Raw genomic sequence first — 55392 nt, 5'->3', positions numbered from 1 at the left:
CAAGCGCCAGCAGCTATGAAAAATGAATCATGCGAGCCAGCGCTTGCGGCGCTTGTAGCTCTTCACGTCCTTGAAGCTCTTGCGCTCGCCGCCGCCCACGCCGAGGTAGAACTCCTTCACGTCCTCGTTGCTGGCCAGGTCGGAGGCAGAGCCGTCCATCACGATGCGGCCGCTTTCCATGATGTAGCCGTAGTCGGAATATTTGAGCGCCATGTTGGTGTTCTGCTCGGCCAGCAGGAAGGTGGTGCCTTCTTTATGGTTCAGGTCCTTGACGATGTGGAACACCTCTTCCACGATCTGCGGCGCCAGGCCCATGGAGGGTTCGTCGAGCAGCACGATGCTGGGGTTGCTCATGATGGCGCGGCCAATGGCGCACATCTGCTGCTCGCCGCCCGAGGTGTAGGCGGCCTGGCTTTTCTGGCGCGTCTTCAGGCGCGGGAAGTAGGTGTACACCTTCTCCAGGTTGGCTGCGATCTCGCCCTTGTCGGTGCGGGTGTAGCTGCCGGTGAGCAGGTTTTCCTCGATGGTCAGGTGGGCGAAGCAGTGGCGCCCCTCCATCACCTGCACCACGCCGCGCTTGACCATGTCCGAGGGCGAGAGGTTTTGAATGGGTTCGCCGCGCAGCTCGATGCTGCCCTTGGTGACTTCGCCGCGCTCGCCCTTGAGCAGGTTGGAGATGGCGCGCAGGGTGGTGGTCTTGCCCGCGCCGTTGCCGCCGAGCAGGGCGACGATGCCTTTTTCGTGCAGCTGCAGCGACACGCCCTTGAGCACCAGGATCACATGGTTGTAGATGACTTCGATGCCGTTGACCACGAGCACGGGCGGGGCAGGGTTGGGGGTGGTGGCGGTTCGGGTGTCGGTCATGGTTTCACCGTTGCTCATCAAAAGGAATGACGGCCCGTGGGGAATCCGCGCCACATTGCGTGGCACGGGGCGCGGATTCCGCCGGGTTTGCTGGTTGGCAGATCAGTTGCAGGTGCGGACCTTGATGTTCTTGTCCTTGGCGTACTTCTCCGCGTACTCCTTGACCAGCGGATCGATCAGCGACTTGTCGGCCTGGTACCAGTCGGAGACCACGACCCACTTGCTGCCGTTCCACTGCGCGACGCGCGCCCAGTCGGCGCCCAGGTGGTTTTCGCAGCTGGTCTTGAAGGGGCGCAGCATCTTGCCGAAGCCCAGCTCGTTCAGGCGCTCCTGCGTGAGGTTCAGGTTTTCGAGGCCCCAGCGCACCTGCTCCGGCGTCATGAGCTTGCCCTTGCCGAATTTCTCTTGCGCGGTGCGGATGCCTTCGACCTGCAGCATGGCGATCATCATGCCGCGCGTGTGGGCGAGGGCGCCCAGTTCCTTCGCGTCGCCGGCGGAGCCCTGGCCCTTGTCGTAGAGCATGGCCTTGACTTCGTCGTGCACCTTGTCGCGCTCGGCGGTGTTGTGGATGGTGACGGTGTTGTAGCCCTTGGCGCCGTCGATGCCCTTCACGTCATGGTCCGAGCCGCCCCACCAGATGGCGTACATCTTCTCGCGCGCAAAGCCGGTGGCCTGCGCTTCGCGGATGGCGGTGGGCGTCATCACGCCGGCGGACCACAGGATCACGTAGTCGGGGCGGTTCTGGCGCACCTGCAGCCAGGTGGCCTTCTGCTCCACGCCGGGCGCGGTGACCGGCAGCTTGATCAGCTCGAAGCCTTCCTTGGCGGCGCGCTTTTCCAGCAGCGGGATCGGCTCCTTGCCGTAGGGCGAGTCGTGGTAGATCAGGGCAATCTTCTTGCCCTTGAGGTTGCCCTTCTCCTTCTTCAGGATGTCCTGGGTGATGGCGTCGGCCGCCGTCCAGTAGGTGCCCAGCAGCGGGAAGTTCCACTCGAACACCTTGCCGTCCACCGACTGCGACAGGCCGTAGCCGGGCGTGATGACGGAGACCTTGTCGATGGGCGCCTTTTCCGATACGGCGAAGGTGATGCCGGTGGACTGGGTGTCGAAGCCCACGGCGCCGCCGCCCTTGCCCTTGAGGCGTTCGTAGCATTCCACGCCCCGGCTGGTGTCGTAGGCGGTCTCGCACTCCTCGAAGGCGAGTTTCACGCCGTTGATGCCGCCCTTGGCATTGACGAGCTTGAGATAGTCCAGCTTGCCGTCGGCCCATGGGATGCCCAGGGGGGCGAACTGGCCGGTGCGGTAGGACAGCAGCGGGACGAATTGCTCCTGGGCCTGCGCCGAGGCGCTGGCGGCAAGGCCCATGCCCGCCAAGGCGAGTGCGGCGGCTGCGGTCAGACGGTGAAGTTTCATGCGTGTCTCCTGGTTGTGGCTTGAATTACTGCGGGCGCATGGCTTGCACAGCGGCGTGTGCAGGCCACGCGACCTAGCTTACTTGCAGTCGGTGCGGCGGGCGATCTTTTTGTCGGCCAGGTACTTGTCGCCGTGCTCCTTGATGAGCGGGTCGAGCACCTTGGCGTCGGCCTGGTACCAGTCGGAGGTGTATTTCCAGTCCTTGCCGTCCCAGGCGTACACGCGCGCGGCGCTGGAGCCCATGTGGTTGGAGCAGCTCGTGGCGAAGGGCTGCATCACGCCCTCGAAGCCCAGCTCCTTCAGGCGCTTGGCGTCGAGCTTGAGGTTTTCCATGCCCCAGCGCACCTGCTCGCCGGTCATGACCTTGCCCTTGCCGAATTTTTCCTGCGCCGTGCGCACGGCCTCCACGGCCAGCATCTGCGTGATCATGCCGTGTACGTAGAGCACGGTGCCGACTTCGTCGCGCGGGCCGGTGCCCTGCTTGGCGTCGTGCACGATTTTGAGTACGTCCTGCATCACCTTGGACTTGGCGCCATGGGTGAAGAGCGAGAGCGCGTTGAAGCCCTTGGCGCTGTCGCCCACGTCACGCACGGCCGGCTCGGTGCCGCCCCACCAGATGCTGTACATCTTCTCGCGCGGGAAGCCCGTGGCCTGCGCTTCCTTGAGCGCCGTGCTGTTCATCACGCCCCAGCCCCACAGCAGCAGGAAGTCGGGGCGGTTCTGGCGCACCTGCAGCCAGGTGGACTTCTGCTCCACGCCGGGCGCCGTCACGGGCATCATCTGCAGGATGAAGCCGTGCATCTGCGCGCGCTTTTCCAGCAGTGGAATGGCGTCCTTGCCGTAAGGGCTGTCGTGGTACACGTAGGCAATCTTCTTGCCCTTGAGCTTGTCCAGACCGCCGACCTGCTTGCCCAGGTGCTGGATCAGGATGTCCGTGGCGGTCCAGTAGCTGCCCAGGAAGGGGAAGTTCCACGGGAAGGCGGTGCCGTCCTGCGAGATCGACATGCCGTAGCCCTGCGTCATCAGCGGGATCTTGTCCACGGCGGTCTTTTCCGTCAGCGCGAAGGTGATGCCGGTGGCCAGCGGATCGACCACGGCCACGCCGGGGCGGGTCTTGAGGCGCTCGTAGCACTCCACGCCACGGTCGGTGAGGTAGGCGGTTTCGCACTCTTCGTAGGTGAGCTTGACCCCGTTGACGCCGCCGTCGCGGGTGTTGATGAGCTTGAGGTAGTCCAGCTTGCCGTTGGACCATGGAATGCCGTAGGCCGCGTAGGCGCCCGTGCGGTAGGTCAGTTGCGGAAAGAACTGCTCGCTGGCCTGCGCCGAGGCGCTGGCGGCGAAGCCTGCGCCTGCGGCAGCCAGTGTGGCGGCAAGCGCCAGGCGGGTGAGTCTCTGCATGGATGTCTCCTTGGGGCTGAACGAAAAAGTTGTGATGGACCGGCGCTCTGGCGCTTGCTGTTCGATCGCTGGGAGCTACTCTTTACGTAGCAAAATCAGTGCGGGAAGGGCCACACCCGCATCTTCTGCTTGCCGGTGGACCACAGCTTGGCGATGCCGTGCGGCTCGACGATCAGGAACCAGACGATGAGCGCGCCGAAGATGATGAATTCGGCGTGGGAGATGCCGGCGGTGGAAATCTGCATGCCGAACAGGTTGGCGATGGCGGGCAGCAGCAGGTTCAGCACGATGGGCAGCACCACGATGAAGGCGGCGCCGAAGAAGCTGCCCATGATGGAGCCCATCCCGCCGATGATGACCATGAACAGCAGCTTGAACGAGATGTCCACCGAGAACGCGGCGGGCTCCCAGGCCCCCAGGTGCACGAAGCCCCACAGCGCACCGGCCACGCCGACGATGAAGGAGCTGACGGCGAAGGCAGAGAGCTTGGCATACATCGGGCGGATGCCGATCACGCTGGCGGCCACGTCCATGTCGCGGATGGCCATCCACTCGCGGCCGATGGCGCTGCGCACCAGGTTCTTGGCGAGGATGGCGATGATCACCAGCACCGCCAGGCAGAACAGGTACTTGGACTCGGCCGACTGGATGGGCAGGCCGAACACCTCCAGGTTGCTCACCGACACCGAGCCCGAGGGCGAATCGTTGGTGAACCACTTGATGCGCAGGAACATCCAGTCGCTGAAGAACTGCGCTGCCAGCGTGGCCACGGCCAGGTACAGGCCCTTGACGCGCAGGCTGGGCAGGCCGAACAGGATGCCGAAGAAGGTGGCGCACAGGCCGCCCAGGATCAGCGCGGGAATCAACGGCATGCCGGGAATGCGCGCGACGAAGTTGTAGGCGCCGTAGGCTCCCACCGCCATGAAGGCGCCCGAGCCGAGCGAAATCTGGCCGCAGTAGCCCACCAGGATGTTCACCCCCAGCGCGGCCAGCGACATGATGACCAGCGGCGTCAGGATGGCGAGGTAGAAATAGTCGGTGGCCAGCATGGGCACCAGGATGAAGGCCGCCGCCAGCAGCAGCCCGATGGCCACCTTGTCCTGCAGGATGGGGAAGACCTGCTGGTCTGCGCGGTAGCTGGTCTTGAATTGACCGTTCTCACGATAAAACATGGTGCTTTCCCTCTCTTACACGCGGTCGATGATCTTCTCGCCAAACAAACCCTGCGGCCTGAACAGCAGGAACACCAGGGCCAGCACGTAGGCAAACCAGATCTCGATGCCGCCGCCCACGAAGGGGCCGAGGTAGACCTCGGAGAGCTTTTCGCCCACGCCGATGATCAGGCCGCCGATGATGGCGCCGGGAACCGAAGTCAGGCCGCCCAGGATCACCACCGGCAGGGCGCGCAGGGCGACGGTGGTCAGCGTGAACTGCACCCCCAGCTTGGAGCCCCAGATCATCCCGGCCACCAGGGCCACGACACCGGCCACGCACCAGACGATGACCCAGATGCGGCTCAATGGAATGCCGATGGATTGGGCGGCCTGGTGGTCGTCGGCCACGGCGCGCAGCGCGCGGCCCGTGCCGGTCTTCTGGAAGAACACCGACAGCGCGGTCACCAGCGCGGCGGCGATCAGGGCGGCGATCACGTCCTCCTGGTTCACCATCACGCCGCCGTCGAACAGGGATTCGAGCACGAACACCGGATCCTTGGGCATGCCCACGTCGATCTTGTAGATCTCGCTGCCGAACAGCGTCTGCCCCACGCCTTCGAGGAGGTAGGTGATGCCCAGCGTGGCCATCAGCAGGGTGGCCGCGTCCTGGTTCACCAGGTGGCGCAGCACCAGCCGCTCGATGAGCCAGGCGCAGATGAACATGACGCCCGCAGCCAGGGCGAAGGCCACGACGTTGGCGAGGATCTTGTTGTCCACGCCGGTCCACTGCGGAATCCATTCCGCGAAGCGCGCCATCGCCAGCGCCGCGAACAGCACCATCGCGCCCTGCGCGAAATTGAACACGCCCGAGGCCTTGAAGATCAGCACGAAGCCCAGCGCCACCAGGGCGTAGAGCATGCCCGCCATCAGGCCGCCGAACAGGGTTTCCAGAAAGAATGCCATTTGCCGTCTCCCGATGTCTTCAGTGGCCGCTGCCCAGGTAGGCGCGGATGACGTCTTCGTTGTTGCGCACCTCGTCCGGTGCGCCGTCGCCGATCTTCTTGCCGTAGTCCAGCACGACGACCCGGTCGGAGATGTCCATGACCACGCCCATGTCGTGCTCGATGAGCACGATGGTGGTGCCGAACTCGTCGTTCACGTCCAGGATGAAGCGGCACATGTCCTGCTTTTCCTCGACGTTCATGCCGGCCATGGGCTCGTCGAGCAGCAGCACCTGCGGCTCCATGGCCAGGGCGCGGCCCAGGTCCACGCGCTTTTGCAGGCCGTAGGGCAGCTGGCCCACGGGGGTCTTGCGGTAGGCCTGGATTTCCAGGAAGTCGATGATGTGCTCGACGAATTCGCGGTGCGCGATTTCCTCGCGCCCGGCCGGGCCGATGCGCAGCGCCTGCAGCAGCAGGTTGCTTTTGATCTTCAGGTTGCGGCCCGACATGATGTTGTCGATCACGCTCATGCCCTTGAACAGCGCCAGGTTCTGAAAGGTGCGCGCCACGCCCATCTCCGCCACCTGGCGGCTGTTCATGTGGGCGAAGGTCTTGCCGCGGAAGGTGATGGAGCCCTCGGAGGGCGAGTACACCCCGTTGATGCAGTTGAGCATGGAGCTCTTGCCCGCGCCGTTGGGGCCGATGATGGAGCGGATCTCGTGTTCCTTGACGTTGAACGAGATGTCCGTCAGCGCCTTCACGCCGCCAAAGCGCAGGCTGATGTTCTTGATGTCGAGGATGACATCGCCGATCTTTTTCTGTGTCATGGCTGTGCGTCCCAATCAGGCTTTGGCGGGGTGGATCTTGGCGTCCACGATGGCCAGGGTGGCGCTCACGCTGCCGGTACGGCCGTCTTCGAACTTGACCTGCGTTTCGATGTACTGCTGCTTCTTGTCGGAGTACAGGGCATCGACCAGCACGCCGTACTTTTGCGCGATGAAGCCGCGGCGCACCTTGCGGGTGCGGGTGAGCTCGTCGTCGTCCGGGTCCAGCTCCTTGTGCAGCACCAGGAAGCGCGCCACCTGCGTGTCGGCCATGCCGGGCTCGCTCGCCAGGTCGGCGTTGACCTGGGCCACGCAGTCGGAGATCAGCTCCAGCACCTTGGCCTTGGAGGCCAGGTCCACATAGCCGGCATAGGGCAGGTTCTGGCGCTCGGCCCAGTTGCCCACGGCCTCGAAGTCGATGTTGATGAAGGCGCACACCTTGTCGCGCTCGTGGCCGAAGCACACGGCTTCCTTGACGTACGAGAAGAACTTGAGCTTGTTCTCGATGTAGTTGGGCGCGAACATGGCCCCGGACAGGGTCTTGCCGACGTCCTTGGCGCGGTCGATGATGCGCAGCTGGCCCTCGGCGTCGATCACGCCGGCGTCCCCGGTGTGGAACCAGCCTTCGGCGTCGATGACTTCGGCCGTGGCGTCCGGGCGCTTGTAGTATTCCTTGAGCACCGGCGCGCCCTTGACCAGCACCTCGCCGTTGTCGGCGATCTTCAGCTCGATGCCGGGCGCGGCCTGGCCCACGGTGTTCAGGTTGACCTGGCGGTCGCGCTGCAGGCACACGTAGGCGCAGGTCTCGGTCTGGCCGTAGAACTGCTTGAGGTTGATGCCGATGGAGCGGAAGAAGCGGAACAGGTCGGGCCCGATGGCCGCGCCCGCCGTGTAGGCCACGCGGATGCGCGACAGCCCCATGGCGTTGCGCAGCGGGCCGTAGATCATGAAGTCGCTCAGCTGGTACTTCAGACGGTCCACCAGGCCCACGGGCTTGCCGTCGAGGATGTCCGAGCCCACGCGGCGTGCCAGCCCCATGCATTTCTCGAACAGCCAGCGCTTGGGTGCGGCGGCGTCTTCCATGCGGATCTGGATCGAGGTCAGCATGCCCTCGAACACCCGCGGGGGGGCGAAGTAGTAGGTGGGCCCGATCTCGCGCATGTCGATGCTCACCGTGCTGGACGACTCCGGGCAGTTGATGGTGTAGCCCGCCACCAGCCACTGGGCCAGGGAGAACAGGTGGTCGCCCACCCACGCGGGGGGCAGGTAGGAAATGATGCAGTCGCTGGGGCCGAGCTTGTCCACCTCGGCCGCGCCCCTGGCCGCGCCGATGAAGCTGGCGTGCGTCTGGCACACGCCCTTGGGCTTGCCCGTGGTGCCCGAGGTGTAGAGGATGACCGACACGTCCTGGGGACTGATTTCCCTGACCATGGACTCCCACACCCCGGGGTGTGCCTGGTCCCATTCCTTGCCCCTGGCCACCAGCTCGGCGGTGCTGATCAGGCCCGGCTGGTCGTAGTTGCGCAGGCCGCGCGGGTCGTCATAGATGATGTGGGAAATGCCGGGCAGGGACTCGCGCACCTCCAGCAGCTTGTCCACCTGCTCCTGGTTCTCGGCGAAGGCGAAATGGATGTCGGCGTCCTCGACGACGAAGATCATCTCGCTGGCCACCGCGTCCTGGTACAGCGGGATCGGCACTCCGCCTATGCTCTGCACGGCGATGAAGCCCATGTACACATGCGGCCGGTTGTCGCTGATCAGTGCCAGGTTCTGGCCCTTGGCAAAGCCCAGCGACAGCAGGCCGCAGGCCATGAGGCGCACCTCGGCGGCCGCTGCCTTCCAGCTCCAGGTCTGCCAGATGCCGTATTCCTTCTCGCGCAGGGCGGGGGCATCCGGGCGCTGTGCGGCGTGCTGCAGCAGTAGTTGGGGAAAGGTGGTCGTCATTCCTGTTCCTATCAGGATCAGTGGAGGGCGAAGGAGCGCAAGGCGGTGGCGTGCTCCTACTCGATTGACGCGGATATTAGGAACGACTTTGACGTTATTTTGTCTTCAGGACGACATTTAAAGGGTTAATCCCCAGGGGTCAAACCCTGATTCGGGGGAGGCAGGGCGTCTCCCGGCCTGCCTGCACCGGCGTGCCGGGGGGGTTGTATCCTCGCCCCCATGTACGCAGCGTTCTTCGGCCTCGCACATGCGCCGTTCTCCATCGCACCCGACCCGCGCTATCTGTTCATGAGCGAGCGGCACCGCGAGGCGCTGGCGCATCTGCTCTACGGGCTGGATGCGGGCGGCGGCTTCGTGCTGCTCACGGGCGAGATCGGCACCGGCAAGACCACCGTGTGCCGCTGCTTCCTGGAGCAGATCCCGGCGCACTGCAACGTGGCCTACATCTTCAATCCCAAGCTCACGGTGCCCGAGCTGCTGCGCTCCATCTGCGACGAGTTCGGCGTGGCCCACCGGCCCGCGGTGCCCGGCGCCGAGACCGTGAAGGACTGCCTGGACCCGCTCAACGAATTCCTGCTGCGGCAGCACGCCGCCGGGCGCAACAACGTGCTCATCATCGACGAGGCGCAGAACCTGGCGCCCGACGTGCTGGAGCAGCTGCGCCTGCTCACCAACCTGGAGACCAGCGAGCGCAAGCTCCTGCAGATCATCCTGATCGGCCAGCCCGAGCTGCGCGCCATGGTCGCCCGCCCCGAGCTGGAGCAGCTCGCGCAGCGCGTCATCGCGCGCTACCACCTGCAGGCGCTGGGCCCGGAGGAAACGCGCCAGTACATCGCCCACCGCCTGGCCGTGGCCGGGCTGCGGGGGGCGCCGCCGTTCCAGCGCCGCGCGCTGGCGCGCGTGCATGCGCTGGCGGGGGGCGTGCCGCGGCGCATCAACCTGCTGTGCGACCGCGCGCTGCTCGGGGCCTACGCCGCGGGCGTGCGCGAGGTCGGCGACGCCATGGTGCGCAAGGCCGCGCGCGAGGTGTTCGACGCGAACGCCGCCGGCGCGCAGCCCGCCGGTGCGCGCATGCGCTGGTGGGCCGCCGGCGCGGGGGGGCTGCTGGGCGCGGCCGCCGTGGCCGGGCTGGGCTGGGCCATGGGCTGGTGGCCGCCGCCGGCCGCCGTGGCCGGGCGCCCCGCGGCCACGGCGCAGGCGCCGCAGGTCTTGGCGGAGCCGGCCGCAGCGGCCGCGGCACCGGCGGCGTCCGAGGCATCCGCCCCGCAGGCCGCGGCGCCCCTGACGCTGGAACGCTTCCTGTCCGCGCAGCCTGCGGCGGACGCGGCGCCGGCCTGGCAGCTGCTAGCGCAGGCATGGCAGGCCAGCCTGCCGGCGGACGCGGCAGACCCTTGCGCCGTGCTGGCGCCCGAGGGGCTGCGCTGCTGGCGCAGCCGCCGCGCCAGCCTGAACCTGCTGCGCCTGCTGGACCGGCCGGCGCTGCTGACGCTGCAGCCGGCCGATGCGCAGCAGGGTGCGCGCGGCGTGAGCGCCGTGCTGCGCCGGCTCGACGGCGCCATGGCCACGCTGCAGGGCATGGACGGCGCCACGCTGCAGGTGCCGGTGACCGAGCTGGCGCCGCTGTGGCATGGCGAGATCGCCACGCTGTGGAAGGCACCCGCCAACCTGCCCGCCGGCGACGACGCGGCCGCCACGGCCGCCGGTGCCGCCTGGCTGGACCGGCAGCTGGCGCTGGCCGGCGTCGCGCCGGCCGGATCGCGCGGCGTATCGCCCGAGGTGCGGCGCGTGCGCGTGCACCAGTTCCAGCTCGACCAGGGCCTCACGCCCGATGGCCAGGCCGGCCCCTTGACCCTGATGTTGCTCAACCGCGCCGCCGGCGTGCAAGAGCCGCGCCTGCGCGGCGGAGCCTGAACCCATGTCCTACATTCTCGATGCCCTGCGGCGTGCGCAGGCCGAGCGCGGCCGCGGCAGCGTGCCGGGCCTGCACACGCCCACCACGCCCGCGGCCGGCCTGCCCGCGGCCGATGCGGGCCCGGTGCGCGGCATGCTGAGGGCGCTGCTCGCGCTGGCGCTGGGCGCCGGCCTGGCGGGCGGCGCCTGGTGGCTGTGGCGCACGCCGCCCGCACCGGCGTCGGCGACGGCGACGGTGGCCGCGCTGCCCGCACCTGTCGCCGCCGTGGCGCCTTCCGCGCCGCCGGCCGTCGCGCAGGCCGCGCCAGCAGCGCCTGCCGCCGCGCCCGCATCGGTGCCCCAGGCCGAGCCGCCGCGCCCTCCCGAGCCCGCGCCGGTGCGGCGCGCGCGTGCGGGGCACCGCGCCGCCGACGCCAGCCCCGCCCCCGCGGCGAAGACCCCGCCCCCACGCAGCGCGCAGCCCGCGCCGCCGAAGCCGGCCGAGGCGCCGGCCGCGCCGGTGTTCGCCCAGGCCGACCTGCCGCCGGCCGTGCGCGAACAGCTGCCCACGCTGCAGCTGGCGGGCGTGACCTACTCCTCCAACCCGCTGTACCGCATGGTCATCGTCAACGGCCAGGTGCTGCACGAGGGCGACCAGGCCGCGCCGGGGCTGGTGCTCGAGCGCATCGAGCCAGGCCGCACGGTCTGGGCGTTTCGCGGCTACCGCTATGCGCTGCCCAAGCAGTAGGTTTTCAAGAAAAATGTGGCTTGAGCGCTCTCCCATCAACCGCGGTGCGCTATTGAATAGATAGTATTTTCTTGAGAGGCCCGGCGCCGATCGTGGTATTCCCGCTGCCCGGCCGGGACGGTTTCGCGCCATGCTAGAGCGTGTTATGCACTTTTATGTACCCACGTTGGGCCAGAAGGCCGGTGATCGCAGGGCGCGGACCGCAGCCATGCTCCCGCCGGCGTTCTGGCCCAGTCCTTCGGAAAAGCCGGGGAAAGGCCCGGCCACGTCGTTGCAGGCCGCCCGCGGTATCCAGCCGCGGCGCGTCCTGCGTCTGGTTGCCGGGCCTTTCCCCGGCTTTCGCGGGCACGTAAAAGTGCATAACACGCTCTGGCGCGCATGAGCCAAGACGCGTCACTGCACCAACGGCGCCGCCGGCCCCATGCGCATGAGCTCGGCGGCATTCCCTGGCTGGGCCTGCTGCAGCCGGCCGAGCGCGAGCGCGCCGTGGCGGCGCTGGTGGTGGGCGATGCCCAGGCGGGCGACTATGTGTGCCGCGTGGGCCGGCCCGTGACCTATTGGTTCGGCGTGGTCGAAGGGCTGCTCAAGATGAGCACCGACAATGCCCAGGGCGGCACGACCACCTTCACAGGCGTGCCCCCGGGCGGCTGGTTCGGCGAGGGCACGACCATCAAGCGCGAACCCTACCGCTACAACATCCAGGCGCTGCGCAAGAGCGTGGTGGCGGGCCTGCCCCTGGACACCTTCCACTGGCTGCTGGACCACTCCATCGGCTTCAACCGCTTCGTCATGAACCAGCTCAACGAGCGCCTGGGCCAGTTCATCGCGGCGCGCGAGATCGACCGCCTGGGCAGTCCCGACGTGCGCGTGGCGCGCAGCCTGGCGGCCCTGTTCAACCCGGTGCTCTACCCCGGCGTGGGCCAGGTGCTGCGCATCACCCAGCAGGAACTGGCCTACCTGGTCGGCCTGTCGCGCCAGCGCGTGAACGAGGCCCTGGCCTTCCTGGAGGCGCAGGGCGCGATCCGCGTGGAATACGGCGGCCTGCGCGTGCTCGACCTGCAGGCGCTGCGCGGCAATCCGTTCGCGCGCACCGATGGCGACGAGGGCGGGCGGACGCGCCGCAGGGCGGCGCCGGGCGCGGCCCATCCTGCGCCCTGAGCGGCGCGCCGGGCGCGACAATAGCGCCATGCCCGATACGCCCTCCCGCAATCGTCCGCCCGCCACACCGACCTCCAGCGCCGCGCCGCGCACGCGCCTGGTGCTGCGCCGTCCCGACCCGGCCGCCAAGGCGCCCCCCGCGGCGCGCCCGGCGCCGGCGCGTGCTCCCGTGGCCCGGCCTCCCGCCGCGGCCGATGGGCGCATGCGCCTGAACAAGCGCATGGCCGACCTGGGCCTGTGCTCGCGCCGCGAGGCCGACGACTGGATCGCCCAGGGCTGGGTGCGCGTCAACGGCCAGGTGGCGGTCATGGGCCTGCAGGTCGGGCCGCAGGACCGCATCGAGGTGGACCGCGCCGCCCAGGGCCGCCAGAGCCAGCAGGTCACCATCCTGCTGCACAAGCCCATGGGCTATGTGAGCGGCCAGGCCGAGGACGGGCACACCCCGGCCGTGGCCCTGATCAACGCGCGCTCGCACTGGCAGGGCGACGCGAGCCGCACGCGCTTCGCGCCCGCGCAGCTCAAGGGCCTGGCGCCCTGCGGGCGGCTGGACATCGATTCCGTGGGCCTGCTGGTGCTCACGCAGGACGGGCGCGTGGCGCGCCAGCTCATCGGCGAGGACTCGGCGGTGGACAAGGAATACCTGGTGCGCGTGCAGTACGGCGAACGCACGCAGGACGTGCGCGCCGTGTTCCCGGCCGACAAGCTGGCGCTGCTGGGCCACGGCCTGCTCCTGGACGGCCAGCCGCTCAGGCCCGCCCTGGTGGACTGGCAGAACCCCGAGCAGCTGCGCTTCGTGCTGCGCGAGGGCAAGAAGCGCCAGATCCGCCGCATGTGCGAGCTCGTGGGCCTGAAGGTGGTGGGCTTGAAGCGCATCCGCATCGGCCGCGTGCTGCTGGGCAACCTGCCCGTGGGCCAGTGGCGCTACCTGGCGCCGGGCGAGCGGTTCTGAGAACGTAAACATGTTCTGACCTTGAAGCCCGGCATTTCGCCCCCAATTGCGTGGGCGTTCCGGCCGCGCCGGAAACTTTGCACACCGAACCTTCCCTTTCGATTCGCACAACACCCATGAGCAAGCACACCCATTCGTTCCAGGCCGAAGTCGCGCAACTGCTGCACCTGGTCACGCACTCGCTGTACTCGAACAAGGAAATCTTCCTGCGCGAGCTGGTCTCCAACGCCTCCGACGCCTGCGACAAGCTGCGCTTCGAGGCGCTGAACGACGCCGCCCTCTACGAAGACCAGCCCAACCTGGAGGTGCGCGTGTCCTTCGACAAGGCGGCGCGCACCATCACCATTGCCGACAACGGCATAGGCATGAGCGCGCAGGAGGCCATAGACCACCTGGGCACCATCGCCAAGAGCGGCACCAAGGACTTCATGAGCCGGCTCACGGGCGACCAGAAGGCCACCGCCAGCGAGCAGGGCCAGCTCATCGGCCAGTTCGGCGTGGGCTTCTACTCGGGCTTCATCGTGGCCGACAGGATCATCGTGGAGAGCCGCCGCGCGGGCCTGCCCGCCAGCGAGGGCGTGCGCTGGACGAGCGCCGGCGCGGGCGACTTCGAGGTCGAACCGATCGAGCGTCCGGCGCGCGGCACCAGCGTCATCCTGCACCTGCGTGACGATGCCGAGGAATACCTGAACGCCTGGCAGCTCAAGCAGATCATCGGCAAATACTCCGACCACATCAGCCTGCCCATCCTCATGGAGAAGGAGGAATGGAAGGAGGGCGAGAAAGAGGGCGAACCCGGCGCCATGGTCAAGACCGGCGAGTGGGAGGCCGTGAACAAGGCCAGCGCCCTGTGGTCCCGGCCCAAGAAGGACATCACGGCCGAGGAGTACCAGGACTTCTACAAGTCGATCTCGCACGATTTCGAGGCGCCGCTCACCTGGAGCCACAACCGCGTCGAAGGCAACACCGAGTACACGCAGCTGCTCTACATCCCGGCCAAGGCGCCGTTCGACCTGTGGAACCGCGACAAGAAGGCCGGCGTGAAGCTGTATGTGAAGCGCGTGTTCATCATGGACGACGCCGAGGCGCTCATGCCCGGCTACCTGCGCTTCGTCAAGGGCGTGATCGACTCCGCCGACCTGCCGCTCAACGTGAGCCGCGAGCTGCTGCAGGAAAGCCGCGACGTGCGCCTGATCCGCGACGGCTCGGTCAAGCGCGTGCTCGCCATGCTCGAAGACCTGGCCAGGCACGACAGGCACGAGGCATCGACCGATGCCGAGGGCGTGACCGACGTGGTGAGCGAGGAGGACAAGGCCAAGGAGGGCAAGTACACGCAGTTCTACACGGAGTTCGGCGCCGTGCTCAAGGAGGGCCTGGGCGAGGACTTCGCCAACCGCGAGCGCCTGGCGAAGCTGTTGCGCTTCGCCTCCACCGGCAGCGACGCCGTGAGCGTCAGCCTGGCCGACTACAAGGCGCGCATGAAGGACGGCCAGGAGGCCATCTACTACATCACTGCCGATACCCTGGCGGCGGCCAGGAACAGCCCGCAGCTCGAAGTCTTCAAGAAGAAGGGCATCGAGGTGCTGCTCATGACCGACCGCGTGGACGAGTGGGCGCTGAACTACCTGCACGACTTCGACGGCACGCCGCTGCAGTCCGTGGCCAAGGGTGCCGTGGACCTGGGCAAGCTGCAGGACGAGGCAGAGAAGAAGGCCGCCGAGGAGGCCGCCGAGGCCTTCAAGCCCGTGCTCGCCAAGCTCAAGGAAGCGCTCAAGGACAAGGCCGAGGACGTGCGCGTGACCACCCGCCTGGTCGATTCGCCCGCCTGCCTGGTGGTGCAGGACGGCGGCATGAGCACGCAGCTGGCGCGCCTTCTGAAGCAGGCCGGCCAGAGCGCGCCCGCGACCCTGCCCGTGCTGGAGGTGAACCCCGAGCACCCGCTGGTCAAGAAGCTCGACGGCAGCGTGCACTTCCACGACCTGGCCAACATCCTGTTCGACCAGGCGCTGCTGGCCGAGGGTGGCCTGCCCGAGGACCCCGCGGCCTACGTCAAGCGGGTGAACGCGCTGCTCGTGTGATGCAGCCCCGGACCGCCCGCGGATGCCCGGACATGAAGACCGCGCCGAATGCCCCCACCCGTGACGGCCGGCAGGGCCGCGCCGCCGGGGCGCTGCCCTGGGCCGCGCTGGCGCTGGCCGCCATGTTGCAGGGCTGCGGGTCCGTGGGTGCCGGCGTGGGCGTCGGCATCCCCGTCGGTCCGGTATCCGTGGGCGTCGGGGTGGGTAGCGGCGGCATCAGTGCCGGCGTGGGCGCGGGCGCGGGGCCGCTGGGCGTAGGCGTCGGGGTGAACCAGCGCGGGCAGGTGCTGGGCGGTGCGGGTGTCGGCGTATCCACCGGCGTGGGCGGGGCCCGCGTCGGCGCAGGAGTGGGCACGTCCACCGTGCTGCACGACCCGGGGCAGCCCGCGGCGGCCCCTGCCGAAGCGCCTTCCGCGCCCGCGCAGCCAGCGGCCCCTGCGCCCGGCGGCGGCGAGATCCAGTGGCGCGATTCCAGCGGCCGGATCGTCCCGGCCTGCAGGGTGGAGGGGCGCTGCTGAGCGTCTTGCGCGGACCTCCCTGGAGGTATCCCCCAATGGCCGTGGGGCGCTCGCACCTGCACCATCGTTTCCTTTTTGAACGGGAGACGCTGCATGAGGATCAAGACCGTACTGGCCACCATGGCCCTGGCCCTGGGCGCGGTGGGGCTGGCGCAGGCGCAGGCCGCCAAGGACTACCCCAGCCGCCCCATCACCCTGGTGGTGCCGGCCGGTGCCGGCGGCGGCACGGACGTGGTGGCGCGCGTGCTGGCCGACCAGTTGGGCAAGCGCCTGGGCCAGCCGGTGGTGGTGGACAACAAGACCGGCGCCTCCGGCATGCTGGGCACCCAGGCCGTGGCCCGTGCCGCGCCCGATGGCTATACGCTGCTGGTGGCCTATTCCACGCCCGTGTTCTACGCGCACCACATCTTTGCCAAGGTGCCCTACGACATCCGCAAGGATTTCGAGTTCATCACCCAGCTCGCCGCCACCAGCCTGGTGATGATGGTCAACGCCAACGTGCCCGTGAAGAACATGAAGGAATTCATGGCCTGGGCACAGGCCAACAAGGGCAAGGTCAACTACGGCTCCTACGGCCAGGGCTCGCCCGGCCACCTGATGAGCGCCTACCTGAGCGATTCGCGCAAGCTGGAGATGACCCACGTGGCCTACAAGAGCGAGGCGCCGCACATCCAGGACCTGGCCGGCGGCGTGGTGACCTGGGGCCTGGGCACGATCGCCGCGGCCCAGGGCGTGCTCAAGGACAACCGCGTGCGCCCCATCGCCATCTTCGGTCCCAGGCGCCTGGCCGAACTGCCGGACGTGGCCACCATGGCCGAGCAAGGCTTCGCCGACCCCGAGTTCAACACCGTGGCCTGGTTCACCCTGCTGGCGCCCGCGGGCACGCCCAAGCCCATCGTGCAGCGCCTGGAAAAGGAAGCCGTGGAGATCATCCATTCCACCGCCATGAAGGCGCGCTTCCAGGTCTTCGGCCTGGAGGCCGTCCCGGGCGGGGCGGCGCAGTTCCGCAAGGATTTCGACGCCGTCGATCCCGTGATCCAGAAGCTGGTCAAGATCTCGGGCGCCAAGGCGGAGTGAGGACGGGCCGGTCGGTGTTGGCGCGGCCGGCCTGCCCATATGCTGCTCTTCGGGCCGGTTGTAGATAATTCCGGCCATGCTGCGGTTTTTCTTTCTGTTTCTTGCCATCCAGCTCTCGCTGTTTGGCATCAACATGCTCAGCTGGGTGCAGCAGCACCTGGTGCTGCCCTGGACGGCGCTGCTGGCGCGTATCTGCGCAGCGCTGGTGACCTGGTTCGACAGCACTGCTGCGGCACAGGGCAAGGTGCTGTGGAACACGGCCACGGGCTTTGGCGTGTCCATCGAGCCCGGCTGCAATGGTATCGAGGCCTGCATCGTGCTGTTTGCGGCCTTGATGGCGTTTCCGTCCACCTGGCGCCACAAGCTGACGGGTGTGCTGGCCGGTTTTGCCGCCGTCCAGGCGTTGAACGTGGTACGCGTGATCAGCTTGTTCTATCTTGGGCAGTGGAACAAGTCGGTGTTCGACTTCGCGCACGAATTCCTCTGGCAGGGCTTGATCATGCTGGACGTGCTCATCGTCTGGCTGCTGTGGGTGCGTGCCGGCGCCAAGGGAGCACCGCCACAAGACACGCCGCCCCCCGATGGCCCGCCGGCGCCGCCGATGCGGCCCATCACGCCCCGGGTGGACAAGGGCCAGGGGCAGGTGAGCACGTCGCTCGACCTGTCACCACGTTGAACGCAAAAGTACGCTTATGAGCCCTGAGTCTTCGCGTCCCACCGCCGTTGTCGGGCGTGGCCCTTCGATCCTTGTGCGTTTTGCGCTGTACGCCTTCGGCGCCATGATCGTGCTCACGCTGTTGTGGACCAAGGCGTCGCCCTGGCTGTCCTATCCCGTCGGGTGGCTGTCCCATGCGGCCCTGGAGCAGGTGGCGCCCATGTGGGTGCGCAGCGTGCACCAGCAGCCCGGCCAGATGGAAGTGGACACCACGGTGGAGATCGTCGTGCCCCAGTCGGGCGGCCGCCGGGCGGAAGTCACGCTGGACGCCGATCCCGGCCGCTACGCCTTCGGCCTGCCGATCTTCCATGCCTTGCTGTTTGCCGCCTGGGCCGTGGCGCGCGCGCCCGGGCGCGCGGCGCGTGCGCTGCTGGGCTATGCGCTGCTGCTGCCGGCACAGGCCTTCAGCCTGGTGATGTATCTATTGATGCAGCTGGCGGGCGCCGCGCAGTTCGACCTGCGTGCCTTGCGCGTGGAGCAGTGGCAGCTCGAAGCCATCGTCTATGGCTACCAGGTCGGCGTGCTGGTGCTGCCCACGCTGGCGCCGGTGCTGGTGTGGCTGCTGCTCGACCGCAAGTTCTTCACCGACGTGATCGTGCATGGCTGGAAGCGGGCGCTCGTGGCCAAAAAACCATGACTCAGACCACCAGCGGCTCTTCGCGCATGGCTTCGATCTGCTCGCGCAGCATGTCCACCTGGCCGCGCCAGTAGTCGCTGCTGCCGAACCACGGGAAGCTGATCGGGAAGATGGGGTCGCCAAAGCGCCGCGCGAGCCAGGCGCTGTAGTGGATCAGGCGCAGCGTGCGCAGCGGCTCTATCAGCGCCAGTTCGCGCCGGTCGAAGGGGCGCAGCTGCTCGTAGCCGTCCAGCAGCGCGGCCAATTGCATGGTTCTTTGGCGCCGATCGCCCGACAGCAGCATCCACAGGTCCTGCACGGCCGGGCCCATACGGGCGTCGTCCAGGTCCACGAAATGCGGGCCGCCCGCGCCGGCGTCATCCACGGGCGTCCACAGCACGTTGCCGGGATGGCAGTCGCCGTGCAGGCGTATGGATGTGGCATTTTCCAAGCCAAATCGGCCTGTTACGCTTGATAGGTGGGTGCTTGATGCTATCATTTCGAGAGCTTCATCGCAGGCGCTGCGCCAGGCCGATTGCTGGTCCAGGGGAATGGCCTGCCGCTCCAGCAGCCAGTCGCGGGGCTGCCGGCCAAAGCCGTGCAGGTCAAGCGCCGGGCGGTGCACGAAAGGCTTGGCCGCGCCCACGTTGTGTATGCGCGCCAGGTAGCGTCCCAGCCACTCCAGCACCTCGAAATCATCGAGCTCCGGCATGCGCCCGCCGCGCCAGGGGCTGACCGAGAAGGCGAAGCCCGCGTGGTGGTGCAGCGTGCGGCCCTGCAGCGGCAGCGGCGCCACCACGGGCACCTCGGCGGCGGCCAGTTCCTGCGCGAAGGCGTGTTCTTCCAGGATTTGCGCGTCGCTCCAGCGCCCCGGCCGGTAGAACTTGGCGACCACGCGGCTGCCGTCTTCCAGCACGGCCTGGTACACGCGGTTTTCATACGAGCCCAGCGCCATCAGGCACCCGTCGCCGTACAGGCCGGCGCTGGCCAGGGCGTCAAGCACCACGTCGGGCGTGAGGAGGGCGTAAGGATGGTCAGGGGCGTCAGGCGTCATGCCTGGCATTGTCTCCCGCCCGCCGGGGGTGCCAGAACAGCGTGTGCAGGGCGGCCGCCAGCAGGTAGAAGCCGAAGCACAGGCCGTCGCGGCGCGTGTGGTTGTCGAAGGCCTGGCGCACCAGCACGGTGCGCGTGCCCGGCTGGGCCGGGTCGAACTGCAGCGGCTACTGCTTTTACGCCCCCGCTTCCATCGCCTGGCCGCCGGTAGACGAGCGCCGCGCCTTCGGCGGTGGCCGCAGCGATGCCGATGTGCTTCATGCGTGAAGCTGCTCGAACGGCAGCTGCTGCTTGACCAGGATGACCGTGCATGGCGCGTCGCGCGCCACGCGGATCGGCACGGTGTCTATGAAGCGCTGCAGCTGCAGTCCGTGCGTGGCCGCGCCCAGGATCATCATGCTCACGCGGTTGCCCTCGGCGTAGCGCACCAGGGCCTGGGCCACGTCGCCGGCTTCCAGCACGTGGTAGCTGGCGCTGTGGCGCGACAGGTCCAGCCCCGCGGCCCATTGCTTGAGGCGCGCCAGGTGGGTGCGGTGCAGCATGGTCTCGCTGCGCGCGCTGTCCGACGTGCTGCTGGCCGAGGGCGAGATCACCGTCACGCAGGCCAGGCGCGCGCCGGGGCGTATGCCCAGCGAGCGGGCCGTGGCCTCGCGCAGCGAGTACAGCGTGGCGTCGGTCACGTCGTCGTGCGGCACGGCCACCATGAGGATGGGCACCTCCTCGATCTGGCGCGCGGGCAGCGGGCTGGGCTGGTAGTGCATGCCCGCGGCCTTGATCCAGCGCTTGAAATGCACGGCCAGGCCCGGCCCGCGCAGGCGCCGCCCGCGCTCGGTGATGGGCACCTGCTCGGGGTTGGCCAGGTCGAAGGCGAGGTGCGCGGCCGAGGGGTAACGCTGCGCGGCCTCGGGTTCCAGGCAGCGCAGGATCACCTCCTGCAGCCATTCGGGCAGGTCGGGGCGGTGCTGGCGCGGCGGCGCGGGCGTCATCCACAGGCGCTGGCGCATGCCGCCCTGGGTGGCGGGCGCGCCGAACGGCAGCTCGCCCGTGGCCATCTCGTAGAGCATGACGCCGATGGCGAAGATGTCGCTGCGCAGGTCGCCGCGCACGCCCACGACCTGCTCGGGCGCGATCCAGGTGGGCGAGCCCACGGCCTTGCGCATCTCCTCGGCCAGCAGGTCGGGGTAGTGCGCATGGCAGGACAGGCCGAAGTCCAGCAGCACCACGCTGCCGCCTTCGCGCAGCAGCACGTTGGCGGGCTTCAGGTCCAGGTGGCACACGTTCTGCTGGTGGATGCTGTGCGCGGCCAGGGCCACGGCGCTGCCGATGCGGGCGATGTCGGCCGTGTCCTGCAGCGCGTCCTCGGGCGTGCGCGTGCGCGGATGCTGGTCCAGCCAGTGCTGCAGCGTCTGGCCTTCCACGTATTCCATGACCAGGTAGGGCAGGCGCATCAGGTCGCCCGCGGCCACGAAGCGCGGCGCGTGGTGGCCCGACAGCGTGGGAAGGATGGTGAGCTCGACCTCGAAACTCACGATGTTCTCGGCCCCGTCGCCCGCCGTCATGCGCGGGATCTTCATGGCCATGGGAAAGCCCGGGTCGCGCGCCGCATTCGCGTAGCCCACGCGGTAGATATGGGCCATGCCGCCGGCGTGGATGCACTCGTGCACCACGAAGCCGTCTATCTCGGTGCCGGGTTCCAGTAGTTTCATGCTCTACCGGCCCTTTTCCAGCCTGTCGGCAAAGAATGCCGGAAGGCCGCCGGCACGTACCGCCGCCGCGGCCGCCATATGGTCGTAGGCCACGCGCTGGAAGGTGATGGCGGCTGCGTCCGCGTCGAACAGCGCATACATGGCGCGGGTGTCGCCATCGCGCGGCTGGCCGCACGAGCCCACGATGGCCAGCCATTGCCGGTGCGGCGGCACGGGCACGGGCACGCCCGGCTGCGGGGAGAAGCGCATCAGCTTGGCCGTGGGTGTGAGGAAGTACAGCGCCTGCTCGTGCACATGGCCGCTGAACACGTAGCGGATGGCCGGGTCCATTTGCGTGGCTGCGGCCATGGAGCGTTCGGCCGCGTTGCCGTCGGCCACGTAGTGCCAGCGCTCGGGGCCGTCGGCGCTGGCGTGCACGAGCAGCGCGTCCATTCCCATGCGCGCGGTCAGCGGCAGGCCGGCCAGGAAGGCGAGCTGCTGCGCATTCAGCCGCGGGTGGGTCCATTGCGCGCTTTGCTCGCCCAGGGTCTGGGCCGTGGCGGGCGGGGCGATGGCGGCCGCGTCATGGTTGCCGCGCACGCACAGCGCGCCTTCGGCCACGAGCTGCATCACGCGGTCGAGCACCGGGCCGGGATCGGCGCCATAGCCCACCAGGTCGCCCAGCAGGGCGAATTGCCGCGCGCCGTGGGCGCGGGCATGTTCCAGGCAGGCTTCGAGGGCCGGCAGGTTGGCATGGATGTCGGAAAGCAGTGCGATCTTCATGATTCCAGCATGATGGCCCCGCCAGCTGAGCGTTGGCTTGCAAGGGGCGCTCGTAAGGACTAGGGAAAACGCGGAGGGGGTGCAGGCCGCGCAAAAAAGCCGAGCGATGCGTGCGGTGGGTGGCCATGCATCGATACCCAACCAGTATCGCAACCGGGCTAATAAATATTGGACGCCTGCAAGGGAGCTTCCAATAATCCCTGCCACTTATCAAGCAGGTGGAGAGTTGTGCATGAGGCCTTTGCAGGGGGTGCGGGTACTGGATCTGTCCAGCGTCATCTTCGGTCCGCTGGCCAGCCAGGTGCTGGCCGACTATGGCGCCGAGGTCATCAAGATCGAGCCGCCCAAGGGCGACTCGACGCGCCACACCGGGCCCGCGGCGGAGCCGGGCATGGCGGCCATGTTCCTGGGCTCCAACCGCAGCAAGAAGAGCGTGGCGCTGGACCTGAAGCAGCCCGCGGCGCAGCAGGCGCTGCAGGCCCTGATAGGCACGGCGGACGTGTTCATGCACAGCATGCGCCCGCAGAAGCTGGCAGGCCTGGGGCTTGCGCCCGAGGCCCTGCGCGCACGCCATCCCCGGCTGGTCTACGCGAGCCTGCTGGGCTTTCTGCCCGGGCCGTATGCGGGCCGCCCGGCGTATGACGACGTGATCCAGGGCATGTCGGGCCTGGCGGACCTGATGGACCGGCAAAGCGGCGAGGCGCGCTACCTGCCCACCATCGCCGCCGACAAGACCTGCGGCCACGTGGCGGCGCACGCCATCCTGGCGGCGCTGTGGCAGCGCGAGCGCACGGGGCAGGGCGCGTTCGTGGAGGTGCCCATGTTCGAGTCCATGGTGGGCTTCAACCTGGTCGAGCATTTCTACGGCCAGCATTTCGAGCCGCCGCGCTCCGCGCCGGGCTACCCGCGCGTGCTCGCGCCCTGGCGCAGGCCCTACCGCACGGCGGACGGCCTCGTGGCCATGATGCCCTACACCGACGTGCACTGGCAGCGCTTCTTTGCCGAGGTCGGCGCGCCGCAGCATGCGGGCGACCCGCGCTTTGCCGACATCGCGGCGCGCACGGCGCATATCGCAGAGCTGCTGGAGCTGGCCTCGGGCTATGTCGTGCGGCAGACGACCGCGCACTGGCTCGCCGCCTGCGAGCGGCTGGAGATTCCCGCCGCCCCCGTGGCGCGCCTGGACGAGCTGCGCAGCGACGAGCACCTGGCCGCCACCGGTTTCTTCGAGGAGGTGCAGGACCCCGCCATGGGCACGGTGCGCTTTCCCGGCGTCGGCGTGCGCTTCGATGGCCGGCGCCCGCCCGTGGCCATGCCGCCGCGCCTGGGCGAGCACACGCGCGCCCTGCTGGCCGAGGCGGGCCTGGATGCGCCGCAGATCCAGGCCCTGGTGGACCAGGGCGCCGCCATAGCGCCGCAGCCCAAGAACTGAGAAAGAGTTTCGAACATGCACGCAACGACCACCATGGACCGTACCGCTCCCCGCCTGGGCCAGGGCTTCGTCTGGCAGGACCTGCAGGTCGGCCAGCGCTTTCGCACCTTCCGCCGCACGGTCACCGAAACCGACCTCGTTCAGTTCATCGGCGTGACCGGCATGCTGGAGGCCATCTTCATCGAAGAGGGCTACGAGGGCGCGGCCATGCCGGGGCGGCCCGTGCCGGGCGCGCTGACCTACGCGCTGATCGAGGGCTTCATCCTGCAGACCATGATCCAGGGCACCGGCCTGGCCATGCTGGAGCTGCACCAGAAGATCCTGGCCCCCGTGGTGGTGGGCGACACCATCGAGGCCATGGTGGAGGTCACCGACATCCGCCCCACCTCCAGGAGCGGGCGCGCGGTGGTCACCTCGCGCATCGACGTGTTCAACCAGAACGCGGTGCAGGTCATGACCTATACCGCCACGCGGCTGCTGGCCGGGCGTGGCTGAGCACGAGCAACCCCAACCCCAACACAGGAGACACGCTTGAACAACACCATGGATTCCACACGCCCCCGTGCGCCCCGGCGCACCTGCCTGGCGCTTGCCGCATGCGCCGCGCTGGCCGTACTGGCGTCGCCCGGCGCGCATGCGCAGGCCTATCCCGCCAAGCCCATCACCATGGTGGTGCCGTTCCCGCCCGGCGGCCCCACCGACATGGTGGCGCGGGTGCTGGCGCAGAAGCTCTCGGAGCAGATGGGCCAGCCGGTGGTGGTGGACAACAAGCCAGGGGCGAACGGCAACATCGGCGGCGTGTACGTGAGCAAGGCGCCGGCCGATGGCTATACGGTGCTCTACAACACCTCGTCCATCACGCTCAGCCCGGCCTTGTACAAGAGCATGCAATACGACGTGCTGCGCGATCTGGCGCCCGTGGCGCTGACGGCGGTGGTGCCCCTGGCGCTGGTGGTGAACCCCGCGGTGCCCGCCAGCAACGTGAAGGATTTCGTGGCCTATGCCAAGGCCCACCCGGGCAAGCTCTCCTACGGTTCGGCGGGCAACGGCAACGTGACCCATCTGGCCGCATACCAGTTCGTCAAGGCCCAGGGCATAGAGGCCACCCACGTGCCCTACCGCGGCAGCGCGCCGGCCGACGTGGACCTGGCCGCGGGCCAGATCCAGTTCATGACCGACACCATCAACTCGGTGATGTCCTTCGTGAAGGACAAGCGCATGAAGCTGCTGGCCGTCACCACGGCCAAGCGCATGTCGCTGTTCCCCGACGTGCCCACGCTCGCGGAATCCGTCATGCCGGGCTTCGAGGCCGGCGCCTGGCAGGGCGTGATGGTGCCCGCCGGAACGCCCGAGCCCGTGGTGCAGCGCCTGAATGCCGAGATCAACAAGGCGCTGCAGAACCCCGGGCTGCGCGAAAAGCTCGCCGTGCAGGGGGCGGAGCCGCTGGGCTCGTCGGTGGACGAGTATGGCGCCTACCTGCGCAAGGAGCTGGCGCGCTGGGCATCCGTCGTCAAGGCGACCGGCATCACGCTCGATTGAAGGGACGCCGTGGCCCGCCTCCTCCGGCCGGAGGAGGCGGGCCGGATGGTCAGTACTGGTACACGCCGCGGCCGGTCTTGCGGCCCAGGCGGCCGGCGGCCACCATTTCCTTGAGCAGCGGGCAGGCGCGGTACTTGCTGTCGCCGAATTCCTGCAGGTACACGTCCATCACCGCCAGGCACACGTCCAGGCCGACCATGTCGGCCAGGGCCAGCGGGCCGATGGGCTGGTTGCAGCCCAGCTTCATGCCGGCGTCGATGTCCTCGGCCGTGGCCAGGCCATCGGCCAGCACGAAGAAAGCCTCGTTGATCATGGGCACCAGGATGCGGTTGACCACGAAGCCGGGCGCGTTCTTCACGGTGATGGGCGTCTTGCCCAGGCGCTCGGCCAAGTCCTTCACGGCGGCGTGCGTGGCGTCGGAGGTCTGCAGGCCGCGGATGATCTCCACCAGCGCCATCATGGGCACGGGGTTGAAGAAGTGCATGCCGATGAAGCGGTCGGCACGGCCCGTGGCGGCGGCCAGCTTGGTGATGGAGATCGACGAGGTGTTGGAGGCGAGGATGACCTCGGGCGCCACCAGCGCGTCCACCTGCTTGAGGATCTTGAGCTTGAGCTCGTAATTCTCGGTGGCGGCCTCGATCACGATCTGCGCGGTCTTCAGGTCGTCGTAGCTGGTGGAGCCCTTGATGCGCGAGAGCGCCGCATCCTTGTCGGCCGCCGTGATCTTGTCCTTCTTGATCAGGCGGTCCAGGCTGCCTGCCACGGTGGCCACGCCCTTTTGCACGGCGGCGTCGGAGACGTCCACCATGACCACGTTGATGCCCGAGACGGCGCAGGCCTGCGCGATGCCATTGCCCATGGTGCCCGCGCCGATGATGCCGACGGTCGTAATCGTCATATAACAGTCCCTTGAAAGAGTTGTGGAAGCAAAAAAACAGGCGATGCCGCGATGGTATCGGTAATTGCGCGATGGCCCGAACCGGCCGCGCGCGACGAGGGGATGGGAGCAGCGCATGCGTGACTTCGACTATGTCGTGATCGGTGGCGGATCGGCCGGCTGCGTGCTGGCGGGCCGGCTGAGCGAGGACCCCGCCGTGCGCGTGGGCCTGCTGGAGGCGGGGGGCAGCGACGACAGCGTGCTGATCCACTGCCCGGCGGGCCTGGCCGTGATGGCGCGCACGGGCCGGTACAACTGGGGCCTGCAGACCACGGCGCAGCCCGGGCTGGGCGGGCGCCGGGGCTATCAGCCGCGCGGCAGGGTGCTGGGCGGCTCCAGCTCGGTCAACGCCATGGTCTACGTGCGCGGCCACCCCGACGATTACGACCACTGGGCGGCCGCGGGCAACCCCGGCTGGGGCTGGCGCGACGTGCTGCCCTATTTCCTGCGCGCCGAGCACAACGAACGCTGGGACAACGCGTGGCACGGCCGGGGCGGGCCCTTGAACGTGATGGACCTGCGCTCGCCCAACCGCTTCAGCGCCGTGTTCGTCGATGCGGCCGTGCAGGCGGGCCACGCGCGCAACGACGACTTCAACGGCCCCGTGCAGGAGGGCGTGGGCCTGTACCAGGTGACGCACAGGAACGGCGAGCGCTACAGCGCGGCCAAGGCCTATCTCACGCCGCACCTGTCGCGCCCCAACCTGCAAGTGATCACCGGCGCGCACGCCACGCGCATTCTTTTCGAGGGCAGGCGCGCCGTGGGCGCCGAGTACCGCCAGGGCGGACGGTTGCAGCAGGTGCGGGCGCGGCGCGAGGTGCTGCTGTCGGCCGGGGCGCTGCTGTCGCCGCAGCTGCTGATGCTCTCTGGCGTGGGGCCGGCCGACGAACTGCAGCGCCACGGCATCGGCGTGCTGCACCACCTGCCGGGCGTCGGCCAGAACCTGCACGACCACCCGGACGTGGTGCAGGTCGTCGACGCGCCGCGGCTCACCGACCTGTTCGGGCTGTCGCCGCGCGGTGCGCTCAACCTGCTGCGCGGCATCCGGCAATGGCGCGCGCAGCGCAGCGGCATGCTGACCACCAACTTCGCCGAGGCGGGCGGCTTCCTCAGGAGCAGCCCCGATGAGGCCCGGCCCGACCTGCAACTGCACTTCGTCATCGGCAAGCTGGTGGACCATGGGCGCAAGACCGTGCTGGGCCATGGCTACTCGCTGCACGTGTGCCTGCTGCAGCCGCAAAGCCGCGGCAGCGTGCGCCTGGCCAGCGGCGACCCGCTGCAGGCGCCGCTGATCGACCCCAACTTCCTCGCCCACGATGGCGACATGGCGCGCATGGTGCGGGGCTTTCAGATCGGGCGGCGCATCCTGCAGCAGCCCGCGCTGGCGCAGTACGGCGGGTGCGAGGTGCCGGCGCTCGCCCGGGCGCAGACCGAGGCGCAGATCGCGCAGTTCATCCGACGGCATGCCGACACCATCTACCACCCCGTGGGCAGCTGCCGCATGGGGCCGGGGCCGCTCGGCGTGGTGGATGGCGAGCTGCGCGTGCACGGCCTGCAGGGGCTGCGCGTGGTGGATGCGTCCATCATGCCGCGCATCGTCAGCGGCAACACCAATGCGCCCACGGTGATGATCGCCGAGCGCGCGGCGGACCTGATCCGCCGGGCCGCGTGACGGCGCGCGGCGCCGGCCGGCAGCCCGTCAGGCGCGAAAGCGCCTGCGCGTCAGCGCCAGCGCCACCCAGTAGGCGGCCACGGTGGTCACGGCCACCACCAGGCCGTGGCGCAGGGGGTGGGCCGGCCACTGGTCCATGAACAGCGGGCGCACCAGCTCCACGGCGTTGGTCAGCGGCAGCCAGTCCGATGCGATGCGCACGGCCGTGGGCAGCTGCTCGCGCGGGAAGAACACGCCCGACAGGAACATCATGGGCGTGAGCACCAGCGTGAAGTAGTAGGTGAAGAAGTCGTAGCCCTGGGCCAGGGCGTTGAAGATCAGCGCGATGCTGGAGAACATGATGCCCACGGCGAGCAGCACGGGCCAGGCCACGAGCAGCTTGGGCGCGTGGCTGATGCCCAGCGCCAGCATCACGCCCAGGATGGCCGTGGCGGTGAACAGCGCCTTGAACGCGGCCCACAGCATCTCGGCCAGCAGCACGCTGTCCAGGCTGATGGGCGCGTTCATGATGCCGTCCCAGGTCTTCTGCACGTGCATGCGCGAGAACGCCGAGTACAGCGCCTCGAAGCTCGCCGCGTTCATGGCGCTCATGCAGATCGAGCCGCTGGCCAGGAACAGGATGTAGGGCACGCGCGCGCCGCCGTCGCCGCCCACCTGCACTTCGCCCACCAGCGCGCCCATGCCGTAGCCGAAGGCCACCAGCCACATCAGCGGCTCGGCGATGTTGCCGACCAGGCTGGGTATGGCCAGCTTGCGCCACACCAGCAGGTTGCGCAGGAATACGGGCCACCAGCGCAGCGACAGGTCGGGCGCGCGCCAGATGCTGGGGTCGGTCATGGGGGCCATGTCAGGCGTCCTCGCGGATCTGGCGGCCGGTGAGCTTGAGGAACAGGTCCTCCAGGTTGGCCGGCCGGTGCAGGGTGCGCAGGTGGCCGTGGCCGGCCAGGGCCTGCAGCAGCGGGCGCGCGTCCTGGGTGTAGAAGAAGACGGTCTCGCCGCTGACCTCGATGCGCCGGGCCAGCGGGCGCAGTTGCGCGTCATGGGCCAGCGTCAGCGCGCCGTTGCCGTAGGCCTCGACCACGTCGCTCTCCAGGTGCTCGGCGATCAGCTCGCGCGGCCGGCCCTCGGCGATCTTGCGGCCATGGTCCAGCACCAGCAGGCGCGAGCACAGGCGCTCGGCCTCGTCCATGAAGTGCGTGGTCAGCAGGATGGACTTGCCCTGCTGCAGCAGGCGCTGCAGCCGCTCCCACATCAGGTGGCGCGCCTGCGGGTCCAGGCCCGTGGTGGGCTCGTCGAGCAGCAGCAGGCGCGGGTCGCCCACCAGCGCGCGCGCCAGCGACAGGCGCCGGCGCATGCCGCCCGAGAGCTCGCCCGGGCGCGCGCCGGCCTTGGAGGTGAGCGCGGCGAATTCGAGCAGCGGGCCGATGCGCGCGTCCATGGCCGCGCCCTTGATGCCGAAGTAGCGCCCGAACACGCGCAGGTTCTCGGCGCAGCTGAAGTCCGGGTCCAGGCTGTCGAACTGCGCGACCACGCCCAGCTGCGCCTTGATGGCCAGCGCGTCGCGCGGCATGGACAGCGGCGCGCCGCCGCCGCCCGGGTAAAAGCGCACGCTGCCCGCGTCGGGCGCGGTCAGGCCCAGGCACATGCGGATGGTGGTGGTCTTGCCGGCGCCGTTGGGGCCTATCACGCCCAGGCATTCGCCGGGCGCGATGGCGAAGGACACGCCGTCCACCACGGTGGCGTCGCCGTAGCGCTTGCGCAGGTCCTGGGCTTCGAAGAGCACGTTCATGCGGCGATTGTGGGGGAAAGCGGTCGATTCGGGTTTTGGCAACAAAAAAGCCGCTTGCGCCCTTCTGATGGGCGCAAGCAGCTATCTATTTGATAGTTACCGGATTATGGGGCCACGCAGCTGAAGCTCTCCGCCTTGTTGGCGTCGCCCGTGCCGCCGTAGCGCGGCCAGCCCGGGTATTCGCACAGGGGACGGGTGCGGCCCGGCACGCCCGCGGTGTCGGTCACCACCTGGCCGGCGGGCGCGGTGCCGCTGCTCACCCACTGGTCCAGCGCCTTGAGCGAGTCCCAGTTGGCGTTGAAGGCCGTGCTGGCGGCGTGGCCGTAGCCGGGCACCTCGTAGTAGCGGGCGAAGCTCTTGACCGCGGCGGCGCCCATGGTCTGGACGAGCCGCTCGTAGTACTGGGCCGTGGCGCGCGTGCTGACCAGCACGTCGGCCGTGCCGTGCGCCATCAGCAGCTTGCCGCCGCGCTTGTTGAATGCGGACAGGTCGGTGCTGTTGATGTCCTGCAGCCGGGTCAGCTCCTGTATGCGTCCCGCCCACGGGCCGGGGTTCTGCGGGTCGAACGAGAGCGAATCGAAGTTCGCGTCGCGCGTCACGAAGTAGCGCACCCACTGGTCCCAGAACACGGCCCAGTACGGCGCGGTCAGCGGCGCGGGGCTGGCCGGCGCGGTGGTGTTCATGGCCAGCAGGGTGACGGTGGGCTGCAGGGGGCTGGTGCCCGTCTCGCCCAGCTCGGACCCCCAGACGTTGAAGCCGGGGTATTGCGTCTCGCCGCTGCCCAGCGGGCTGCCGAACGTGATGGGCGTGTTGTATGCATGCAGCGCCGCGATCATGGCGTCGGACAGGCAGCCGTCGTTCTCGTTGCCGCCGCTCGGGCAGCGCAGGGGCTTGCCCTCGAACTGGGCCGTGGCCGGGTCGAACTGCGCGTTGCAGGCGGCGACGTTGCTGACGACGCCGTCGGCGATGCCGTCCAGCGCGTCGCACCGGGCCATGGCCGCCTGGCGCAGCAGCTTGCGCTGGGCCAGGCTCGGGTAGGCGTCGGGCTGGGCGAAGGCGCGGCTCAGGCGGCCGAACTGCAGGTCCAGGCTGGCGGCGTTCCAGGCCGGGTACCAGGAGATGACGCCGTCCCAGTCGGCGGGCCATTTCTGCGCCACGGCCAGCGCCTCGCGCCCGCCGGTGGAGCCGCCGATGAAGTAGCGCTTGCCGGGCTTGCGGCCATAGAAGCGGGTGACGAGCACGTCGGCCACGTCGCTGGCCTTCTTGAGCGCCGCGCCGGAGAAGTTGGCCACGGCCTCGTCGTTCGTCCCGAAGCTGCCGTCGCGGCTGCCGGCGGCGCCCGCCTGGTGGCCGGAGTCGCTGGCGAACACGGCATAGCCCTGGTCCAGCAGCGGATAGGCTCCCTGGCTCGCCGGAGCCGCGGAGTAGGTGTAGAGGCTGGGGATGGTGCCGTTGTAGCCGCCGCCGCCGAGCATGACCACCTTGCCGTTCCATTCCTTGGGCAGGAGCAGCCCCATCTTGATGGGGGGCGCCGCCGCATCGACGGGCGCGATGGAGATGTTGGCCCGTATGGAGGCGGGCGGCTGGGGGCCGGAGGCGGCCGTCGGCGTCTCCACCGAGGTGACGGCGGCCCCCTTGGTGGGCAGGCCGATCTGGTCGGCGGCGACCTGCTGGTTCGCCAGGTTCCCGCTGGCGGTGTCGAAGGAAAAATGGTGCGAGCCGCCGCCGCAGGCGGCCAGCGCCAGCGCGGCACCGGCCGTGAGCAGCGCGCGCGCGCCACGGGGCCAGGGGGGGCGGATGGCGAGGGGAGTGGTCATGTGCTTGTCTCCTTGTCGTTGCACGGGGCGGGCCGTCGGCCCATGGCCATTCTGGGAGCGCCCCCGGACCGGAGACAAGCGGGGTTTTTCGTTACGTAGTTGCCCATATCCCGGAAAAACCGGCGCGCGGGCATCGGGCCTCTACTGGAACGCCACCTCGGCGAAGCTGCGCAGCTTGCGGCTGTGCAGGCGCTGCACGCCGCCGGCGCGCAGGATGTCGATGGCGCGCATGCCGATGCGCAGGTGCTGGTCGACGCGCTCGCGGTAGAAGTGGTTGGCCATGCCGGGCAGCTTGATCTCGCCGTGCAGCGGCTTGTCGGAGACGCACAGCAGCGTGCCGTAGGGCACTCGGAAGCGAAAGCCGTTGGCGGCGATGGTCGCGCTCTCCATGTCCAGCGCCACGGCGCGGCTCTGGCTGAAGCGGCGCTGGGGCATGTTGTCGGGCAGCAGCTCCCAGTTGCGGTTGTCGGTGCTGGCCACGGTGCCGGTGCGCATGATGCGCTTGAGCTGGTCCTGGGGCATCTGCGTCACGTCGGCCACGGCCTGCTGCAGCGCGACCTGGATCTCGGCCAGCGCGGGAATGGGCACCCACAGCGGCAGCTCCTCGTCGAGCACGTGGTCCTCGCGCACGTAGGCGTGGGCCAGCACGTAGTCGCCCAGCTGCTGGCTGTTCCTCAGGCCCGCGCAGTGGCCCAGCATCATCCAGGCGTGGGGGCGCAGCACGGCGATGTGGTCGGTGATGGTCTTGGCGTTGGCCGGCCCCACGCCGATGTTGACCATGGTGATGCCGCTGTTGTCGGCGCGCACCAGGTGGTAGGCGGGCATCTGAGGCAGGCGCGGCGGCGGCGTGCCGAGCCCGTCGCCGGGCGCGGGGGCCAGCCCCGCGCGGCGCGTGACCACGTTGCCCGGCTCCACGAAGGCGATGTACTCGCTGTCGGGCCTCGCCATCTCGGCATGGACCAGGCGCACGAATTCGTCGATGTAGAACTGATAGTTGGTGAACAGCACGAAGTTCTGGAACCACTCCGGCAGCGTGCCCGTGTAGTGGCGCAGGCGGTGCAGCGAGTAGTCCACGCGCGGCGCGGTGAACAGCGACAGCGGCTGCGCCGCGCCGGGGCGCGGCGTCCAGGTGCCGTTGGCGATGCCGTCGTCCATGGCGGCGAGGTCCGGCAGGTCGAACATGTCGCGCATCAGCGTGCGCCGTTCGGGGCTGAGCGTGCCCTCGATGTAGTCGTGCTCGGCGAACGAGAAATGGATGGGGATGGGCTGCCGGCTCAGGCCCACCTCCAGCTCCACGCCGTGGCTGGCGCGCAGCAGGCGGAACTGCTCGGCGTAATAGTCCGCGAACAGGTCGGGCCGTGTGAGCGTGGTCTCGTAGCACCCGGGCCCCTCGACGAAGCCGTAGGCCAGCTGCGTGGCGGCGCGCGCCACGGTGGCGATCTGCACGCGCACGTAGGGGTAGCAGGCGCGCACGTGGTTGGCGGGCGTCTCTCCGGCCACGAAGCGCTGCATGGTGTCGCGCAGGTGGCCGATCTGCTGCTGGTAGATGCGCTGCACCTGCGCCAGGGCGTCGGCGGGTTCGGCGTGGAAGGTGGGCTCGGTGATGAATGCGGGGGAGGAGGCCATGGGCGTATTGTCCATGGCGCGCCGTCACGGCGCTGTCATTGAGCAGCGCCTGGCAGCGCGTGCAGCCAGGCGCGCGTGCGCCGCACGTCCATGGGGGGCGCGATGCCGAAGCCCTGGGCCAGCTCGCAGCCCAGGCTCTGCAGCAGCTCCAGCTGCTCGGCGGTCTGCACGCCCTCGGCCACGGACTGCAGCTGCAGGCTGCGGGCGAGCTGGACGATGGCGGTGACGATGGCCACGTCGTCGCCGTCGGCCGGCGTGTCGGCGACGAAGGAGCGGTCCACCTTGAGCTTGTCCAGCGGGTAGCGCTTGAGGTAGGTCAGCGACGAGTAGCCCGTGCCGAAGTCGTCCACCGTCACGGCCACGCCCATGGCCTGCAGCGCCTGCAGCGTGGCGCGCGTGTGCTCGGCATGCTGCATGAGGGTGGTTTCGGTGATCTCGACCTCCAGGTACTGCGGCGCCAGGCCGGTCTCCTGCAGCACGCGCGCGATCTCGCCGGCCACGTCGCGCTGGCGGAACTCGATGGCCGACAGGTTCACCGCCACGGGCACCAGCGCCAGGCCCTCGTTGTGCCAGGCCTTGAGCTGGCGGCAGGCCTCGCGCAGCACCCAGCGGCCTATGGGCGTGATCAGGCCGCGCGACTCGGCCAGGGGGATGAAGTCGTCCGGCCCGACCAGGCCGCGCTGCGGGTGCCGCCAGCGCACCAGCGCCTCCAGCCCCACCAGGCGGCCGGAGGCCACCTGCACCTGGGGCTGGTAGTGCAGCTCCAGGGCGTCGTGGAACACGGCCTCGCGCAGCAGATGCTCCTGCTGCAGGACCTCCGCCGGCTGCCCCTCCATGTCCGGCGTGTAGAACAGGCGTGTACCGCGCCCGCTCTCCTTGGCCCGCTGCATGGCGGCGTCGGCGCGGCGCAGCAGCTCGTCGGGGCCGTAGCCGTCGTCGGGGAAGACGCTGATGCCGATGGAGGGCGAGGGCGACAGCTGCGTCTCGCCGATGGTATACACCGCATGGACGCGCTCGATCAGCGCGTCGGCCGCATCGGCGACGGCCGCGCGGCCGCGCAGGCCGCTCAGCAGCACCACGAACTGGTCGCCGCCCACGTGGGCCACGAAGTCCGAGTCCTTCACGCCTTCCTGCAGGCGCCGGGCGATCTCGCACAGCAGCTGGTCGCCCGCCTCGTGGCCCAGCGATTCGTTGACGGTCTTGAAATGGTCCAGGTCGATGAACAGTACGGCCGAGCGCCTGCGCCGCTCCTGCGCCGCGGCGACCGTGCGCGCGAGCTGCAGCATGAGGTGGCGGCGGTTGGGCAGCCGGGTCAGCGGGTCGTGCAGCGCCAGGAAGCGCGCGCGCTCCTGGGCCTGCTTGCGCGCCGTGATGTCGCGCACCACCACCACCCGGTACTCGTCCTGCTGCTGCGGCAGGGTCTTGCCCACGGCCTCGATGGGGATGGCGTGGCCGTCCTTGTGGCGCATGGCCAGCTCGTACGGATATTCGCGCCCGCGGCGCGTGTATTCCTGCGCCAGGGCGCGGTATTCGGGCAGCACGAAGTCGAAGAGGGAGTGCCCCACGAGCTCGGCCAGCGTGTAGCCGGTCATGCGCTGCAGGGAGCCGTTGGCGTCCAGGATCCAGCCATCGCGGTGAAAGGCCAGGCCTTCCTCGGTGGCCTCGGCAAACTTGCGCATGCGCTCCTCGCTCTGGCGCACCGCCTGCTCGGCCTCCCGGCGCTCGGTGACGTCGTTGACCAGCACCAGTATGCCCAGCGTGGCGAGCTGGCCGGCGCGCGTCTCACGCTGCGGCCGCAGGCTGAATTCCAGCACGCGCATGCGGCCGTCCGGCCCGGCCTGCTGGCACAGGTGCTGCACGGTCTCGCCCCCGAGCGCGCGCTGCACGCAGGGCAGGATCTGCTGCCAGGTCGGCTCGCCCAGGGTGTCGCGCGCCGTGGTGCCGAGCAGGTCGTCCACCGTCTGTTCCATGAAGTCGGCAAAGCGCTGGTTGGCGAAGCTGCAGCGCAGGCCCGGGGACTCGTAATAGGCCAGCATGACCGGCACGGTGTCGGCCACCAGCCGCAGCAGCGCTGCGCAGGCGCGCGAGCCCGATCCGGACAGGACGTGGTCGGAAAGGGGCTTTGCGGGCATGGGCTGTGGCCGGATGATCTACGAGCTTATAGCGCATTGTCCGTATTTTGGCGAGTGCGGCGCCCGTTGGTCCGACTGGGGGCGGGATAATCCCGACATGCCCCATGCCGCCGCCAGACCCCTGCATGTCCCCGCCTGGATGACGCCCCACAACCTGCTGCGCGCCTCGGTGGGCGTGGCCGTGCTGACCATCGTCCTCAAGACCCTGGCCTGGTGGGTCAGCGGCTCGGTCGGGCTGCTGTCGGACGCGCTGGAGTCCTTCGTGAACCTGGCCGGCGCCATGTTCGCCCTGGCCATGGTGACCGTGGCCCGCCGACCGGCGGACGCGGACCACCCCTACGGCCACCACAAGGCGGAGTACTTCTCCTCGGGCTTCGAGGGCATCCTCATCGTGGGCGCGAGCATCGCCATCCTCTGGGCGGCCGTGCTGCGCCTCATGCACCCGCAGCCGCTGGAGCAGCTCGGCTGGGGCATGGGCCTGTCGCTGCTGAGCACCGCCTGCAACGGCCTGCTGGCCTGGGGCATGCTGCGCGCGGCGCAGGTGCACCGCTCCCTGGCGCTGGAGGGCGATGCGCGCCACCTGATGACCGACGTGTGGACCTCCATCGGCGTGGTCGTCGGCCTGCTGGCCGCCGGCGCCACGGGCTGGACATGGCTGGACCCGCTGGTGGCCATCGGGGTGGCGCTGAACATCCTGCGCGAGGGCGGCCGGCTGATCTGGCACGCATCGCAGGGCCTGATGGACGAGGCCATGGAGCCCACGCTGCTGGCGCGCGTATACACCGTGCTGGACGGGCACTGCAACGCCAGCGGGGGTGCCGTGCATTTCGACAGTCTGACCTCGCGCCGCGCCGGCGCGCGCAGCTTCGTCGACCTGCACATGCACGTGCCCGGGCGCTGGACGCTGGCCGAGGCTGCCCGGCAGCGCAGCGCGGTGGAGCAGGCGCTGATGCAGGCCGTGCCCGGCCTGCGCGCCACCATCGAGCTGCTGCCCGAGGACCATGACACGGTGTTCGAACAGAAGGTGCAGGCCGGGGAGGAGCAGCCATGATCGGCCTGCTGCAGCGCGTGAGCGAGGCGCGCGTGGAGATCGCGGGCGAGGTCGTCGGCCGCATCGGCCCCGGCCTGCTGGCCCTGGTCTGCGCCGAGCAGGGCGACGGCGAGCAGCAGGCCGACAAGCTGCTGGCCAAGATCCTCAAGCTGCGCATCTTCAGCGACGAGGCCGGCAAGATGAACCGCAGCGTGCAGGACGTGGGCGGCGGCCTGCTCATCGTGAGCCAGTTCACCCTGGCCGCCGACACGCGCGGCGGCAACCGCCCCGGCTTCAGCCAGGCGGCGGCGCCCGCCGAGGGCGAGCGCCTGTACGACTACTTCGTGGTCCGGGCGCGCGCCGCGCACCCGGTGGTGGCCACGGGGCGCTTCGGCGCCAGCATGCAGGTGCACCTGGTCAATGACGGGCCAGTGACCATTCCGCTGCGCATCGCGCCTGAATGCTCATAAATTAATAGATGATTACGCTTTCTGGAGAGGCGCTAGAAGACAATTTCATGCATAACTCGCCTGGATGCATGCGCTGGTGGCGTGCATCCTGTCCGGCGAGCCCGTGCCGCAGGGCAGGTGCCGCCTCATCGCCCCCCGGAGACCGTCGCACAGGTGCAGCAGGGGCGAGGTGGTCGCCGGGTAAATCTTCAAGACTGGCTTGGTGGGGCGCGTCAGCTACTGCTGCTCTTGAAGCAGCTTTCTCTTCTCCTCCTGGTACTCGTCGGCGGTCAGAACATCCTTGTCGAGCAACTGCTTGAGTCTCTCCAACTGCGTGAACTTGTCATGTGAAGCCTCGGCTGACCGAGGTGCCCGGGGTGCCGCCCCATGACCGCCGGGGTTTGGACGGTCGGCCTGGTATGCGATAGGAGCGTCTGCATTTTTCCGGGAGAGCTGCTTTTCCATTTCCGTGAACTGCACCAGAAAAACTACGAGAAATATGACGGCTGGAATCCACGCGATGACATTCACCACGGGGATTAGCAAGCAGGTCGTGGATATTGCCGTGCCAAGCCCCATGGCTTTTCCATAGTCCTTGGGTTCTTTCCCGCTGCCAGGGTTTTCTGAGAAGTAATTCCTGAAGGATTCAGGAATCCTGTGTGGAAGCAGTATCCAGTAGAAGGCGATTCCTGCAACTGGGATGAGTGTGAACCAGGCGGTGTAGGGTTCTGTTGTCCTGTATTTTTCAGGGATGTTCTGTAGCCCCTGATATAGCCGGTAAGCAAAAACTATCTCGACAATTATGAGAAGGATGAGGATGACGAAGATATGTCCGAAACTCAAGTCGTTGTGCATGTGTCGCTCTTTGGGTTGAATGTCAAGGGCTGGGCTGGAAGGCCAGTTTTTTCTTGAGGTCAATGCCGATGACCAGATAAATGCCCAGGACGATGGTGGGACCCCAGAACCAACGGCTCACCAGGGGATAGGTAATGGTTTGAAAACCCGCAGCTCCAGCCGCCGCGCCAACGGCGCCGACCCCGCCTCCAATCAGCGCCATTGCCAGTGCGCCCAGCGCGACCCCCGTTCCGCCGGTGACGACGCCCACGGTTCCGACCGCGAGGTAGGTGAGAAACCCGATCCCCGCACCCGTTGCCGCCCCCCCGCCCACGGCTCCTACCCCTGGCAACACGAAGCGCGTCATGGAGCCCACCAAGGTGGCCAGGTAGATGCCATAGAAGACGATTCCCAGGCCGACAATGCGCTGGTGCCACCGCGCCAAGCGCGCATGCCTGGCTGCTTGCGCATCCGCCATCTCGTGCAGGCCCGTGGAGCGGAGTCGCTGATCTTCCCTGCGGCGCCTGATCCGCAGGTACAAGGCAGAGGCAATCCATGAAACGAGAAGCAGCAGGCCTATGCCGATGGCCGGGGTGAGCGTCTTCATGGAACTCAACCTTCGGCGTGCGCCGCCAGGAACAGCGATTTCTCCAGCGAGGAGAAGAAGTCCTGGTAATGCTTGGGATCCTCGATCGGGGTGATGTTGAACTGCGCATTGGCACGCACCAGCATCCGGTCGGTGCCTTGCGCACGCACGCTCACGGTCATGGTGATACGGTGCGTCGCCAGTTTGGTACCGGTGACCGTGCCCAGCGTCAGATCGGCCCGGTCGATCACGAAGCCCAGGTCCTGGAGCGTCGAGATCGTGGCGCGCAGGACTTTTTCCTTGTCGCTGGTGTCGAAGACGCGGGATTGGTAGCTGCGCTTTTGCAACTGGGTCTCGGCGCCTGCGTCCAATACGCGCTGGTTGGTGGTGGCGCAGCCGGCGAGGGCGGCGGTGGCCGCGATGCAGGAAATAAGCAGGTATTTCATATCTTGTGGGCTTCGAGGAAGACGGATTTGGAAAGCCGCTCATAGAAGTCGCGGTATAGCTCCTCGCCCTTGAGCGTTTCGGCATAGGTGCTGCCGTTGGTGCGGCGGACGATGCGCTGGAACGTGACGCGGACCAGGTGGCTGCCTTCGCTGGCCTTGCCGCTGCCGTCGGTCATGGGGCGTATCACCAGCGCGACGCGTATGGTCTGGTCCTTGCTGGTGGCAGTGGCGCCGCCGCCCAGCAGCGCTATCACCAGGGCTGCGGCGAATTCCCCTGCGTTGAAGGCATCGCGCTGTTTGCTGGCCGTCAGCACCCCGAGCTTGGATTCGGAGTTCTCCAGGTTGAAGCCCAGGTCTTGCAGCACGTTGGAGCTGGCGGACAGCAGGTCAGCCTCCTTGATCCCGTCGTAGCGCCGGGTTTCCAACTGGCGCTGCTGCAGCAGTTCCGGGGTCACCACGAAGGTGTTGGGCGGGGCCTGCACGGCGCAGCCGCCGATGAGCAATGCGGCGCACGCTGTGGCAATGGTTTTCTTCATGGTCAGAACCTCGACGTGTGGTAGGCGAAGTCCCGCACCTTGCGATCGTGGTCGAACTTGATGACGACCGTCAGCGTGCGCTGGCTGGTGGAAGACGCGCCGGCCGAAGCGCCTGCGCCGCCGCCGATGCCACCCGCCGCCGCGCCGCCGAAGCCCAGCACCAGCGCCTGGACGCCGCCGCTGCTGGCCGAATAGGCTCGATCCGTGGCGATCTTGTCATACACCCAGACCTCGCGCCGTTCCTCGTCGGAGGAAACGATGTTGGGCGAGCCCAGCACCTGGGCGACTTGCGCGCCGCTCATGCCGATCTGGATCTGCCGCTGCACCGTGCCCACGGTGAGCCGGTCGGTGCTGTCGTCCTGTACGGCGGCGCGGTGCGCGCCAACGCCTTGACAGCCGCCAAGCGCGGCCAAGATGGCCAGGGCGGGGGCGAAGTAGACCTTTCGTCGATAGCGCATGCCAGTCCTTTCTTTTCGTGAATCGCGCCAGAAGTTGTTCCACGGCCGAGGCTATGGTTGTGAAGGGGCACCCCAGGGAGGATGCCTTAAATCAATCAACTTTTTGGTAAATTATCAATCAAAATGTGATTGATTCATCAAGCGATTCCTAACTTGCGCTGGATGAACGAGAAAATCGAATTCAGCAACCGCTTGCGCCAGGCCATGGCGGACGCGGGCTATGCGCCAAGTCCCTCAGTGCTGGAGCAGGAGTTCAACTTGCGCTGGTATGGCCGGTCCATCAGCAACCAGGCTGCGTGGAACTGGCTCAACAGCAAGGCCGTTCCCACGCAGGACAAGATTCAGGTACTGGCCGAGTGGCTCAATGTGGAGCCAGAGGTACTGCGCTTCGGTGAAGCGGTGCGCCATTCGGTGCAGGAATATCGCCGGCGCTGGGACGAGGGCGTGGGCTATCTGGAGCGCGAGACGTTCGACGCTTTCCTGCAACTGCCGGCCCCGCAGCGCAAGCTGATCCGCGAGGTGATCCTGACCTTCGCCCGGGTGCATGGCGGCGCGGCAGCGCAGGGGGCCTTGGCAGGCAAGGCACAGGCGGAATGATCTAAAAGGATCGCTGCCAGCGCTTTCTAGGAAAGCGCTGGCGGTTGATTTGATTTAGAGCCTGCTCCAGCCTACTGCCGCCAGAAAAACAGCGCCGCCATCGCCAGCCCCGTCGCCACGATGCCCCAGCGCAGCACGGGCGCGGGCAGCCGGCGCGCCACGCGCGCGCCGCCGTAGCCGCCCAGCGTGGCGGCCACCATCATCAGGAGGGCCTGCGGCCACAGCACGATGCCGCCCGCCGCGTAGATCGCCACGGCGATGGCCGTGAGCAGTGCGGAGACGAGGTTCTTCATGCCGTTCATGGCGTTGAGCCGCGTCTGGCCCAGCAGTCCGAACAGCGCCAGCAGCAGGATGCCCAGCCCCCCGTTGAAATAGCCGCCATAGGCCGCCACGGCCAGCATGCCCAGGCTGGCCTTCCAGGGCGCGGCGCCGTGCCGGCCCGAGCCCGCCCACTGCCGCAGCTGCGGCCCGAAGGCGAACAGGGCGGTGGCCGCCAGCAGCAGCCAGGGCACGACCTTGCGGAAGGTGGCGTCGGGCGTCACCAGCAGCAGCGCCGCGCCGGCCGAGCCGCCCGCGAGCGACAGCGCGACCACGGCGCGCATCGACAGGCCCGGCGGCGGCTGCATGTCCTCGCGAAAGCCCCAGGCGCCCGCCATGTAGCCGGGCAGCAGCGCCACGGTGCCGGTGGCATTGGCCACCACGGGCGGCACGCCGGTGAAGACCAGCGCGGGCAGAGTGAGGAAGCTGCCGCCGCCCGCGACGGCGTTGAGGGCGCCGGCGACGAAGGCGGCGGCGAGGAGCAGGGTGGAGTCGAACATCGGGGCGATGTTAAGTGGGCGCCGCCGCGCGATTGGCAGCGCCTGAGGTCGGAGTGTCGTGACATGCTGCCGCCGGCCGGGGGCCGTGCACCGGGAAATCCGGGGGGCCTGGGCTGCTCTACGATGGCGGCATGAACCACCTCCACACCGGCGGCACCATGGCCGCGCAGCATCGTGCGGCCTTCCGGGCCTTTGCCGACCGCGAGGCCCTGGTGGGCGGCGGGGTGCGCTGGTCCTATGCCGGGCTCGCTGAACGCTGCCACCGCATGGCGCGCTACTTCCAGTCCCTGGGCCTGGGGCGCCAGGACGGCATCGCCATGCTGGCGGGCAACACGCCCGAGGCCGTGGTCGTCGTCATCGCGGCCCAGTTGCTGGGGCTGCGCTACACGGCGCTGCACCCCATGGGGGCGCTGGAGGACCAGGGCTTCGTGCTGCGCGACGCCGGCATCCGGCTGCTGGTGGTGGACGGCGTGCGCTTTGCCGCGCGCGGGGCCGAGCTGGCAGCGCTGGGCATCGCCCGGACGGTGGTCTCGCTGGGGCCCGCCCCGTTCGGCGCCGACGCGGTCGCGGCCTCGGCGGCGTTCGACGGCTCGGAGACGCCCATCGAGGTCCAGCCCGACGACGTGCACAAGATCTCATACACCGGCGGCACCACGGGCCGGTCCAAGGGCGTGGTCCACCGCCAACGCACGGCGCTGACCATGCTGCTGCAGCAGCTGGGCGGCTGGGAGTGGCCCGCGCCGACGCGCTGCCTGGTGGCCACGCCCATCTCGCACGCGGGCGGCTCGCTGGTGCTGCCGACCCTGCTGCGCGGCGGCTCGCTGGTGCTGGCCGACAAGTTCTCGCCGGCTTCGTTCCTGCAGACCGTGCAGGATGAGCGCATCAGCGTGACCTTTCTGGTGCCGACGCAGATCTACGCGCTGCTCGACTGCGCCGACCGCGCGCGCTACGACCTGTCGAGCCTGCAGCTCGTGCTCTACGGCGCGGCGCCCATCGCTCCGGCGCGGCTGGCCGAGGCGCTGCGCGTGTTCGGCCCCGTCTTCGGCCAGATCTACGGCCAGGCCGAGGCGCCCATGACCATCGCCTACCTGCGCAGGGACGAGCACGACCCGCAGCGGCCCGCGCTGCTGCAGTCCTGCGGCCGCCCCCTGCCCGGCAACGAGGTGCGGCTGCTGGATGCGCAGCTGCGCGAGGTGCCGCCCGGCGGGGTCGGCGAGCTGTGCGTGCGCGGCCCCCTGGTCATGGACGGCTACCTGAACCGCCCCGAGGAGACCGCCAAGGCCCTTGCCGGCGACTGGCTGCACACGGGTGACATGGCGCGCATGGACGAGCAGGGCTACCTGTACCTGGTGGACCGCGCCAAGGACATGATCATCACCGGCGGCTTCAACGTCTATTCGACCGAGGTCGAGGCCTGCCTGGCGCTGCACCCGGCGGTGGCGCAGTCGGCGGTGATCGGCATCCCCGACGCCAAGTGGGGCGAGGCGGTCCTGGCCGTGGTGGTGCCCAGGCCCGGCGCGGCCCGCCCGGCGCCGCAGGAGCTGATGGCCTTCGTGCAGCAGCACAAGGGGCCGGTGCTTGCGCCCAAGGCGGTGCGGTTTGCCGATGCGCTGCCGCTCACGCCGCTGGGCAAGGTGGACAAGAAGACGCTGCGCGCGCAGTTCTGGCAGGGGCGGGAGCGCCTTGTCTGATCAGCCGGCGTAGGGGTCGGCGAAGCCCAGCTCCTGCATGATGGCCGTCTCGTAGGCCTCCATCTCCTGCGCGTCCTGCTCGCCGGTCTCGTGGTCCCAGCCCTGGGCGTGCAGCGTGCCGTGCACGAGCAGGTGGGCGTAGTGCTCCTGCAGCGTCTTGCCCTGCTCGCGCGCCTCGCGCTCGACCACGGGGGCGCACAGCACCAGGTCGGCCACGGCCACGGGCTCCTGCTGGTAGTCGAAGGTGAGCACGTTGGTGGCGTAGTCCTTGCGGCGGAACTCGTGGTTCAGGCGCCGGCCTTCTTCGGTGCCCACGATGCGCACGGTGATTTCGGCATCCACGGCCAGCGCGTGGCGGATCCAGCGCGCGACCTTGTGGCGCGGCAGTACCGCGCGGTGGGCCGTGAGGCCGGGGGCGGCGTCGCGCGCGAACTGCAGGGAGAGGGTGAGTTGGTTCAAAGCCATTTTGGCCTCCAGCGCTTGCCAGGCAAGCGCTGGCAGCTATCGAATCAGGAGTTTTCGCTGCGCTTGCGCTGCGCGTCGTAGGCGTCCACGATGCGCGCTACCAGCGGGTGGCGCACCACGTCGGCGCTGGTGAAGCGCGTCACGGCGATGCCCTGCACGCGCTTCAGGATGCGCTCGGCGTCGATCAGGCCGCTCAGGGTGCCCTTGGGCAGGTCGATCTGGCTCACGTCGCCCGTGACCACGGCGCGCGCGCCGAAGCCTATGCGCGTGAGGAACATCTTCATCTGCTCGGGCGTGGTGTTCTGCGCCTCGTCCAGGATCACGAAGGCGTTGTTCAGCGTGCGCCCGCGCATGAAGGCCAGCGGCGCGATCTCCAGCGCGTTGCGCTCGAAGGCCTTCTGCACGCGGTCGAAGCCCATCAGCTCGTACAGCGCGTCGTACAGCGGGCGCAGGTAGGGATCCACCTTCTGCGTCAGGTCGCCGGGCAGGAAGCCCAGGCGCTCGCCGGCCTCCACGGCCGGGCGCGTGAGCACGATGCGCTGCACCTGGCTCCTCTCCAGCGCATCGACCGCGCAGGCCACGGCCAGGTAGGTCTTGCCGGTGCCGGCCGGGCCTATGCCGAAGGTGATGTCGTGCGTGGCGATGTTGTGCAGGTACAGGCTCTGGGTGGGCGTGCGCGCGCGCAGGTCGGCGCGGCGCGTGGTCAGCGGGGCGGGGTTGCCCTCCTCGTCCATCATGCTGGCGTCGCCGGCCAGCATGAGCTGCAGGTGGTCTTCCTTGATGGGGTGGTCCGCCATCTCGTAGAGCGCCTGCAGCAGTTCCATGGCCTGGGCGGCGCGGGCCTTGGGGCCGTCCACCTTGAACTGCTCGTGGCGGTGGGCGATCTTGACCTGCAGCGCCGTCTCGATGGTGCGCAGGTGCACGTCGGCGGGACCGCACAGGTGGGTCAGGCGCAGATTGTTATGCGGTGTGAAAGTGTGGCGCAGTATCACGCTGATAATTCCGGCAAGGGCCGCCGCGGGTGCGGCTAAGGATAAGCATGATAGGCAAATTGACCGGCGCGCTGCTGGAAAAGAACCCTCCCGAGGTGCTGCTGGACTGCCACGGCGTGGGCTACGAGGTGCTGGTGCCCATGAGCACCTTCTACAACCTGCCCGCCGTGGGGCAGCAGGTGAGCCTGCTCACGCAGTTCATCGTGCGCGAGGACGCGCAGCTGCTCTACGGCTTCGCCACGCAGCCCGAGCGCCAGGCGTTCCGCGAGCTCATCAAGGTCAGCGGCGTGGGGCCGCGCACGGCGCTGTCCATCCTCTCGGGGCTGGGCGTGGCGGATCTGGCGCAGGCCGTGTCGCTGCAGGAGGCCGGCCGCCTGGTCAAGGTGCCGGGCATTGGCAAGAAGACCGCCGAGCGCCTGCTGCTGGAGCTCAAGGGCAAGCTGGGCGCGGACATGGGCGGCAGGCAGCACGCGGCCAGCGCGGACCAGGCCGACATCCTCCAGGCGCTGCTGGCGCTCGGCTATAACGACAAGGAAGCCGCGGCGGCGCTCAAGGGGCTGCCGGCCGACGTGGGCGTGAGCGAGGGGATCAAGCTGGCGCTGAAGTCGCTGGCCCGGTAGGGCTCCGGCTACGTTCTTGCACGAGGAGTGAAAAACATGCGCATTTGCACAATTCGGTGGGCCGCGCTGCCCATGGCCTTGGCCCTGGCCGCCTGCGGCGGCGGCAGCGGCAGTAGCGACAGCGGTGGCGGCGGCAGCGGCACCCCGGAGGCGCCCGCATGGAGCGAGCGCATCGAGCCCTACGACCCCGGCAAGTCAGCCAGCGTGGCCAAGGCCGGGGCGCAGACGTCCTCCGCGCTGGCCGACCCCGCGGACACGCGGGCCGTCACCCTCGGGCCGCTGCCCGAGTCCATTGCCAAGGCCGCCGCCGGCGCGCCCGCGGCGCCGGGCGTGCCGCATCAGATCGGCCAGCCGCGCAGCGTGGCCGAGACGGCCGGCGTGGCGGCCACCGCCGCGCTGCTGCGCTGGCGCCCCGGCCCGGACGGCACGCAGGTGGCGGCCCTGCGCTTCGAGTCGCAGGGCGCGCGCGGCGTGCGCCTGGGCGTGCTGGTGCAGGCCCTGCCGCCGGGCGCCGTGCTGCGTTTCTACGGCGCGGCGCGGGACGAGGCCGTCGAGGTCGGCGCGCAGGAGCTGCAGGACGTGGCCGAGCGCAACGCCCGCGCCGGCGCCGCCGACGCGGTGGCGCGCACCTACTGGAGCCCCGATTTCGGCGGCCCGCAGACCACGCTGGAGGTGCAGATACCCGCCGCCGCGCCGCCCGCCTCCGTGCGGCTGGCCGTGCCCGGGCTGTCGCACTTCACGGTCTCGCCCGCCGAGGCCGAGGGGAGCGTCACCGCCAAGGCGCTGGGCGATGCCGGCAGCTGCGAGATCGACGTGGGCTGCGACGCCGCCTACCTGGAGCAGAGCCGCTCGGTGGCGCGCATGACCTACGTGGACGAGACGGGCGCCAGCTTCTACTGCACGGGCACGCTGCTGAACGACGCGGCCTCGTCCGGCACGCCGTATTTCCTGGGCGCCAACCACTGCATCTCCACCCAGGCGGCGGCCTCCACGCTCGTCACCGACTGGCTGTTCCGCGCGGCCAGCTGCGGCAGCGGCGTCAACTCCGGCGCCTGGCGGCTCACGGGCGGCGCCACGCTGCTGTACGCGTCGGCCGCCACCGACACCTCGTTCATGCGGCTCAACAGGCAGGCGCCCGCGGGCATCGTCTATGCGGGCTCGTACTACGGCGGCGTCCCGGTCGGCGCGGCGCTGGCCAGCGTGCACCATCCCGAGGGCGACCTGCAGAAGCTCAGCCTGGGCACGCTGCTGCGCTACGGCAACTGCAGCGACGGCAGCTGCGGCGGCAGCGACTCCGGCAGCGGCGGCTTCCTGGTGCTGGACTGGCAGCAGGGCAGCACGGAGCGCGGCAGCAGCGGCGCGGCGGCGTTCATCACCATCGGCGAGCGGCGCTACGTGACCGGCCAGCTCTACGGCGGCACGGCCAGCTGCATGGCGCCCTCCGGCGTGGACTACTTTGGGCGCTTCGACCTGAGCTACCGGGCGGCCCTGTACAAGTGGCTGAACCCGGGAAGGTAGTTCACCCCACCAGCACCAGCCCCGGCGGCAGGCTGTCGCCCAGGCTGCGCCGCTGGTCCTCGGCGTCCATGTCCGTCACCTGCTCGACCATGGCGATCCAGCGCGCGGGGGCGTGCGCGGCGCGCATCCTGTCCAGCACCAGTGCGCGCCGGGCGTCGGGCAGGTCGCGCGCGCGGTCGCCCGTCATGCGCGCGATCTGCACGGCGGCGAACAGCGCGTGCTCGTTGCGGCGCCAGTCCTGCGCCAGCGCGGCGTCGAGGAACTCCTGCGCCGCCTCGGGCGGCATGACCGTGTGGGCGTTGGCGGCCAGCGGCACGCGCGCCGCCAGGCGGCCTATGGCCCACCAGGTCTGCGGGGGCTCGCCGGGGCGCTTCAGGCGCGTGAGCATCCACTGGCCCATCTCCTGGCGGTACTGCCAGGGCACGGCCTCCATGGCGGCGAACAGGCGCAGCATGTCGTCGTAGCTGCCCCAGGCGGCCTTGCCCTGGCCGCGCTGCACGGTCTTCTGCATGCAGCCAGCCACGGATTCGAGCAGCTGCATCTGCTGCTCTTCGCCGAGGCCCGCGGCCACGCGGCGCCAGAAGACCCACCACTCGGTCCAGTTGGCGGCCTCGCCGGCGTGGCCCAGGCCCTGGGCGTGCAGCTGCCAGACCTGCCCGATGCGCCAGCCGTCGAGCTCGGCGCCCACGCCGGGGCGCAGGCACCAGCCCGCCAGGTTGAACCAGGCGCGCTCGTGCTCGGCCGTGCGCCGGCGGCGCCTGGCGCGCTCCAGCAGCGCGTCGAACAGTGCGCGCAGCAGGGGCAGGCCCCAGGATTCGCGCGCGCCCAGGGTCTTTTCCAGCGCCGCGCGCAGCTGGCGCACCTCCTTGGGCGCCACCTGCTGCGCCTGGTTGCCGAAGATGCGCTCGATGAGGGCGATGGCCTGCGCCTGCTGCCTTCCCGCCCCTTCTTCTTCCTCCGGGTGCGGACCGGGGTGGGGGCCCGCGGCCGCGCCGCGCACGGCGAAGGGCAGCAGCCACGAACGGGCCGCGTCCTGGGCGTCGATGCAGCGCAGCTCCAGCACGCCCACCTCGCTCATGCAGGCCTGCAGCTGCACCTCGGCCTTGGCCGTGGCGCGGCCCTCGGGCGCGGGCAGCACGGTGGACAGCGGCGGCAGCTCCACCCAGCCCTCGCCCTGCAGGGGGGCGATCTGTCCGGCCTGGGCCTGCCCCTGGCTGCGCGCCACCAGGGCGAAGCGCACGGGCTGGCCCAGCTGCAGCGCGAAGCGCCGGCCGGCCAGTGTCAGGCGCGCGCCCTCCTCGGTGCCGCGCGGCAGCAGGCAGACGCCCTGGGGCGCGGCACCGGCCTTGCCCGGCAGGACCAGCCAGTAGCTGCGCGCCGCGCCGCCGCCTATGCGCGGGACTATGGTTTTGGGAGCTGTTGGCGCTTGTCCAGCATGCCTTTGAGGCTGGTTCGACTGGTATTGCGCCAGGCCATGGGCGGCGGCGCCGCGCGCCACGGCCCAGTCCGGGTGCGGGTTGTGCAGCACGCGCACGGGGTTGCCGCGCCATTCGCCGAGCAGTTGCGTGAGCCGCTCGGCCAGCGCATGCGCGTGGAACACGCCGCCGTTGAGCAGCACTGTGTCCGGCAGCTCGCCGTCCGCATGCCGGGACAGGAACTGCGCCAGATGGCGCGAGATGGCGGCGTCGGCCGGGTAGGGCAGGCCCAGGCCGCGCAGCGCGCCCTGGCGCCGGGCGGGCGCGTCGGTGAGCCGCGCGGGCGGCAGGAAGCCATCCACCACGCATTGCAGCACCTGCGCGCGCGTGAGCGTGGCCGAGCGTGCCTGCGCCAGCAGCCTCGATCCGCCGCCCAGCAGCGTGACGGTGGCGGACGCGGGCGCCGCCGCGGCCAGCAGCTGTTCCTTGGCCAGCTGGCAGCGCTGCACCAGCTGGGCGAAGCGCGCGGCGGGCAGGCGCTCGCCCGCGCCGGCGCTGAACTGCGGCTCCAGCTGGTGGGCCAGGGCCAGGTCCATGTTGTCGCCGCCCAGCATCAGGTGCTCCCCCACGGCCGTGCGCGTGAGCGTGGGCAGGCCGCCCGGCGAGGGCTCCACGCGGATCAGCGTCAGGTCGGTCGTGCCGCCGCCCACGTCCACCACCAGCACCAGGCGGCTGCCGGCCAGCCGCGCGGCCAGCGCGTCGCCCTGCAGCACCAGCCAGTCGTGGAACGCCGCCTTGGGCTCTTCGAGCAGCTGCACGGCGGGCAGGCCCGCGAGCCGCGCGGCCTCCAGCGTCAGCGTGCGTGCGCCCTCGTCGAACGATGCGGGCACGGTGAGCACCACGGCCTGCCGGTGCAGCGGCGCGTCGGGCTGCAACGCATCCCACGCGGCCTTCACGTGTGCGAGGTACGAGGCGGACGCGGCGAGCGGAGAGACCTTGTCCACGCCCTCGGGCGCACCCCAGGGCAGGATGGGCGCGGTGCGGTCCACGCCGGGGTGCGACAGCCAGCTCTTGGCGCTGGCCACCAGCCGCGCCGGCACGGCCGCGCCCAGCTCGCGCGCCCAGCGGCCGATGGTGGCGGGCGCTTCTTCCGTTGCATCCAGCGGTGGCCAGGGCGCGCGCCAGGCATCGCCCAGCTCCTGCGGCGCGGCCTGGTAGCGCACCGAGGGCAGCAGCGGCTGCGCCTGTACCTCGGCGGCCGAGATGCGCTGGGGAATGGGCAGCAGCGCGATGTCGGCCGCGCTGCCATCGAGCGGCACATGGGCCACCACGGTGTGGCTGGTGCCCAGGTCGATGCCGACCGCGTGGCGCGCGGGCCGATCCGTGGGGCTGCCGGTCGCGGCGGTCATGCGGCCGGGGTGTCGGCCCGCACGTCGAACTCCACCTTCCAGCGCTCGCAGCCTCCGACCGGCACGGCGTTGAGCTCCAGCGTGCCGATGTCGGTCACGCGCGCGTGCAGGGTGACGGGGACGACCTCGCCCGGCGTGCGGCCCTCGGCGGGCAGGTGGGCCTCGATCTCCTGCAGCTCCACCAGCTCCTCGGGGCCCCAGAAGTCCAGCAGAGTGCCCACGGTGTCGCTGCGCCGCACGCTGGAGCCGAAGAAGCGCAGGCGCACGGGCTCGCCCACGACCAGGCCGAACTCCTGGGCGTCCAGCGCCACCTCCGTGCCCTCCTCCATGCCGAACGGCGCCAGGCACAGGGCCGAGATCGGCGGCTCCATGCCGGGGATGGCCGGCATGTTGGACTCCACGCCCACGTAATAGCTCTGCGCCGTGCCGCCGCGTATGCGCACGCCCCGGCCCGCGGCCGCCACGTGGCCGTAGTAGGCGGCGCCGCGCGCCACGGCCAGGTCGAGGTTGGCGCCGGCCAGCAGGCGCGCGGGCGGCGCGCCCTCGGCGGCAAGCCAGCCATTGACAACTTCCAGGATGCGCTGCTCGATCTGCGCGGCCTTGAGCACGCCGCCGTTGAACAGGATGGCCGTGGGGTGCAGGAAGGACGCGCCTTGCGCCTGCGTGCCCTGCAGGCCCTCGATCTGCCCGGTGGCGCCGGCCTGGCGCGACAGGAAGGCCGCCAGGTGGCGCGTGACGGCCGCGTCCTGCGCGTAGGGCAGACCCAGCTGCGTGAGCGCGGCGCGCGCGCGGGCCTGCGGCCTGTCTGCCACGGCCACGCGCGGGAAGAAACCCTCGACCAGCAGCTGCAGCACCTCGGCGCGCGTGACCTCGGTGCGCAGGCTGCCGCCGATGAGCCTGCTGCCGCGGCTGGGCACGACGACGGGCACGGACTGCAGGCCCTCGTCCTGCAGCAGCTGCTCCTTGGCCGCGCGGCAGCCGTGCGCCAGCGCGCGGGTCTGCCAGGCGTCGAGCTGTTTGCCCTCCTGCGCCAGCTTGCGCGCCACGCCGTAGGCCAGGGCCAGGTCCATGTTGTCGCCGCCGAGCAGGATGTGCTCGCCCACGGCCACGCGCTGCAGCTCCAGGTTGCCGCCGCGCTCCAGCACGGCGATCAGCGACAGGTCGGTCGTGCCCCCGCCCACGTCCACGACGAGGATCACGTCGCCATGCGCCACCTGCTTGCGCCAGGCGCCGCTGCTTGCCTGTATCCAGCTGTAGAGCGCGGCCTGGGGCTCTTCGAGCAGCGTGAGCCTCTGGAAGCCGGCGGCCCTGCAGGCCTCGGCCGTGAGCTCGCGCGCGGCCGGGTCGAACGAGGCGGGGATGGTCACCGTGACGTCCTGCGCGTCGAACGGCGCCTCGGGGTGGGCTTCGGTCCAGGCGTGGCGCAGGTGCTGCAGGTACTGCGTGCTGGCCGCCAGGGGCGAGACGCGCTGCACCTCGGGCGGCGCGTCGGCGGGCAGCAGCGGCGCGCGCCGGTCCACGCCGGGGTGGCACAGCCAGCTCTTGGCGCTGCTGACCAGCCGTATCGGCGTGGCCGCGCCGCGCGTGCGCGCGAACTCGCCCACCGGGCCGTGCGGGCCGGCGCCCCAGGGCAGGGCCATGTCGGCGGCCGCCAGCTCGCTCTCGTGCGGCAGGTACAGGAACGAGGGCAGCAGCGCCCGCGCCTCCACGCTGGCCGGCGCCGTGAGCTGGGGAATCTCCAGCACACCCTGCACCACGCGCTCGCCGTCGCTCGCGGCCTTGTCCACCCAGGACAGGGCGCAGTGCGTGGTGCCCAGGTCGATTCCCAGGCTGAATCGGGCGCTGGCGCTTGTCCCGTCTGCGCTGGCAGCTATCGTTTCGGTAGTCACAGCTCCACCTCGGCCTGGGCGATGATGGCGGCGGCCTTCTCGTCGGTGAGCTGCGGCAGGCGCACGGCGGCGGCGCGCCAGCCGCGGTGGGCCAGCGTGCCGGTGAACGGCGGCTGGCCGACCACGTTGCCGCTCACGCGCACGGAGGCGGCGTCGAAGCCCGGGGGCAGGGTGACGCGGCTGCCCTCGGCCTCGGGGCGCACGGGCTCCAGCGTCACGTGCTCGCGCAGCGCCTTGCGGCAGCCCTCGTGCACCACGCGCGCGGCGGCACCGATCTCGGCGTCCTGGTAGCCGGCCACGTCCTCCTGCACGAAATCGACGAAGCGCGCCTCGCGCTGCAGCAGGCCCAGCAGCTGCAGCGCGGCGGTGGCGGTGGGCACTTCCACGCGCTTCTCGACCACCTTTTCCACGGGCACTTCCACGCGGACTTCGACGATCTTCTCGACGGGCACTTCCACGCGCACCTCGCGCGGCGGCGCATCGGCGGCCAGCGGCTCGCCGCCGCGCAGGCGGGCCACGCGGGCGGCCAGGGGCGCATCGCCCACGAGGGCGAACGCCATGGCGATGCGGCTGAAGAAAGAGGGGGGTGTCTGTTCTGTCATGGGCGATGCGGGGCCGTGTGAAGGCATTGCGGCGCGGCCCGGAAGGAAAGGGTGCCGATGTTACCGAATGGGCATGGCCCGCGGGGGCGGTTGGGGGACAATCGCCCACGCATGACGATCCACACCGACGATTTCTCCCCATCCCCCCCCGCCCCGGCGCGCGAGCGCATGGTGTCGGCCGCGCCGGCCTCGCCGCAGGAGGAGGCGCTGGAGCGCGCACTGCGCCCCAAGCTGCTGCAGGAATACGTGGGCCAGGCCAAGGCGCGCGAGCAGCTGGAGATCTTCATCGGCGCGGCGCGCAAGCGCGGCGAGGCGCTGGACCACGTGCTGCTGTTCGGCCCGCCGGGCCTGGGCAAGACCACGCTGTCGCACATCATCGCCGCCGAGCTCGGCGTTCAGCTTCGCCAGACCAGCGGCCCGGTGCTCGAAAAACCCAAGGACCTGGCGGCGCTGCTGACCAACCTGGAGAGGAACGACGTCCTCTTCATCGACGAGATCCACCGCCTCTCGCCGGTGGTCGAGGAAATCCTCTACCCGGCCCTGGAGGACTACCAGATCGACATCATGATCGGCGAAGGCCCCGCCGCGCGCAGCATCAAGCTCGACCTGCAGCCCTTCACCCTGGTGGGCGCCACCACGCGCGCGGGCATGCTCACCAACCCGCTGCGCGACCGCTTCGGCATCGTCGCGCGCCTGGAGTTCTACACGCCCGAGGAACTGGCGCTGATCATCATGCGCTCGGCCGGCCTGCTGGGCGCGCCCATCGACCCCGAGGGCGGCGCCGAAATAGCGCGCCGCTCGCGCGGCACCCCGCGCATCGCCAACCGCCTGCTGCGCCGCGTGCGCGACTACGCCGACGTGAAGGGCGACGGACGCATCACGCAGGCCATAGCCCAGCGCGCGCTGGCCATGCTGGACGTGGACCCCCAGGGCTTCGACGTGATGGACCGCAAGCTGCTGGAGGCCGTGGTGCACCGCTTCGACGGCGGCCCCGTGGGGCTGGACAACATAGCGGCCAGCATCGGCGAGGAAAGCGGCACCATCGAGGACGTGATCGAGCCCTACCTCATCCAGCAGGGCTACCTGCAGCGCACCCCGCGCGGGCGCGTGGCCACGCTGGCCGCCTACCGCCACCTGGGCGTGGCGCCGCCGCGCGCGGCCGGGGGGCTGTTCTCGGAATAGTGTGCAGTTATTTGCGGGACAGCACACTGGGCCATTCGGGCGCCGCGCAGCACGCCCCCCACGATGAGCGCCTGCGCCGCGTAGTAGGTGGCCAGCACCCAGAGCTGCGCCTGCGGCAGCGGATGCACGAAGCGGCTGGTGGCCAGCAGGGCATCGCTCAGCATGAAGCAGCAGGCGCCCAGCGCCACGCGCAGCGCGGGGCCGTCGCGCAGCGCCGCCCAGCGCCCCCAGGCCTGCGCCGCCATGAGCGCGATCACCAGCACATAGGCCGCCACGGGCGGGCGCAGCGCCGCGGGCAGCCCGCCCAGCCACAGGAAGGCATACATGCCGGCCCCCAGCGCCAGCGTGGCGGCCAGTGCGGCGCGCTGCCCCAGCCAGGGCACGCCCTGGCGCAGGAGGGCGATGTAGCACAGGTGCGCCAGCAGAAAGCTCGCCAGGCCGGGAATGAACAGGCCGGGCAGCATCAGGCACACGTCGCCGGCCAGCGAACCCAGCAGCGCGCCCAGCAGCAGGGGGTAGGGTGATTGGAGGTCAAAAACACCTCTTGCGCCCTGCTGGCGGGCGCTGGCAGCTACGCAAGCAATAGCAAACACCATGGCCATGGGCTTGAACAGCAGGTGCCATTCCTGCAGCCCCAGCGCGCTGGTGGCCGTGGCCAGCGCGCCGGCTTCGATCATCAGCGCCTCCCACGCGCCGATGCGCCCCTGCATGGCCGCGCCCAGCGCCCATTGGCAGGCCAGCAGCGCGGCGAACCAGATGGCGTTGCCGGCCAGCGGCGAACCCTCGGCCTGCCACAGGAAGGCCGCCGCGCCCGCCAGCAGCAGCGCGAACTGCACGCCAGCGAACCAGCGCAGCGCGCGCGGCATGAAGGGGTCGAACAAGGGCATGGCGCCGATATTGAACGCGGGCTTGGGGAACCGCCGCGCCACGTCCGCCGGGCGCCAGCCCGGGGGCTTGAGCCACACGCGCAGCTTGTCCCCCGGTCCGCGCGCGTGCCAGCTGTCGCGCGCCAGCCCGGCGTACACCTGGGCGTTGGCCCACAGCGGATCCCAGCTGTCCAGCAGGCCCCGCGTGCCGTACACGCATTTCTCGCGCGGATCCTCGTCCTTGAAGGTGCCGAAGATGCGGTCCCACACGATCAGGATGCCGCCGTAGTTTTTGTCCAGGTAGGCATCGTTGACCGCATGGTGCACGCGGTGGTTGCTGGGGCTGCAGAACCAGCGGTCGAACCAGCCCAGCCGCCCCACCTGCTCGGTATGCACCCAGAACTGGTAGAGCAGGTCGATCAGCCCCGCCACCACGAACACCAGCGGCGGCACGCCCGCCAGCGCCAGGGGCAGGTAGAACAGCCAGCCCAGCAGCGCGCCCGAGCTGGTCTGGCGCAGCGCGGTCGAGAGGTTGTAGTCCTGGCTCTGGTGGTGCACCGCGTGCGCAGCCCACAGCAGCGCCACCTCGTGCCCCATGCGGTGCAGCCAGTAGTAGCAGAAGTCGTACAGCAGCAGCGCCAGCAGCCAGCCGTACCAGGCCGTCCAGAACCCGTCGTCGCGCCACAGGGCCAGGTGCTCCCAGGCCACCGTGTACAGCCCCACGCGCAGGAGTGCGGTGAACACGGCGCTGGTCTGGCTCAGCACCCCCAGGCTGATGCTGCTGACCGCATCGGCCAGCCGGAACGGACGGACTCCCCGCCGCCGCCCCACGGCCCATTCGAGTGCCATGAGAAACAGGAACACGGGGGTGACGAGGACGATGATCTGGCTGCCGGACATGCGCGCGATTGTGGGCGCGCGCCTGGAGGTGCGGAACGAGGGCAACCCCGAAGCGCAGGGCGGGTCAGCACTGTCTTGGCGCTCTTGCCGTTGCGGTGATTGGCGGCAGCCCCTTCAGGCCTGGCCGGGCGCGTAGCCCAGGTGACGGCTCATCTCAGCGCCCAGCGCCCGCTCAAGAACCGATTTTTTGAACTGCTGAGCATGGCGCCAGGACGGTCAATAACGATGACTTCCGCACTTAGATCCGCCAGCAACATGTCTGCATAGGGCCCTGGTCCTATGCCCGCGAATTTCACAACTCGAATGCCTGCGAGTGGTCTGTTTATGTCTGCCTCTCTTTCTGGTTATGGGTTGCCTGGAACGTCACTTCTTGGCTGCGGGAAGATTGCCGTGAACGCTCATGAGCGACGCAATCGTCGGCGCCTGAGCACGCAGCATGGCTTCGACTCGGCTTTCGATGTCATCGTCGTGATCAGCGAGCAGATATGAGCCGCTCAGCGCAATGGTTCGCTGGGGATTGATCTGCACGGCAATGGCTACTGCACCAAAGCCCGGGGCTAGCTCATTGCGGATGCGCACGGCTCCACTTACGCGACCTTCTTCCACTTGAGCGGTGAGGACTGCGCGATCAACCGTCGCGGTTGACGTCAATCTGTCTTGTTCGCAGCGCTCAAGCGCTTGCTCAAGTGCCACGGGATCGTATCCCAATAGCACGCGCCCGGTTGCGGTGTAGAGCGCTGGTAGACGCGTTCCGATGTGGATGTTCATTGAGTAGAAGCGCTCCTTCTGCGTTCTGGCTGTGCGTCGCGCAATCATGATGACGTCGGTGCCATCCAGCTCCCCCAGGTTGGCCGCGCCACTGCAAACATCCGCAATGTCTTGCAGCGGTGCAGCGACGACCTCTGATACCCCCAAGCCTTGCAGCGCAGAAAAGCCCAGCTCAAGCACTTTGGGTGCCAGACAAAAGCGCTGGTCCATGTCGATACGCAAGTAGCCCTCCTGCACCAGCACCGCCAAAAAACGACTGGTGGTGGATTTGGGCAATCCCGTCAATTTCGCGAGGTTGGTGACCGTCGGCGCATTGGTGCTGCTGACTGCGCGCAAAAGGTCTAGACCCCTCAGCAAGGTTCTGTTAGTATTTTGCTGTTCCATTTAGTGATACTTATGTTCCACTGAGTGAGACAATGGTAGTCAATCCATCCCATTGACGCAAGCTTGTTGATTTCCACGCAGAAGTGACCCACTAACCCCCAGGATTTCCATCTAAATCTGACCCACGTACTAACCCTAACCTGCTGCTTTGTTGAGCAGCAGGAGACCAGGAGTGATAGACGTGGCAACAC

Annotated in this window: 51 protein-coding genes and 1 pseudogene; 20 read left to right on the top strand and 32 right to left on the bottom strand. The window is 69.3% G+C overall.

Annotation, left to right across the window (positions count from 1 at the left end):
- Window positions 1–27: 27 nt before the first annotated feature.
- The 7 genes from ACX12L_RS13600 to ACX12L_RS13570 form a co-directional block, all read right to left on the bottom strand.
- Window positions 28–864: an ABC transporter ATP-binding protein gene (locus ACX12L_RS13600; protein WP_459263081.1), complete on the bottom strand. Its 837-nt coding sequence runs from the start codon at window positions 862–864 to the stop codon at window positions 28–30.
- A gap of 102 nt (window positions 865–966) precedes the next feature.
- The gene (locus tag ACX12L_RS13595; RefSeq protein ID WP_459263080.1) at window positions 967–2274 is read right to left on the bottom strand and encodes an ABC transporter substrate-binding protein; all 1308 of its coding nucleotides are present in this window, start codon (window positions 2272–2274) and stop codon (window positions 967–969) included.
- 78 nt (window positions 2275–2352) lie between these two features.
- Window positions 2353–3672, bottom strand: coding sequence for an ABC transporter substrate-binding protein (locus ACX12L_RS13590; protein WP_459263079.1), 1320 nt, complete (start codon window positions 3670–3672; stop codon window positions 2353–2355).
- 95 nt (window positions 3673–3767) lie between these two features.
- Entirely contained in the window at window positions 3768–4844 is a 1077-nt protein-coding gene (locus ACX12L_RS13585) for a branched-chain amino acid ABC transporter permease (protein ID WP_459263078.1), read from the bottom strand.
- A gap of 15 nt (window positions 4845–4859) precedes the next feature.
- A complete protein-coding gene (locus ACX12L_RS13580; protein ID WP_459263077.1) occupies window positions 4860–5789 on the bottom strand; it encodes a branched-chain amino acid ABC transporter permease in 930 nt (309 codons plus the stop codon).
- Window positions 5790–5808: 19 nt separating this feature from the next.
- The gene (locus tag ACX12L_RS13575) at window positions 5809–6594 is read right to left on the bottom strand and encodes an ABC transporter ATP-binding protein (RefSeq protein ID WP_459263076.1); all 786 of its coding nucleotides are present in this window, start codon (window positions 6592–6594) and stop codon (window positions 5809–5811) included.
- A gap of 15 nt (window positions 6595–6609) precedes the next feature.
- Complete coding sequence (locus tag ACX12L_RS13570) at window positions 6610–8535, bottom strand: AMP-dependent synthetase/ligase (RefSeq protein WP_459263075.1); 1926 nt, start codon at window positions 8533–8535, stop codon at window positions 6610–6612.
- A 219-nt stretch (window positions 8536–8754) separates the two neighbouring features.
- Between ACX12L_RS13570 and ACX12L_RS13565 the strand changes: the two genes are divergently transcribed.
- The 9 genes from ACX12L_RS13565 to ACX12L_RS13525 all read left to right on the top strand — a co-directional run bounded on the left by ACX12L_RS13565 (window position 8755) and on the right by ACX12L_RS13525 (window position 18305).
- Entirely contained in the window at window positions 8755–10446 is a 1692-nt protein-coding gene (locus tag ACX12L_RS13565; protein ID WP_459263074.1) for an ExeA family protein, read from the top strand.
- 4 nt (window positions 10447–10450) lie between these two features.
- Window positions 10451–11173 carry a general secretion pathway protein GspB gene (locus tag ACX12L_RS13560; RefSeq protein WP_459263073.1) on the top strand — a complete coding sequence of 241 codons (723 nt, stop codon included), beginning with the start codon at window positions 10451–10453 and terminating at the stop codon, window positions 11171–11173.
- Between the two features lie 378 nt (window positions 11174–11551).
- Complete coding sequence (locus ACX12L_RS13555; protein WP_459263072.1) at window positions 11552–12331, top strand: Crp/Fnr family transcriptional regulator; 780 nt, start codon at window positions 11552–11554, stop codon at window positions 12329–12331.
- 28 nt (window positions 12332–12359) lie between these two features.
- Window positions 12360–13280: a pseudouridine synthase gene (locus tag ACX12L_RS13550; RefSeq protein ID WP_459263071.1), complete on the top strand. Its 921-nt coding sequence runs from the start codon at window positions 12360–12362 to the stop codon at window positions 13278–13280.
- 116 nt (window positions 13281–13396) lie between these two features.
- Entirely contained in the window at window positions 13397–15358 is a 1962-nt protein-coding gene (gene htpG / locus ACX12L_RS13545; protein ID WP_459263070.1) for a molecular chaperone HtpG, read from the top strand.
- Between the two features lie 32 nt (window positions 15359–15390).
- On the top strand, window positions 15391–15876 hold the full coding sequence (locus ACX12L_RS13540; protein WP_459263069.1) for a hypothetical protein: 486 nt from the start codon (window positions 15391–15393) through the stop codon (window positions 15874–15876).
- A gap of 93 nt (window positions 15877–15969) precedes the next feature.
- Entirely contained in the window at window positions 15970–16953 is a 984-nt protein-coding gene (locus ACX12L_RS13535; RefSeq protein WP_459263068.1) for a Bug family tripartite tricarboxylate transporter substrate binding protein, read from the top strand.
- A 76-nt stretch (window positions 16954–17029) separates the two neighbouring features.
- The gene (gene xrtH / locus ACX12L_RS13530) at window positions 17030–17629 is read left to right on the top strand and encodes an exosortase H (protein WP_459263067.1); all 600 of its coding nucleotides are present in this window, start codon (window positions 17030–17032) and stop codon (window positions 17627–17629) included.
- Window positions 17630–17702: 73 nt separating this feature from the next.
- A complete protein-coding gene (locus ACX12L_RS13525) occupies window positions 17703–18305 on the top strand; it encodes an exosortase H-associated membrane protein (protein WP_459263066.1) in 603 nt (200 codons plus the stop codon).
- Window position 18306: 1 nt separating this feature from the next.
- On the opposite strand, the gene ACX12L_RS13520 is transcribed toward ACX12L_RS13525, so the two are convergent.
- The 4 genes from ACX12L_RS13520 to ACX12L_RS13505 all read right to left on the bottom strand — a co-directional run bounded on the left by ACX12L_RS13520 (window position 18307) and on the right by ACX12L_RS13505 (window position 21805).
- Window positions 18307–19338, bottom strand: a complete 1032-nt coding sequence (locus tag ACX12L_RS13520) for a serine/threonine protein kinase (RefSeq protein WP_459263065.1) — start codon at window positions 19336–19338, stop codon at window positions 18307–18309.
- A complete protein-coding gene (locus ACX12L_RS13515) occupies window positions 19328–19465 on the bottom strand; it encodes a hypothetical protein (RefSeq protein WP_459263064.1) in 138 nt (45 codons plus the stop codon). Before ACX12L_RS13515 ends, ACX12L_RS13520 begins: the two co-directional genes overlap by 11 nt.
- 129 nt (window positions 19466–19594) lie before the next feature.
- Window positions 19595–21043 carry a protein kinase domain-containing protein gene (locus tag ACX12L_RS13510; RefSeq protein ID WP_459263063.1) on the bottom strand — a complete coding sequence of 483 codons (1449 nt, stop codon included), beginning with the start codon at window positions 21041–21043 and terminating at the stop codon, window positions 19595–19597.
- Between the two features lie 3 nt (window positions 21044–21046).
- On the bottom strand, window positions 21047–21805 hold the full coding sequence (locus ACX12L_RS13505) for a metallophosphoesterase family protein (protein ID WP_459263062.1): 759 nt from the start codon (window positions 21803–21805) through the stop codon (window positions 21047–21049).
- Between the two features lie 232 nt (window positions 21806–22037).
- Between ACX12L_RS13505 and ACX12L_RS13500 the strand changes: the two genes are divergently transcribed.
- From ACX12L_RS13500 to ACX12L_RS13490, 3 genes are read left to right on the top strand one after another with little or no spacing between them, the layout of a single operon-like run.
- Window positions 22038–23234, top strand: a complete 1197-nt coding sequence (locus tag ACX12L_RS13500) for a CaiB/BaiF CoA transferase family protein (protein WP_459263061.1) — start codon at window positions 22038–22040, stop codon at window positions 23232–23234.
- A 15-nt stretch (window positions 23235–23249) separates the two neighbouring features.
- The gene (locus tag ACX12L_RS13495; RefSeq protein ID WP_236598301.1) at window positions 23250–23729 is read left to right on the top strand and encodes a MaoC family dehydratase; all 480 of its coding nucleotides are present in this window, start codon (window positions 23250–23252) and stop codon (window positions 23727–23729) included.
- A gap of 48 nt (window positions 23730–23777) precedes the next feature.
- A complete protein-coding gene (locus ACX12L_RS13490; protein WP_459263060.1) occupies window positions 23778–24773 on the top strand; it encodes a Bug family tripartite tricarboxylate transporter substrate binding protein in 996 nt (331 codons plus the stop codon).
- Window positions 24774–24822: 49 nt separating this feature from the next.
- Here the strand turns inward: ACX12L_RS13490 and ACX12L_RS13485 are convergent, their stop codons facing one another.
- Window positions 24823–25671: a 3-hydroxybutyryl-CoA dehydrogenase gene (locus ACX12L_RS13485; protein ID WP_459263059.1), complete on the bottom strand. Its 849-nt coding sequence runs from the start codon at window positions 25669–25671 to the stop codon at window positions 24823–24825.
- Window positions 25672–25786: 115 nt separating this feature from the next.
- Here ACX12L_RS13485 and ACX12L_RS13480 point away from each other — a divergent pair, with 115 nt between their 5' ends.
- Window positions 25787–27382 carry a GMC family oxidoreductase gene (locus ACX12L_RS13480; protein WP_459263058.1) on the top strand — a complete coding sequence of 532 codons (1596 nt, stop codon included), beginning with the start codon at window positions 25787–25789 and terminating at the stop codon, window positions 27380–27382.
- A 27-nt stretch (window positions 27383–27409) separates the two neighbouring features.
- Here ACX12L_RS13480 and ACX12L_RS13475 read toward each other — a convergent pair whose 3' ends face one another.
- From ACX12L_RS13475 to ACX12L_RS13455, 5 genes are all read right to left on the bottom strand, one after another.
- The gene (locus ACX12L_RS13475) at window positions 27410–28228 is read right to left on the bottom strand and encodes an ABC transporter permease (protein WP_459263057.1); all 819 of its coding nucleotides are present in this window, start codon (window positions 28226–28228) and stop codon (window positions 27410–27412) included.
- Between the two features lies 1 nt (window position 28229).
- Window positions 28230–29171 (bottom strand): ATP-binding cassette domain-containing protein, encoded by a 942-nt coding sequence (locus ACX12L_RS13470; protein ID WP_459263056.1) that lies wholly within the window; start codon window positions 29169–29171, stop codon window positions 28230–28232.
- 104 nt (window positions 29172–29275) lie between these two features.
- Window positions 29276–30988: a tannase/feruloyl esterase family alpha/beta hydrolase gene (locus tag ACX12L_RS13465; RefSeq protein ID WP_459263055.1), complete on the bottom strand. Its 1713-nt coding sequence runs from the start codon at window positions 30986–30988 to the stop codon at window positions 29276–29278.
- 141 nt (window positions 30989–31129) lie between these two features.
- Complete coding sequence (locus ACX12L_RS13460) at window positions 31130–32614, bottom strand: AMP nucleosidase (protein ID WP_459263054.1); 1485 nt, start codon at window positions 32612–32614, stop codon at window positions 31130–31132.
- A 35-nt stretch (window positions 32615–32649) separates the two neighbouring features.
- A complete protein-coding gene (locus tag ACX12L_RS13455; RefSeq protein WP_459263053.1) occupies window positions 32650–34746 on the bottom strand; it encodes a putative bifunctional diguanylate cyclase/phosphodiesterase in 2097 nt (698 codons plus the stop codon).
- A gap of 97 nt (window positions 34747–34843) precedes the next feature.
- Between ACX12L_RS13455 and ACX12L_RS13450 the strand changes: the two genes are divergently transcribed.
- Together ACX12L_RS13450 and dtd are read left to right on the top strand one after the other, a co-directional pair.
- Window positions 34844–35797, top strand: coding sequence for a cation diffusion facilitator family transporter (locus ACX12L_RS13450; protein ID WP_459263052.1), 954 nt, complete (start codon window positions 34844–34846; stop codon window positions 35795–35797).
- Window positions 35794–36246, top strand: coding sequence for a D-aminoacyl-tRNA deacylase (dtd, locus tag ACX12L_RS13445; RefSeq protein ID WP_459263051.1), 453 nt, complete (start codon window positions 35794–35796; stop codon window positions 36244–36246). Before ACX12L_RS13450 ends, dtd begins: the two co-directional genes overlap by 4 nt.
- Window positions 36247–36462: 216 nt before the next feature.
- Here dtd and ACX12L_RS13440 read toward each other — a convergent pair whose 3' ends face one another.
- Genes ACX12L_RS13440 through ACX12L_RS13420 form a run of 5 tightly spaced genes read right to left on the bottom strand, consistent with a single transcriptional unit; the run spans window position 36463 to window position 39085 of the window.
- Window positions 36463–37080 (bottom strand): SHOCT domain-containing protein, encoded by a 618-nt coding sequence (locus ACX12L_RS13440; protein ID WP_459263050.1) that lies wholly within the window; start codon window positions 37078–37080, stop codon window positions 36463–36465.
- A 22-nt stretch (window positions 37081–37102) separates the two neighbouring features.
- A complete protein-coding gene (locus ACX12L_RS13435; RefSeq protein WP_459263049.1) occupies window positions 37103–37666 on the bottom strand; it encodes a hypothetical protein in 564 nt (187 codons plus the stop codon).
- Between the two features lie 5 nt (window positions 37667–37671).
- The gene (locus ACX12L_RS13430) at window positions 37672–38091 is read right to left on the bottom strand and encodes a hypothetical protein (protein ID WP_459263048.1); all 420 of its coding nucleotides are present in this window, start codon (window positions 38089–38091) and stop codon (window positions 37672–37674) included.
- Window positions 38088–38627, bottom strand: a complete 540-nt coding sequence (locus tag ACX12L_RS13425) for a hypothetical protein (RefSeq protein WP_459263047.1) — start codon at window positions 38625–38627, stop codon at window positions 38088–38090. The genes ACX12L_RS13430 and ACX12L_RS13425 overlap by 4 nt, the downstream gene beginning before the upstream one ends.
- Before the next feature lie 2 nt (window positions 38628–38629).
- Window positions 38630–39085 carry a hypothetical protein gene (locus ACX12L_RS13420; RefSeq protein ID WP_459263046.1) on the bottom strand — a complete coding sequence of 152 codons (456 nt, stop codon included), beginning with the start codon at window positions 39083–39085 and terminating at the stop codon, window positions 38630–38632.
- A 162-nt stretch (window positions 39086–39247) separates the two neighbouring features.
- Between ACX12L_RS13420 and ACX12L_RS13415 the strand changes: the two genes are divergently transcribed.
- Window positions 39248–39682 carry a transcriptional regulator gene (locus ACX12L_RS13415; protein ID WP_459263045.1) on the top strand — a complete coding sequence of 145 codons (435 nt, stop codon included), beginning with the start codon at window positions 39248–39250 and terminating at the stop codon, window positions 39680–39682.
- 71 nt (window positions 39683–39753) lie between these two features.
- On the opposite strand, the gene ACX12L_RS13410 is transcribed toward ACX12L_RS13415, so the two are convergent.
- The gene (locus tag ACX12L_RS13410) at window positions 39754–40500 is read right to left on the bottom strand and encodes a sulfite exporter TauE/SafE family protein (protein ID WP_459263044.1); all 747 of its coding nucleotides are present in this window, start codon (window positions 40498–40500) and stop codon (window positions 39754–39756) included.
- Window positions 40501–40631: 131 nt separating this feature from the next.
- On the opposite strand from ACX12L_RS13410, the gene ACX12L_RS13405 reads away from it, so the two are divergent.
- Window positions 40632–42191 carry an AMP-binding protein gene (locus ACX12L_RS13405; RefSeq protein WP_459263043.1) on the top strand — a complete coding sequence of 520 codons (1560 nt, stop codon included), beginning with the start codon at window positions 40632–40634 and terminating at the stop codon, window positions 42189–42191.
- Here the strand turns inward: ACX12L_RS13405 and ybeY are convergent, their stop codons facing one another.
- Both ybeY and ACX12L_RS13395 read right to left on the bottom strand, forming a co-directional pair.
- Window positions 42192–42656, bottom strand: coding sequence for an rRNA maturation RNase YbeY (gene ybeY, locus ACX12L_RS13400; protein ID WP_459263042.1), 465 nt, complete (start codon window positions 42654–42656; stop codon window positions 42192–42194). It lies immediately after the preceding gene.
- Between the two features lie 44 nt (window positions 42657–42700).
- Window positions 42701–43648: a PhoH family protein gene (locus ACX12L_RS13395; RefSeq protein ID WP_459263041.1), complete on the bottom strand. Its 948-nt coding sequence runs from the start codon at window positions 43646–43648 to the stop codon at window positions 42701–42703.
- A 47-nt stretch (window positions 43649–43695) separates the two neighbouring features.
- Between ACX12L_RS13395 and ruvA the strand changes: the two genes are divergently transcribed.
- Entirely contained in the window at window positions 43696–44268 is a 573-nt protein-coding gene (gene ruvA, locus ACX12L_RS13390) for a Holliday junction branch migration protein RuvA (RefSeq protein WP_459263040.1), read from the top strand.
- A gap of 36 nt (window positions 44269–44304) precedes the next feature.
- The gene (locus tag ACX12L_RS13385; protein ID WP_459263039.1) at window positions 44305–45786 is read left to right on the top strand and encodes a trypsin-like serine peptidase; all 1482 of its coding nucleotides are present in this window, start codon (window positions 44305–44307) and stop codon (window positions 45784–45786) included.
- 1 nt (window position 45787) lies between these two features.
- Here the strand turns inward: ACX12L_RS13385 and ACX12L_RS13380 are convergent, their stop codons facing one another.
- The 3 genes from ACX12L_RS13380 to ACX12L_RS13370 are packed head-to-tail and all read right to left on the bottom strand — an operon-like array spanning window position 45788 to window position 51101.
- Window positions 45788–48610, bottom strand: a complete 2823-nt coding sequence (locus tag ACX12L_RS13380) for an Hsp70 family protein (protein WP_459263038.1) — start codon at window positions 48608–48610, stop codon at window positions 45788–45790.
- Window positions 48607–50499, bottom strand: coding sequence for an Hsp70 family protein (locus ACX12L_RS13375; RefSeq protein WP_459263037.1), 1893 nt, complete (start codon window positions 50497–50499; stop codon window positions 48607–48609). Before ACX12L_RS13375 ends, ACX12L_RS13380 begins: the two co-directional genes overlap by 4 nt.
- Window positions 50496–51101 carry a DUF2760 domain-containing protein gene (locus ACX12L_RS13370; RefSeq protein ID WP_459263036.1) on the bottom strand — a complete coding sequence of 202 codons (606 nt, stop codon included), beginning with the start codon at window positions 51099–51101 and terminating at the stop codon, window positions 50496–50498. Before ACX12L_RS13370 ends, ACX12L_RS13375 begins: the two co-directional genes overlap by 4 nt.
- A 111-nt stretch (window positions 51102–51212) precedes the next feature.
- Between ACX12L_RS13370 and ruvB the strand changes: the two genes are divergently transcribed.
- Window positions 51213–52283: a Holliday junction branch migration DNA helicase RuvB gene (gene ruvB, locus ACX12L_RS13365; protein ID WP_459263035.1), complete on the top strand. Its 1071-nt coding sequence runs from the start codon at window positions 51213–51215 to the stop codon at window positions 52281–52283.
- Here ruvB and ACX12L_RS13360 read toward each other — a convergent pair.
- The 4 genes and pseudogenes from ACX12L_RS13360 to ACX12L_RS13345 all read right to left on the bottom strand — a co-directional run bounded on the left by ACX12L_RS13360 (window position 52226) and on the right by ACX12L_RS13345 (window position 55201).
- Window positions 52226–54049, bottom strand: a complete 1824-nt coding sequence (locus ACX12L_RS13360) for a lysoplasmalogenase family protein (RefSeq protein WP_459263034.1) — start codon at window positions 54047–54049, stop codon at window positions 52226–52228. The two genes, ruvB and ACX12L_RS13360, sit on opposite strands and share 58 nt — an antisense overlap.
- A 62-nt stretch (window positions 54050–54111) precedes the next feature.
- Window positions 54112–54241 (bottom strand): annotated as a pseudogene (locus tag ACX12L_RS13355) (transposase); the annotation flags it as partial.
- On the bottom strand, window positions 54199–54354 hold the full coding sequence (locus ACX12L_RS13350; RefSeq protein ID WP_459263137.1) for a CoA transferase: 156 nt from the start codon (window positions 54352–54354) through the stop codon (window positions 54199–54201). The gene ACX12L_RS13350 and the pseudogene ACX12L_RS13355, both read right to left, overlap by 43 nt.
- Window positions 54355–54412: 58 nt before the next feature.
- On the bottom strand, window positions 54413–55201 hold the full coding sequence (locus ACX12L_RS13345; RefSeq protein WP_459263033.1) for an IclR family transcriptional regulator: 789 nt from the start codon (window positions 55199–55201) through the stop codon (window positions 54413–54415).
- Window positions 55202–55392: the final 191 nt, after the last annotated feature.

The sequence above is a fragment of the Alicycliphilus sp. T452 genome, from assembly GCF_054512775.1.
The sequence above is the reverse complement of the archived record's forward strand: the minus strand, read 5'-3'. Positions and strand labels throughout refer to the sequence as shown.

Bases quoted from the DNA above. Each gene is read 5' to 3' on its own strand.
- ACX12L_RS13600 (WP_459263081.1), bottom strand. From the start codon at position 864: ATGACCGACACCCGAACCGCCACCACCCCCAACCCTGCCCCGCCCGTG.
- ACX12L_RS13595 (WP_459263080.1), bottom strand. From the start codon at position 2,274: ATGAAACTTCACCGTCTGACCGCAGCCGCCGCACTCGCCTTGGCGGGC.
- ACX12L_RS13590 (WP_459263079.1), bottom strand. From the start codon at position 3,672: ATGCAGAGACTCACCCGCCTGGCGCTTGCCGCCACACTGGCTGCCGCA.
- ACX12L_RS13585 (WP_459263078.1), bottom strand. From the start codon at position 4,844: ATGTTTTATCGTGAGAACGGTCAATTCAAGACCAGCTACCGCGCAGAC.
- ACX12L_RS13580 (WP_459263077.1), bottom strand. From the start codon at position 5,789: ATGGCATTCTTTCTGGAAACCCTGTTCGGCGGCCTGATGGCGGGCATG.
- ACX12L_RS13575 (WP_459263076.1), bottom strand. From the start codon at position 6,594: ATGACACAGAAAAAGATCGGCGATGTCATCCTCGACATCAAGAACATC.
- ACX12L_RS13570 (WP_459263075.1), bottom strand. From the start codon at position 8,535: ATGACGACCACCTTTCCCCAACTACTGCTGCAGCACGCCGCACAGCGC.
- ACX12L_RS13565 (WP_459263074.1), top strand. From the start codon at position 8,755: ATGTACGCAGCGTTCTTCGGCCTCGCACATGCGCCGTTCTCCATCGCA.
- ACX12L_RS13560 (WP_459263073.1), top strand. From the start codon at position 10,451: ATGTCCTACATTCTCGATGCCCTGCGGCGTGCGCAGGCCGAGCGCGGC.
- ACX12L_RS13555 (WP_459263072.1), top strand. From the start codon at position 11,552: ATGAGCCAAGACGCGTCACTGCACCAACGGCGCCGCCGGCCCCATGCG.
- ACX12L_RS13550 (WP_459263071.1), top strand. From the start codon at position 12,360: ATGCCCGATACGCCCTCCCGCAATCGTCCGCCCGCCACACCGACCTCC.
- htpG (WP_459263070.1), top strand. From the start codon at position 13,397: ATGAGCAAGCACACCCATTCGTTCCAGGCCGAAGTCGCGCAACTGCTG.
- ACX12L_RS13540 (WP_459263069.1), top strand. From the start codon at position 15,391: ATGAAGACCGCGCCGAATGCCCCCACCCGTGACGGCCGGCAGGGCCGC.
- ACX12L_RS13535 (WP_459263068.1), top strand. From the start codon at position 15,970: ATGAGGATCAAGACCGTACTGGCCACCATGGCCCTGGCCCTGGGCGCG.
- xrtH (WP_459263067.1), top strand. From the start codon at position 17,030: ATGCTGCGGTTTTTCTTTCTGTTTCTTGCCATCCAGCTCTCGCTGTTT.
- ACX12L_RS13520 (WP_459263065.1), bottom strand. From the start codon at position 19,338: ATGACGCCTGACGCCCCTGACCATCCTTACGCCCTCCTCACGCCCGAC.
- ACX12L_RS13510 (WP_459263063.1), bottom strand. From the start codon at position 21,043: ATGAAACTACTGGAACCCGGCACCGAGATAGACGGCTTCGTGGTGCAC.
- ACX12L_RS13505 (WP_459263062.1), bottom strand. From the start codon at position 21,805: ATGAAGATCGCACTGCTTTCCGACATCCATGCCAACCTGCCGGCCCTC.
- ACX12L_RS13500 (WP_459263061.1), top strand. From the start codon at position 22,038: ATGAGGCCTTTGCAGGGGGTGCGGGTACTGGATCTGTCCAGCGTCATC.
- ACX12L_RS13495 (WP_236598301.1), top strand. From the start codon at position 23,250: ATGCACGCAACGACCACCATGGACCGTACCGCTCCCCGCCTGGGCCAG.
- ACX12L_RS13490 (WP_459263060.1), top strand. From the start codon at position 23,778: ATGGATTCCACACGCCCCCGTGCGCCCCGGCGCACCTGCCTGGCGCTT.
- ACX12L_RS13485 (WP_459263059.1), bottom strand. From the start codon at position 25,671: ATGACGATTACGACCGTCGGCATCATCGGCGCGGGCACCATGGGCAAT.
- ACX12L_RS13480 (WP_459263058.1), top strand. From the start codon at position 25,787: ATGCGTGACTTCGACTATGTCGTGATCGGTGGCGGATCGGCCGGCTGC.
- ACX12L_RS13475 (WP_459263057.1), bottom strand. From the start codon at position 28,228: ATGGCCCCCATGACCGACCCCAGCATCTGGCGCGCGCCCGACCTGTCG.
- ACX12L_RS13470 (WP_459263056.1), bottom strand. From the start codon at position 29,171: ATGAACGTGCTCTTCGAAGCCCAGGACCTGCGCAAGCGCTACGGCGAC.
- ACX12L_RS13465 (WP_459263055.1), bottom strand. From the start codon at position 30,988: ATGACCACTCCCCTCGCCATCCGCCCCCCCTGGCCCCGTGGCGCGCGC.
- ACX12L_RS13460 (WP_459263054.1), bottom strand. From the start codon at position 32,614: ATGGCCTCCTCCCCCGCATTCATCACCGAGCCCACCTTCCACGCCGAA.
- ACX12L_RS13455 (WP_459263053.1), bottom strand. From the start codon at position 34,746: ATGCCCGCAAAGCCCCTTTCCGACCACGTCCTGTCCGGATCGGGCTCG.
- ACX12L_RS13450 (WP_459263052.1), top strand. From the start codon at position 34,844: ATGCCCCATGCCGCCGCCAGACCCCTGCATGTCCCCGCCTGGATGACG.
- dtd (WP_459263051.1), top strand. From the start codon at position 35,794: ATGATCGGCCTGCTGCAGCGCGTGAGCGAGGCGCGCGTGGAGATCGCG.
- ACX12L_RS13440 (WP_459263050.1), bottom strand. From the start codon at position 37,080: ATGCACAACGACTTGAGTTTCGGACATATCTTCGTCATCCTCATCCTT.
- ACX12L_RS13435 (WP_459263049.1), bottom strand. From the start codon at position 37,666: ATGAAGACGCTCACCCCGGCCATCGGCATAGGCCTGCTGCTTCTCGTT.
- ACX12L_RS13430 (WP_459263048.1), bottom strand. From the start codon at position 38,091: ATGAAATACCTGCTTATTTCCTGCATCGCGGCCACCGCCGCCCTCGCC.
- ACX12L_RS13425 (WP_459263047.1), bottom strand. From the start codon at position 38,627: ATGAAGAAAACCATTGCCACAGCGTGCGCCGCATTGCTCATCGGCGGC.
- ACX12L_RS13420 (WP_459263046.1), bottom strand. From the start codon at position 39,085: ATGCGCTATCGACGAAAGGTCTACTTCGCCCCCGCCCTGGCCATCTTG.
- ACX12L_RS13415 (WP_459263045.1), top strand. From the start codon at position 39,248: ATGAACGAGAAAATCGAATTCAGCAACCGCTTGCGCCAGGCCATGGCG.
- ACX12L_RS13410 (WP_459263044.1), bottom strand. From the start codon at position 40,500: ATGTTCGACTCCACCCTGCTCCTCGCCGCCGCCTTCGTCGCCGGCGCC.
- ACX12L_RS13405 (WP_459263043.1), top strand. From the start codon at position 40,632: ATGAACCACCTCCACACCGGCGGCACCATGGCCGCGCAGCATCGTGCG.
- ybeY (WP_459263042.1), bottom strand. From the start codon at position 42,656: ATGGCTTTGAACCAACTCACCCTCTCCCTGCAGTTCGCGCGCGACGCC.
- ruvA (WP_459263040.1), top strand. From the start codon at position 43,696: ATGATAGGCAAATTGACCGGCGCGCTGCTGGAAAAGAACCCTCCCGAG.
- ACX12L_RS13385 (WP_459263039.1), top strand. From the start codon at position 44,305: ATGCGCATTTGCACAATTCGGTGGGCCGCGCTGCCCATGGCCTTGGCC.
- ACX12L_RS13380 (WP_459263038.1), bottom strand. From the start codon at position 48,610: ATGACCGCCGCGACCGGCAGCCCCACGGATCGGCCCGCGCGCCACGCG.
- ACX12L_RS13370 (WP_459263036.1), bottom strand. From the start codon at position 51,101: ATGACAGAACAGACACCCCCCTCTTTCTTCAGCCGCATCGCCATGGCG.
- ruvB (WP_459263035.1), top strand. From the start codon at position 51,213: ATGACGATCCACACCGACGATTTCTCCCCATCCCCCCCCGCCCCGGCG.
- ACX12L_RS13360 (WP_459263034.1), bottom strand. From the start codon at position 54,049: ATGTCCGGCAGCCAGATCATCGTCCTCGTCACCCCCGTGTTCCTGTTT.
- ACX12L_RS13345 (WP_459263033.1), bottom strand. From the start codon at position 55,201: ATGGAACAGCAAAATACTAACAGAACCTTGCTGAGGGGTCTAGACCTT.